The 41,079-nt window shown below is 73.4% G+C and carries 36 protein-coding genes and 1 riboswitch (1 of these 37 running past the window's edge); of the genes, 24 read left to right on the forward strand and 12 right to left on the reverse strand.

The features are described 5' to 3' along the window. Both HA073_RS27660 and HA073_RS27665 read left to right on the forward strand, forming a co-directional pair. Positions 1-864 carry the 3' portion of a histidine kinase gene (locus HA073_RS27660; protein ID WP_166457638.1) on the forward strand. Its footprint begins 420 nt before the window's first position, so only the last 864 of its 1,284 coding nucleotides appear in the window; its start codon lies off the left edge, out of view; it ends in the stop codon at positions 862-864. Continuing rightward, positions 852-1,511, forward strand: a complete 660-nt coding sequence (locus HA073_RS27665; protein WP_043323831.1) for a response regulator transcription factor — start codon at positions 852-854, stop codon at positions 1,509-1,511. Before HA073_RS27660 ends, HA073_RS27665 begins: the two co-directional genes overlap by 13 nt. A 7-nt stretch (positions 1,512-1,518) precedes the next feature. Here HA073_RS27665 and HA073_RS27670 read toward each other — a convergent pair whose 3' ends face one another. After that, complete coding sequence (locus tag HA073_RS27670) at positions 1,519-1,941, reverse strand: thioesterase family protein (RefSeq protein ID WP_043323829.1); 423 nt, start codon at positions 1,939-1,941, stop codon at positions 1,519-1,521. A 71-nt stretch (positions 1,942-2,012) separates the two neighbouring features. Between HA073_RS27670 and HA073_RS27675 the strand changes: the two genes are divergently transcribed. Beyond that, positions 2,013-2,756 (forward strand): hypothetical protein, encoded by a 744-nt coding sequence (locus tag HA073_RS27675; protein WP_064445858.1) that lies wholly within the window; start codon positions 2,013-2,015, stop codon positions 2,754-2,756. A gap of 7 nt (positions 2,757-2,763) precedes the next feature. Here HA073_RS27675 and HA073_RS27680 read toward each other — a convergent pair whose 3' ends face one another. Then, complete coding sequence (locus tag HA073_RS27680; RefSeq protein ID WP_043323825.1) at positions 2,764-3,069, reverse strand: DUF1330 domain-containing protein; 306 nt, start codon at positions 3,067-3,069, stop codon at positions 2,764-2,766. A gap of 165 nt (positions 3,070-3,234) precedes the next feature. Between HA073_RS27680 and HA073_RS27685 the strand changes: the two genes are divergently transcribed. Together HA073_RS27685 and HA073_RS27690 are read left to right on the forward strand one after the other, a co-directional pair. Next, a complete protein-coding gene (locus HA073_RS27685) occupies positions 3,235-4,197 on the forward strand; it encodes a hypothetical protein (RefSeq protein ID WP_166457639.1) in 963 nt (320 codons plus the stop codon). 40 nt (positions 4,198-4,237) lie between these two features. Next, positions 4,238-4,570: a putative quinol monooxygenase gene (locus HA073_RS27690; RefSeq protein ID WP_043323822.1), complete on the forward strand. Its 333-nt coding sequence runs from the start codon at positions 4,238-4,240 to the stop codon at positions 4,568-4,570. Between the two features lie 52 nt (positions 4,571-4,622). Here HA073_RS27690 and HA073_RS27695 read toward each other — a convergent pair whose 3' ends face one another. After that, positions 4,623-5,468, reverse strand: a complete 846-nt coding sequence (locus HA073_RS27695; protein ID WP_166457640.1) for a S1 family peptidase — start codon at positions 5,466-5,468, stop codon at positions 4,623-4,625. Between the two features lie 382 nt (positions 5,469-5,850). Here HA073_RS27695 and HA073_RS27700 point away from each other — a divergent pair, with 382 nt between their 5' ends. Next, positions 5,851-7,299 carry an endo-1,4-beta-xylanase gene (locus tag HA073_RS27700; RefSeq protein ID WP_043323818.1) on the forward strand — a complete coding sequence of 483 codons (1,449 nt, stop codon included), beginning with the start codon at positions 5,851-5,853 and terminating at the stop codon, positions 7,297-7,299. 116 nt (positions 7,300-7,415) lie between these two features. Then, positions 7,416-8,348, forward strand: a complete 933-nt coding sequence (locus tag HA073_RS27705) for a superoxide dismutase (protein WP_166457641.1) — start codon at positions 7,416-7,418, stop codon at positions 8,346-8,348. Between the two features lie 38 nt (positions 8,349-8,386). Here HA073_RS27705 and HA073_RS27710 read toward each other — a convergent pair whose 3' ends face one another. Both HA073_RS27710 and HA073_RS27715 read right to left on the reverse strand, forming a co-directional pair. Then, the gene (locus HA073_RS27710) at positions 8,387-9,961 is read right to left on the reverse strand and encodes a Na+/H+ antiporter (protein ID WP_309228066.1); all 1,575 of its coding nucleotides are present in this window, start codon (positions 9,959-9,961) and stop codon (positions 8,387-8,389) included. 78 nt (positions 9,962-10,039) lie between these two features. After that, positions 10,040-10,660, reverse strand: coding sequence for an L-threonylcarbamoyladenylate synthase (locus tag HA073_RS27715; RefSeq protein WP_064445853.1), 621 nt, complete (start codon positions 10,658-10,660; stop codon positions 10,040-10,042). A gap of 96 nt (positions 10,661-10,756) precedes the next feature. Here HA073_RS27715 and HA073_RS27720 point away from each other — a divergent pair, with 96 nt between their 5' ends. Beyond that, on the forward strand, positions 10,757-11,101 hold the full coding sequence (locus tag HA073_RS27720) for a hypothetical protein (RefSeq protein WP_043323812.1): 345 nt from the start codon (positions 10,757-10,759) through the stop codon (positions 11,099-11,101). Between the two features lie 260 nt (positions 11,102-11,361). Continuing rightward, positions 11,362-14,346, forward strand: a complete 2,985-nt coding sequence (locus HA073_RS27725) for a glycosyl hydrolase (protein WP_166457642.1) — start codon at positions 11,362-11,364, stop codon at positions 14,344-14,346. Positions 14,347-14,451: 105 nt separating this feature from the next. On the opposite strand, the gene HA073_RS27730 is transcribed toward HA073_RS27725, so the two are convergent. The 4 genes from HA073_RS27730 to HA073_RS27745 form a co-directional block, all read right to left on the reverse strand. Beyond that, the gene (locus HA073_RS27730; RefSeq protein WP_043323809.1) at positions 14,452-15,318 is read right to left on the reverse strand and encodes an SDR family NAD(P)-dependent oxidoreductase; all 867 of its coding nucleotides are present in this window, start codon (positions 15,316-15,318) and stop codon (positions 14,452-14,454) included. A 164-nt stretch (positions 15,319-15,482) separates the two neighbouring features. Then, on the reverse strand, positions 15,483-18,278 hold the full coding sequence (locus HA073_RS27735; protein WP_113973091.1) for an FAD-binding and (Fe-S)-binding domain-containing protein: 2,796 nt from the start codon (positions 18,276-18,278) through the stop codon (positions 15,483-15,485). Positions 18,279-18,314: 36 nt separating this feature from the next. Next, the gene (locus tag HA073_RS27740) at positions 18,315-19,085 is read right to left on the reverse strand and encodes a nucleotidyltransferase domain-containing protein (RefSeq protein WP_113973092.1); all 771 of its coding nucleotides are present in this window, start codon (positions 19,083-19,085) and stop codon (positions 18,315-18,317) included. Between the two features lie 29 nt (positions 19,086-19,114). Continuing rightward, complete coding sequence (locus HA073_RS27745; protein WP_069088619.1) at positions 19,115-20,050, reverse strand: diacylglycerol kinase family protein; 936 nt, start codon at positions 20,048-20,050, stop codon at positions 19,115-19,117. 152 nt (positions 20,051-20,202) lie between these two features. Between HA073_RS27745 and HA073_RS27750 the strand changes: the two genes are divergently transcribed. From HA073_RS27750 to HA073_RS27765, 4 genes are all read left to right on the forward strand, one after another. After that, the gene (locus tag HA073_RS27750; RefSeq protein ID WP_205798776.1) at positions 20,203-21,357 is read left to right on the forward strand and encodes a hypothetical protein; all 1,155 of its coding nucleotides are present in this window, start codon (positions 20,203-20,205) and stop codon (positions 21,355-21,357) included. Positions 21,358-21,487: 130 nt separating this feature from the next. After that, the gene (locus tag HA073_RS27755) at positions 21,488-22,153 is read left to right on the forward strand and encodes a hypothetical protein (RefSeq protein WP_064445849.1); all 666 of its coding nucleotides are present in this window, start codon (positions 21,488-21,490) and stop codon (positions 22,151-22,153) included. A 192-nt stretch (positions 22,154-22,345) separates the two neighbouring features. Continuing rightward, on the forward strand, positions 22,346-24,664 hold the full coding sequence (locus HA073_RS27760; RefSeq protein ID WP_043323801.1) for a transglycosylase domain-containing protein: 2,319 nt from the start codon (positions 22,346-22,348) through the stop codon (positions 24,662-24,664). 404 nt (positions 24,665-25,068) lie between these two features. Beyond that, positions 25,069-27,132 (forward strand): M4 family metallopeptidase, encoded by a 2,064-nt coding sequence (locus HA073_RS27765; RefSeq protein WP_043323799.1) that lies wholly within the window; start codon positions 25,069-25,071, stop codon positions 27,130-27,132. A 134-nt stretch (positions 27,133-27,266) separates the two neighbouring features. On the opposite strand, the gene HA073_RS27770 is transcribed toward HA073_RS27765, so the two are convergent. Together HA073_RS27770 and HA073_RS27775 are read right to left on the reverse strand one after the other, a co-directional pair. Then, positions 27,267-27,716, reverse strand: a complete 450-nt coding sequence (locus HA073_RS27770; protein ID WP_043323797.1) for a YbaB/EbfC family nucleoid-associated protein — start codon at positions 27,714-27,716, stop codon at positions 27,267-27,269. Positions 27,717-27,899: 183 nt separating this feature from the next. After that, entirely contained in the window at positions 27,900-28,544 is a 645-nt protein-coding gene (locus HA073_RS27775) for a transglycosylase family protein (RefSeq protein ID WP_166457643.1), read from the reverse strand. After that, a riboswitch (cyclic di-AMP (ydaO/yuaA leader) is annotated at positions 28,543-28,688 on the reverse strand. Its footprint overlaps the gene before it by 2 nt. 172 nt (positions 28,689-28,860) lie before the next feature. Here HA073_RS27775 and HA073_RS27780 point away from each other — a divergent pair. Genes HA073_RS27780 through HA073_RS27790 form a run of 3 tightly spaced genes read left to right on the forward strand, consistent with a single transcriptional unit; the run spans position 28,861 to position 31,678 of the window. Continuing rightward, positions 28,861-30,423, forward strand: a complete 1,563-nt coding sequence (locus HA073_RS27780; RefSeq protein ID WP_113972779.1) for an LLM class flavin-dependent oxidoreductase — start codon at positions 28,861-28,863, stop codon at positions 30,421-30,423. 46 nt (positions 30,424-30,469) lie between these two features. Continuing rightward, positions 30,470-30,946 (forward strand): helix-turn-helix domain-containing protein, encoded by a 477-nt coding sequence (locus HA073_RS27785; RefSeq protein WP_043323791.1) that lies wholly within the window; start codon positions 30,470-30,472, stop codon positions 30,944-30,946. Between the two features lie 33 nt (positions 30,947-30,979). Further along, the gene (locus HA073_RS27790; protein WP_064445843.1) at positions 30,980-31,678 is read left to right on the forward strand and encodes an SDR family oxidoreductase; all 699 of its coding nucleotides are present in this window, start codon (positions 30,980-30,982) and stop codon (positions 31,676-31,678) included. Positions 31,679-32,239: 561 nt separating this feature from the next. Here the strand turns inward: HA073_RS27790 and htpG are convergent. Further along, on the reverse strand, positions 32,240-34,132 hold the full coding sequence (htpG, locus tag HA073_RS27795; protein WP_113972780.1) for a molecular chaperone HtpG: 1,893 nt from the start codon (positions 34,130-34,132) through the stop codon (positions 32,240-32,242). Between the two features lie 137 nt (positions 34,133-34,269). On the opposite strand from htpG, the gene HA073_RS27800 reads away from it, so the two are divergent. The 8 genes from HA073_RS27800 to HA073_RS27835 all read left to right on the forward strand — a co-directional run bounded on the left by HA073_RS27800 (position 34,270) and on the right by HA073_RS27835 (position 40,768). Next, complete coding sequence (locus HA073_RS27800; RefSeq protein ID WP_043330104.1) at positions 34,270-34,998, forward strand: FadR/GntR family transcriptional regulator; 729 nt, start codon at positions 34,270-34,272, stop codon at positions 34,996-34,998. After that, positions 34,995-35,822 carry a sterol desaturase family protein gene (locus tag HA073_RS27805; RefSeq protein WP_166457644.1) on the forward strand — a complete coding sequence of 276 codons (828 nt, stop codon included), beginning with the start codon at positions 34,995-34,997 and terminating at the stop codon, positions 35,820-35,822. The genes HA073_RS27800 and HA073_RS27805 overlap by 4 nt, the downstream gene beginning before the upstream one ends. After that, positions 35,819-36,493 (forward strand): lysoplasmalogenase, encoded by a 675-nt coding sequence (locus HA073_RS27810; protein WP_166457645.1) that lies wholly within the window; start codon positions 35,819-35,821, stop codon positions 36,491-36,493. The genes HA073_RS27805 and HA073_RS27810 overlap by 4 nt, the downstream gene beginning before the upstream one ends. Next, a complete protein-coding gene (gene smpB, locus HA073_RS27815; protein ID WP_166457646.1) occupies positions 36,466-36,957 on the forward strand; it encodes an SsrA-binding protein SmpB in 492 nt (163 codons plus the stop codon). The genes HA073_RS27810 and smpB overlap by 28 nt, the downstream gene beginning before the upstream one ends. A gap of 109 nt (positions 36,958-37,066) precedes the next feature. Continuing rightward, a complete protein-coding gene (locus HA073_RS27820; RefSeq protein WP_069088613.1) occupies positions 37,067-37,504 on the forward strand; it encodes a VOC family protein in 438 nt (145 codons plus the stop codon). A gap of 61 nt (positions 37,505-37,565) precedes the next feature. Then, positions 37,566-38,141, forward strand: a complete 576-nt coding sequence (locus tag HA073_RS27825; protein WP_043323777.1) for a helix-turn-helix domain-containing protein — start codon at positions 37,566-37,568, stop codon at positions 38,139-38,141. Next, complete coding sequence (locus tag HA073_RS27830; RefSeq protein WP_166457647.1) at positions 38,138-39,418, forward strand: MFS transporter; 1,281 nt, start codon at positions 38,138-38,140, stop codon at positions 39,416-39,418. Before HA073_RS27825 ends, HA073_RS27830 begins: the two co-directional genes overlap by 4 nt. 114 nt (positions 39,419-39,532) lie before the next feature. Beyond that, positions 39,533-40,768, forward strand: a complete 1,236-nt coding sequence (locus tag HA073_RS27835; protein WP_166457648.1) for a ricin-type beta-trefoil lectin domain protein — start codon at positions 39,533-39,535, stop codon at positions 40,766-40,768. The last annotated feature ends 311 nt before the right edge of the window (positions 40,769-41,079 follow it).

Here is a 41,079-nt window from a genome sequence, read left to right on the forward strand (position 1 = left end):
GGGATGTTCGGTCTGCTCGTGCTGCTGGACGTGGCGCTGGTGGCCGGTCCGTGGCTGGCCGGCGGCGAGGACCGCATCGTGCTGATCTGGGCCACTGTCGACTCCCCCGCCGAGGCGGTGCCGTACGCGGTCGCCGGTCTGCTGGCGGTCCCCGCGCTGGTCTACCTGGCCGGGCTGCTCGTCGCGGCCCAGGCGGCGGTGGCCCGCCTGCTGCTCGACGACGCGCCCGGCGGGACGGCGCTGCGCGAGGTGACCCGGTCCCGGGCCCGCCTGGTGAGCGCCTACGAGGCCGAGCGCCGCCGCGTCGAGCGGGACGTGCACGACGGCGTGCAGCCGCGCCTGACCAGCCTCACCCTCCAGCTCGGGCTGGCCCGCCTCGACGTGCCGGACGACTCCCCGGCGGCGAAGCCGCTCGCGGCGGCGCACGAGCAGGCCAAGGAGCTGATGGTGACGTTGCGCGGGATCGTCCAGGGCATCCGCCCGCAGCAGCTCACCGAACTCGGCCTGGCCGCCGCCGTCGGTGATCTGGCCGCCCGGTCGGTCGTCCCGGTCACCGTGCACGCCGACCTGACCCGCCCGGTGCCGGACCTGGTGCAGACCACCGCCTGGTACGTGGTCTCGGAGACGCTCGGCAACGTGGCCCGGCACTCCGGGGCGACCCGGGCGCAGGTGCGCCTGATCCGCGACGAACGACTGCTGGTGGTGGAGGTACGCGACGACGGCCGGGGCGGCGCCGACCCGGCGCGCGGCACCGGCCTGACCGGGCTCGCGGACCGGGTGGCGGCGGTGGACGGGCGGCTGCTGCTGTCCAGCCCGCCCGGTGGGCCTACCCTCGTGCGGGTGGAGCTGCCGTGCCGTCCGTGATCCGGGTCGTCCTGGCCGAGGACGAGGTGCTGCTCCGGGAGGGTCTGGTGGGCCTGCTGACCCGGTTCGGTTTCGCTGTGGACGCCGCCGTCGGCTCCGCCCCGGACCTGCTCGACGCGGTCCGCACCCACCGGCCCGACCTGCTGGTGACCGACATCCGGATGCCGCCGCAGCACCGCGACGACGGCCTGCGGGCGGCGGTCGCGCTGCGCGCCGAACGCCCGGACCTCGCCGTGGTGGTGCTCAGCCAGCACGTGCAGAGCGGGTACGCCGCCGCGCTGCTCGACAGCGGCGACGGCAACCGGGTCGGCTACCTGCTCAAGGACCGGGTGGCGGACGTCGAGGAGTTCGCCGCGACGCTGCGCCGGGTGGCGGCCGGCGGCACCGCCGTCGACCCGGACGTGGTGCGGCACCTGCTGCGCCGCCCGCGCGACCCGCTCGGCGCGCTGTCCCCCCGGGAGCGGGAGGTGCTGGGCCTGGTCGCCGAGGGCCACTCCAACAGCGCGATCGCGGCGCGGCTGCACGTCACCGAGGCGGCGATCGGCAAGCACGTGGGCAACATCCTGGCCAAGCTCGGCCTGCCGCCGGACGAGGACACCAACCGGCGGGTGCTGGCAGTGCTCGCCCACCTGCGCGCGGCGGGCTGACCGGGCGCTACAGGCTCATCGGCGCGGGGTCGGTGGCCAGCGCCCGGAACCGCTCGCGCGGGTCGGGCACCAGCCGCCGTTCGGCGAGGTCGAGCAGGCCGCCGACGCCGGACACCGAGGCGACGGGGGTGCCGTCCGCGCGGGTGAACTCCTGGCCGATCCGGAACGTCTTGCCCTCGCCCCAGTGGAACTCGCAGGTCACGTCGACCTCGTCGCCGCCGCGCAGCTCCCGCAGGTAACGCACCGTCACCTCCAGCGCGACCGGCCCGACGCCTCCGGCGATCAGCCGGTCCTGGCCGATGCCGGAGGCGCGCAGGCACTCCCAGCGGGCGTGCTCGGCGTACTGGAGGTAGACCGCCTGGTTGAGGTGCCCCTGCGTGTCGAGTTCGTAGCCGCGCACGGTGACGCGCACCCGGAACGGATCTGCCATGCCGGCAGCCTAACCAGCGGCGCGGACAAAACGGCGTGCGGTCCGGGCCGCGCGGCTCTAGCCTCCCCGGCGTGACTCTGGAGATCGTGACCCTGGCGCAGCGGCCCGACCTGGCGCCACTGCTCGACACCGACTTCGACGGCGCCTGGCCGCCGTTCATGCTCTGGGATCCGATGGGCGCGCTCTACTACGGCGTCGCGCACGAGACGTACCCCGAGTTCGTCTTCGCCGCCGTCGACCCGGCCGAGCCGGGCCGGGCCGTCGCCCGGGGCTACGCGGCGCCGTTGCGCTGGACGGAGGACGAGCTGCCCGACGGCGGCTGGGACCGGGTGATCCAGCGGGCCACGCTCGGCCGGCTCACCGGGTCCACCCCCAACCTGGTGTCCGCGCTGGAGATCTGCGTGCGCCCGGACCGGCGCGGCGGCGGGGTGTCCGGGCTGATGCTCGCGGCCATGCGCGCGGCGGTGGCCCGCGCCGGGTTCGACACGCTGGTGGCGCCGGTGCGCCCGAACGGCAAGGCCGACGCCCCGGACGTGCCGATGACCGAGTACGCGGCCCGCCGCCGCCCCGACGGTCTGCCGGCCGATCCGTGGCTGCGGGTGCACGTGCGGGCGGGCGGGGTGATCGAGCGGGTCGCGCCCCGGTCGATGACGGTGACCGGGACGCTCGCGGACTGGCGGCGCTGGACCGGGCTGCCGTTCGACACCTCCGGGCCGGTGCGGGTGCCTGGTGCGTTGACGCCGGTGCTCGTCGACGTCGACCACGACCACGCTGCGTACGTGGAGCCCAACGTGTGGGTACGCCACCGGCTCTGACCGGTCGTCAGGCCGGCCAGGCGTGACCGATCCCGTCGAGCAGCAGGACCACGCCCTCGGTGGCCGCCTCCCGGTCCCGGGAGATCTCCCGGTACTCCGGCGAGGTGGACCAGCGCTCGAAGTCCTCCCGGCTGTCGAACGACAGCAGCACCGCCTTGTGGTGCGGCCACTCCCCCTCGACCACGCGCGGGCTGGTGTCGGCGGCGAGCAGCCGACCGCCGTAGCGGGCCAGCACCGGCGGGAAGGCGGCGGCATACCTGTCGTAGCGCGCCCGGTCGTGGATGGTGAGCTGCGCGAGGGCGTAGACGGTCACCGGCTCAGGCTACCGACCGCCCGAGCGCTCCGGCCTCGTCCGTCGGGCCGGATCCGCCGCCTCCGCGAGCCGGGTCGACTGTCCGGTGTGCTCTAGCCATTATGGCTCTGACCTGCGAATACTGGTAGCAGGTCCGGGCGGCGTGGGGGAAAGAGGTGGGGCAGGATGATCGAGCAGGAGACCCAGCCGGAGGCCATACCCGAGCCCCGGAACACGCCGGAGGGCGGGCCGTCCCGGCCCGCCACGCCGGTTCCCGGCGCGGTGTGGCAGGTCCGCGTACGGACCAAACTCGACGACCTGTACCAGCAGCTCGCGGTGCTGTCCGCGCGCGACCCCGATCGGGCCGAGGCGCTGCGCGCGCAGCTGTCCCGGGTGGAGGTGGTGCTCGGACGCAGCGGCGTGGTCGAGTGGTTGCGCGGCGGCAACCTGGAGTACGCGTGGCAGACCATCCACTCGGTGGAGCGGGCCATGGTGGGGTTGCGCAGCCCGGACGAGCTGGCCGGGCTGCTGCCGGCGTACCGCAGCGCGGCGGCGCAGGTGCTGCCGGCCGACGACAAGGTGCTCAGCGACCTCGACACCGCGACCGGCGGGGTGCCCGTGGAGTTGCTGCGCGCCCGGGTGCAGGCGCTGCTGCTGCGCTTCCACTCCGCGTCCGACGAGTTCCACGAGTCGGCGCGGCGGCTGCGCAACCGGATGCTGGGGCTGTCGGTGTTCGCGCTGGTGGCGGAGATCCTCGTGGTGCTGGTGCAGTGGCTCAGCCACGACGTCCGGCTGCTGGAGGCGCCGACCGACGCCGGTGGCGTACCGGCCTGGCGGCTGCTGTTCTTCGTGCTGATCGCCGGGGCGCTCGGCGCGTTCCTCAGCGCGCTGCCGTCGATGATCACGTCCCGGTCCGGCGGGCTGCCCTACAAGCTGCCGTTCCAGCAGGGGCTGCTCAAGCTCGCGGTCGGCCCGCTGGTGGCGGTGGTCGGCATCATGCTGGTCATCGGCGGCCTGGTGGAGACCAGTGTGAGCAGCACCGCCGCGCTGCTGGTCCTGGCCATCGTGTTCGGCGCCGGGCAGCAGGCGGTCACCGCGTTCGCCGACCGGCGGGCGGCCGAACTGCTCGGCCCGGCGGCCAAGAGCTGATCGGGCGCGGGTCACCGGCGGCCCTGGGTAGCCTGATCCCATGATCTTCATTACCGCCAAGTTCCGGGTCCGCCCCGAAGACGCCGACAACTGGCCGCGGATCGCCGCCGACTTCACCGCCGCGACCCGGGCCGAGCCCGGCTGCCTGTGGTTCGACTGGTCCCGCAGCCTGGACGACCCGACCGAGTACGTGCTGGTCGAGGCGTTCCGCGACGACGAGGCGGGCGCGGCGCACGTGCAGTCGGAGCACTTCCGCGAAGCCCAGCGCACGCTGCCGCCGCACCTGGCCGAGACGCCCCGGATCGTCAACGTGACGGTGCCGCAGCAGGACTGGTCGCGCCTGGGCGAGATGGCCGTACCCGGCGACGCCTGACCGGACGGCGCAACTGCGCGCGGGCGGCGCGGCGGGCCGCCCGCGCGGCCGGTCAGGGGATGGTCAGGCCGTAGGCGGCGAGGATCTCCAAGATCGGCTGGTAGTAGCTGGTGCCACCGCTCGTGCAGTTGCCACTGCCGCCGGACAGCACGCCGAGGACGACGCCGGTCGCGGCCACGTAGAGCGGGCCGCCACTGTCGCCCGGCTCGGCGCAGATGTTCGTGCGGATGAGCCCGGTGACGCTGCCCTCGGCGTAGTTGACTGTGGCGTTCAACCCGGTGACGGTGCCACACCGCACGCCGGTGGTGGCGCCGCTGCGGCAGACCGCCTGACCGACGTACGCGCTGCCGGCGGCGGTTACGGTGACCTGCCCCGGGTAGGTGTGGATCGCGCCCGGGTGGGCGACGGTTCCGGTGTAGCGGACCACGCCGTAGTCGTTGCCGGGGAAGCTGCTGCCGGTCCGGCTGCCCAGCACCGTCGTGCGGGCGCTGTCGGCGTACCAGGTGGCGGCGAGGCGCGTGCAGTGTCCGGCGGTGACGAAGTACCAGGTGGCGCCGCTGCGCACGTTCGCGCCCAGTGAACAGCGCCCGCCGCCGCCGTAGATCGCCTGACCGGCGGCGATGAGCGTACGCAGCCGCCCGGGTTCGTGGCGCAGCACCGCGCCGGCCCGGGCCGCGGTCCGGCGCAGCGCGGCCAGCTCGCTGCCGCGTACCGTGTCGTCGGCGGTGACCGTGAGCCGGCCGGTGGCCGGGTCGTGCTCCCAGGCGGTGCCGGGCGTGCGGATCCCGGCGAGCGCGGCGGGCCCGGCCGGTGGAGTGGCGACGCCGGCCCGGGCGACCGCCGGAGCGCCGGTCAGCAGGACGGCGAGGACGAGTACGACGAGCGCGGGTCGGCGCATCCTCCGGGACCTCCTCCATCGTCTACGGTCGATTGGCACAGCATCAGCCCGCGGGCGCGATCCACTCAACCGGCAGAACCGGCGATTCCCGAAACTTCCGGAGTCGCGGCGGACGGTGCGCGCGCCCGTCCCCCCGCGCCCGCCCTCGGATTCCCGCCCTCCACCCGCCACCGCGTGCCCCGATGTCGACGCATCGAGGTGATTAAGTTTTCGGAACGCTTCCGGTAGGCTCCGGGCAGAGATTCGCTTCGATCCACTCACGATGTGCCGGGGAGTCGCTCCCCGAGCTGGCGCGGCCACCGGGCGACCGCGCGGAGCCGACATCGTGGCGGGCGGTGGCCGAGGCGAGCCGATCCCATTGACAGGCTAGAGAGGCGTTCAGATGGACAAGGTGCTCGCCCGCGGCAGCGGGAGCGCGGCAGCCCGGTCACGCCCGCGGACCGCTGTGGTCGCGATGGTGGCGGGGGCCGCGATGGTCGCCGCCACGATAGCGGTGGCGACCAGCGCCAGCGCCGGCACGACGCTCGGCGCGTCGGCGGCGGAGCAGGGCCGGTACTTCGGCACGGCGGTGGCGGTGAACAAGTTGTCCGACAGCACGTACGTCGGCATCCTGAACCGCGAGTTCAACATGGTCACCGCCGAGAACGAGATGAAATGGGACGCCACCGAGCCGTCCCGGAACCAGTTCAACTTCACCAACGGCGACCGGCTCGTCGCGCACGCCCAGGCCAACGGCATGCGGGTACGCGGCCACGCGCTGCTCTGGCACCAGCAGCAGCCCGGGTGGACGGGAAGCCTGTCCGGCAGCGCGTTGCGCGACGCGATGATCAACCACGTCACCCAGGTCGCCACCCACTACCGGGGCAAGATCCACTCCTGGGACGTGGTGAACGAGGCGTTCGACGACGGCAACAGCGGCGCCCGCCGCAACTCGAACCTCCAGCAGACCGGCAACGACTGGATCGAGGCCGCGTTCCGTGCCGCGCGCGCCGCCGACCCGGGCGCCAAGCTCTGCTACAACGACTACAACATCGACAACTGGAGCTGGGCCAAGACCCAGGGCGTCTACAACATGGTGCGGGACTTCAAGTCCCGGGGCGTGCCGATCGACTGCGTCGGCCTCCAGTCGCACTTCAACAGCGGGTCGCCGTACCCGAGCAACTACCGCACCACGCTGCAGAACTTCGCCGCGCTCGGCGTCGACGTGCAGATCACCGAGCTGGACATCGAGGGCTCCGGCAGCAGCCAGGCCACCTCGTACGGCAACGTGACCCGGGACTGCCTGGCTGTGGCGCGCTGCAACGGCATCACCGTGTGGGGCATCCGCGACACCGACTCGTGGCGGGCCAGCGGCACCCCGCTGCTGTTCGACGGCAGCGGCAACAAGAAGCAGGCGTACACCGCCGTGCTGAACGCGCTCAACGAGGGCGGCACCCCGCCGCCCACCACCGCGCCGCCGACCAGCACCCCGCCCACCTCGACGCCGCCGACCAGCACGCCGCCGACCAGTGAGCCGCCGACGACGACTCCGCCGCCGACCGGCGCCTGCACCGCCACGATCACCACCAACCAGTGGCCGGGCGGCTTCGTCACCAACGTACGGATCACCGCTGGTTCCAGCGGGCTCAACGGGTGGACCGTGTCGCTCACCGTGCCCTCGGGCTCGGCGGTCACGAACACCTGGAGCGCCCAGGCCAGCGGCACCACCGGCGCGGTGACGTTCCGCAACGTGGACTACAACCGTCAGGTCGGTGCCGGTGGCACCACCGAGTTCGGATTCCAGGGCACCGGCACGGCGCCCTCCGGCACGCCGGCCTGCGCGGCCGGCTGACAGTCGGCGCGACCCGGCACGGGAGCACCGTGCCGGGTCGCGTCCCCGGCGGTCGCCGGCCGGCGACCGTACAGTGGGGCAGGTCCTGTTCCACCGTTTCGTCCGGAAGGACCACAGTGAACCGACGCATCAGGACCGTCCTCGGCGTCGCCCTGGCCGCCACCCTCGTCACCACCGCCGCCCCGGCCCCCGCCGCCGCCCACGACCGCCGCCCGAGCGTGATCGCGCTGCCGGACGGCTTCCAGCCGGAGGGCGTCGCCGCCGCCGGCCGCTACGCCTGGTTCGGGTCGCGGGCCACCGGTGAGATCTACCGCGCCGACCTGATCACCGGGGCGGGCAAGCAGGTCAGCCCCGCCACCGGCACCCCGTCGCTCGGCCTGAAGGTCGACGCGCGGGGCCGGCTCTTCGTCGCCGGCGGCACCGCCGGGGACGCCCGGGTCGTCGACACCCGCACCGGCGCCGTGCTCGCGAGCTACCGGTTCGCCGAGGCGCCGACGTTCGTCAACGACGTGACGCTCACCCGCGACGCCGCCTGGTTCACCGACTCGAACCGGCCGGTGCTCTACCGCCTGCCGCTCGGACGCGGCGGCAAGCTGCCGCCCGCCGACGGCTTCACCACGCTGCCGCTGACCGGTGACTTCCAGCAGACCGGCACCGGCGTCAACCTCAACGGCATCGCGCCCACCCCGGACGGGCGCGCGCTGATCGTCGTGCAGTCGAACACCGGCACGCTGTTCCGGGTGGACCCGGCCACCGGCGTCACCACCGCCGTCGACGTGCCGGGCGCCACCTTCCTCAACGGTGACGGCCTGCTGCTGCTCGGCCGCAGGCTGTACGTGGTGCAGAATTTCCTCAACCAGGTCGCCGTGGTCGACCTGAACCGCGCCGGCACGGCCGGCGTCGCCCGAGGCGTCATCACCGACCCGGGCTTCGACGTGCCGACCACGGTGGCCGCCGCGCTCGGCCGGCTCTACCTGCCGAACGGCCGGTTCACCACCCCGCCGACTCCGACCACCCCGTACACGGTCGTCGCTGTCGACGCGCGCTGAGCCACGCCGGCCGCCACCCTCTCCGGGTGGCGGCCGGTTCACTCCTCCATCTCCGGCCCGAGCAGGCGGATCTCCTCGATGTCGATGGCCGCCTGGAGCTGCCGCAGCACCACGTCGTCGATCTGCCTGGTGTTGCGCAGCCGGGTGATCTCCTGCCGCTTGTGGTCGAGCACCCGCAACCGCAGCCGGCGGGCCATCTCCCGCTCCCCCTCCGCCTCCTCGCCGCCGGGGTCGCGCGCGGCGGCCAGGTGGTCCTCGTAGTCGGCGCGCAGCCGGTCCACCGTGTCCTGGGTGGCGCCCACGTCGCTGGCGGCCCGGGGCAGCGCCTCCAGGGCTGCCTCGGTGGCCCGGATCCGGGCCCAGCGCACCTCGTCGTCGCGTTCCCGGTCGCCGGTCAGGCCGGCCCAGCTCACGACCGCGGGCAGCGTGGTGCCCTGCACCAGCATGATCAGCACGATCACCACCACGGTGACGAAGATGATCAGGTCGCGTTCGCGTACCGTGCTGCCGTCGTGCATGGTGACCGGCACGGCCAGCGCGGCCGCGAGCGAGACGGCGCCGCGGAACCCGGCCCAGCCCACGGCGGTACGCATGCGGAAGTCGAAGTGCCGCGCCCGGCTCGACTCCCGCCGGTCCGCCCGTTGCAGCGCCGACACCGACAGGTGCACCCAGAGCAGCCGGATCATCACCACGACCAGGGCGACGAGCACCGCGATGCCGAGCGACGCGGCCGGCGAGTGGCTGGTGATGCTGCGCAGTGAACGCGGCACCTGCGTGCCGAGCAGCACGAACAGGCCGCCGTTGATCATGAAGGTGGAGAGGTCCCAGAACGCGAACGCGGTGACCCGGGAGCGGGCCCGGATCACCCGGGGCGCGGCGTAGGACAGCAACAGTCCGGACACCACCACCGCGAGCACGCCGCTGGCGTGCACCGCGTCGGCGAGCAGGAACGCCACGAACGGGGTGAGGATGCTCAGCCCGCCCTCGCGCATCGGGTCGTCGACGTGCTTGCGGATCAGCACCACGACCGCGCCGACGAGCAGTCCCGCGGCCACGCCGCCGGCCGACTTGCCGATGAACTCGCCGGTGAGCAGCAGCGGCCCGGGCACCGTCCCGCCCGCGATCACGCCGGCCGCCACGGCGAAGAGCACGAGCGCCGTACCGTCGTTGACCAGGCTCTCCGCGCGCAGCGTGGTGAGGATGCCGCGCGGCATCCGTTTGGCCAGGCCGGCCACGGCGGCGGCGTCGGTGGGGGCCAGGACCGCGCCGAGCACCCAGGCGGCGGACGCCGCCACGCCGAGAGCCTGCGCGGTGAACGCGACAGCGGCCATCGTGATGATCACCAGCACGACGGCGAGGCCGATGATCACCACCAGGTTGGCGCGGATCTCGCGCAGGCTGATGACCAGACTCTCCCGGTAGAGGATCGCCGGGAGGAACAGCACCAGCACGACCTCGGGTTCGAGGATCAGGTTGTCGAACGGCGGCAGCAGGCCGATCAGCGCGCCCATGGCGATCAGCAGTACGGGCGGCGCGACGCTGTATCGGCCGCCGATCGTGGTCCCGACGAGCACTGTGGCGCCGAGCACCGTGATCAGCAGGAGTGCTTCCACGCCGTACCCCCGTCACCGTTCCCCCGGGTCCCTACCGTGCCCCACGACGGCGCCCGGACGGGGCGGAATCGGTGATCGTTACTCGAAGCGGGCCGGGTCTCCGGCGCCGCGACGCAGGATCTCCGGCTCCTCGCCGGACAGGTCGACCACGGTGGTCGGCTCGAGCCCGCAGTCACCGGCGTCGACCACGGCGTCGATCAGGTGGTCGAGCCGTTCCTTGATCTCCCAGCCCTGGGTCATCGGCTCGTCCTCGCCGGGCAGCAGCAGCGTGCTGGACAGCAGCGGCTCACCCAGTTCGGCCAGCAGCGCCTGGGTCACCGTGTGGCTCGGCACGCGCGCCCCGACCACCCGCCGGCGCGGGTCCTGCAACCGCCGGGGCACCTCGGCGGTGGCCGGCAGCAGGAACGTGTAGCTGCCCGGGATGACGGACTTGACCTGGCGGAAGACCGCGTTGCTGAGCTTGACGAACTGGCCGAGCTGGGCGAAGTCGGCGCACACGAGCGTGAACGGGTGCCGGTCGTCGAGCCGCCGGATCTCGCGGATGCGTTCCACGCCGTCGCGGTTGCCGATCCGGCAGCCGAGCGCGTAGCAGGAGTCCGTCGGGTACGCGATCACCCCGTCGGCGCGCAGCAGGTCCACCACCTGCCGGATCACGCGGGGCTGGGGGTTGTCCGGATGCAGGTCGTAGTACCTCGCCACGACGGCCAGCCTATGCCCGCGACCTGGCGGGCGCAGGTTTGGCCGGGGCGGTTTCCGGAAACAGGTGGGGGCCGTTCACGACAGGGGGACCGAATCATGTCCGAAGCCAGCACAGACCGCGTCACCGACCGCCCCGCGGAGGTGACCGATCCGCTGCTGTGGGACCTGGCCGCCGCGGTGGCAGACGCGCACCAGCCCGACGCCGAACGTGTCTGCGCGAGCCCGAGCTGCGCGGGGGCCGCCTGGCCCTGCGGCGCGTGGAACAACGCGCAGGCGGGGCTGAGCGCCGCCCGGGCGCCCCGGCAGTCCGCCGGCTCGCCGCAGTCCGCCTCGCGGCCCGTCGCCGGACAGCCGGGCGTCAGCCGGCCCGGTGCCGCCGGTGAGCCGGGCACGGCCGCGGCACGGACCGACGCGCGGAGCCTCGCCGCCACCGCCGCCTGACTCAGCGTAGGCACACGCGTCCTCACGCCGCCCCCGGCCGCCTCGGCCCGGGGCGGCGCTCGTGCGCACCGTCGAGCCTGGTCAGCGCGCTTCGTGAGGTGATCGAAGGGTCGGTCGCGAGCGCGGGAGAGCGCTCTCTTCGGTAACAAGACATTGACGGATCCGTAACCCGAACCTTACTGTCCCTTCTCAAGAGAGCGCTCTCACGACTGCCGCACCACCACTCCGTACCCCGCCTTCTCCTCGTGAAGGGGACCTCCATGACCCTCCTGCGGGACTTCTCTCCCGACCCCGTACCCCCGACCGCGCCCGTCCCGTCCCCGGCCCGCCGTCGCGGACTGCGGGCGACCGCCCTCGTCGCCGCGTCCGTGCTGGCCGCCGGCCTGCTGGGCGCCGTGGTCGGCGGCGGCGGCACCGCCACCGCCGGCGCCGTCGGCGCGGGCAGCTACACCGAGACGCTGCCGCCCGGCGCCCTGCTGCCCAAGGGCTGCGGCGCGATCAGCACCAACCCGCGCATCTTCACCACCGCCGACGCGCCCGCCGGCGCCATCCCCACGAACGACTGGTGGTCGTCGCTGATCTGGAAGCGCAACAACTGCGCCGGCAGCGAGAACCTGCACGCCCACCCGCTGGCGTTCAAGGCCGAGAACAACGGGCTCGGCCTGTCGTACACCACCACGCCCGCCATCAGCGGCACCGCGACCGGCGTCGGCGAGTTCCACTACCCGTACGGCGAGGACGTCCGCGTCGGGATGCCCGGACTGTCGGCGCCGGTGGTCAAGGCCGCCGGCTGGAGTGACTGGACGGTCACCGCCGACTGGAGCGACGGCAGCCGCACCATGCGCGCCACCATCGGCCACGGGCTGCCGTTCAGCTACTACACGGTCAGCGGCGGCACCGCGCAGCTCACCGCCACCGCGACGCCCACCGTGTGGCGCAACTCCGGCGCCACCATCGGCTTCACGGTCAACGGCCACGACTACGTCGCGTACGCCCCCACCGGCGCGACCTGGACCGTCAACGGCGCCGGCATCAGCTCGACGCTGGCCGGCAAGGGGTACTTCTCGGTGGCGGTGCTGCCCGGCGGCGGTGACCGGGCCGCCCTGGCCGACACCTACGGCCGGTACGCCCACGCCCACGTCACCGGCACCCGGATGAGCTACACGTACGACCCGTCGGCGGGAACGGTGCGCACCACGTACGCGTTCACCACCACGCCCCGCGAGGGCAGCGAGACGAAGACCGTGGTGGCGCTCTACCCGCACCAGTGGCGCAGCCTCACCGGCGCCACCCCGATCACCCCGACGTACGTCTCGGCGCGCGGCGCCATGCGGGTGCTCACCGGTGTGCCGTCGTTCACCACCACGATGCGCTTCACCGGCGTGCTACCCGAGGTGCCCGCCGTCGGCGACTCCAGCGGCGCCGACCTGGCCACCGTCACCGGCTACCTGAACGCCGAGCAGGGCAACCCGGAAGGCGTCAGCGGCACCGACACGTACTGGGCCGGCAAGGGACTCGGCCGGGCCGCCCGGATCGCCGAGATCGCCGACCAGCTCGGGCAGACCTCGGTCCGCGACGCGGCGGTGACCGCGATGAAGAACCGGCTGACCAACTGGCTCACCGCGAGCTCGGGCGAGACCGGCCAGCTGTTCTACTACGACCGCAACTGGGGCACGCTCATCGGCTACCCCGCCTCGTACGGCTCCGACGAGGACCTCAACGACCACCACTTCCACTACGGCTACTTCATCGCCGCCGCCGCCACGGTCGCCAAGTTCGACCCCGGATGGGCCGACGACAGCCGCTACGGCGGCATGATCGACCTGCTCATCCGCGACGCCAACAACTACGACCGCGCCGACAGCCGCTTCCCCTACCTGCGGGACTTCGACATCTACGCCGGGCACGACTGGGCCTCCGGGCTGGCGCCGTTCTTCGCCGGCAACAACCAGGAGTCCTCGTCGGAGGGGATGAACTTCGCCAACGCCCTGATCCAGTGGGGTCAGGCCACCGGCGACACCGCCGTCCGCGACGCCGGCGTCTACCTGTGGACCACCCAGTCCGCGGCCATCTCCGAGTACTGGTTCGACGTGTACGACCAGAACTTCCCGTCCGCGTTCGGGCACAAGACCGTCGGCATGGTGTGGGGCGACGGCGGGTCGTACTCCACCTGGTTCTCCGCGGCGCCGGAGATGATCCAGGGCATCAACATGCTGCCGATCACCGGCGGTCACCTCTACCTGGGCGACTTCCCCGAGTACGTCAAGGCCAACTACGCCGAGCTGGTCACCAACAAGGGCGGCCCGCCGACGGTGTGGCAGGACATCATCTGGGAGTTCCTGGCCCTCGGCGACGGCGAGCAGGCGCTGCGCAACTTCCGCGCGAACAGCGGGTTCACCAGCGAGGAGGGCGAGAGCAAGGCGCACACGTTCCACTGGATCCGCAACCTGGCCGCGCTCGGCACCGTGGACACCACGGTCACCGCGAACCACCCGCTGGCGAAGGTGTTCGTCAAGAACGGCGTCCGCACCTACGTGGCGTCGAACATCACCGCCCGGCCGCTCACCGTCACGTTCTCCAACGGCGTCACGCTCGCCGTGCCGGCCGGCAAGACCGCCACGTCCGGGGCGTACACGTGGAGCGGCGGCAACGCCACCGGCGGCGGAACCGTGCCGACCGGAACGCCGACGACCTCGACGCCCAGCCCCACCCCCACCACCGCGAGTCCCACGCCGACCTCCGCCAGCCCCAGCCCGACGGGTACGGGCAGCGCGCTGAAGCCGGTCCGGTACCTGCGCTCGGGCGGCGGGCTGGACGGCAACGCCGGCACCGCCGGCACGGTGAACGTGGCGGCGGCGAACGGCAACCACGACGGCACGCCGACCAACCCGCAGGTGTTCACCGCCACCGGGCTGACCGGCACGTACACCGGCGGAGCGACCGCCTTCGACCTGGCCGTCGACGCCGGCACGGCGATCGGCAACGGCGTCCAGATCCGGGTCTCCTACGACCTGACCGGCAACGGCAGCGTCGAGCGGGTGGAGACCTACCGGTACTTCGCCACCGATCCGATCCCGGGCGCGGAGCGCTACCGGCAGACCCAGGGCCTGCTCTCGGCCACCGGCACGCTGGGCAATCTGTCCGGCGGCACGGTACGCGTCGAGGTGTGGAACGCCATCGGCGGCGCGCCCACGATCCTCGGCGTCGGCAACAGCTCGACGGTCACCTTGCCGTACGGTTCCTGACCCGAAGCTCCTGAACGCGCGACTCCGGCGCCCCGGCCCTCGTGGCCGGGGCGCCGGCTCGATGCGTCCCCGGCCACGACCGCCGTCGCCGGCGGCCCGGCGGGATCAGGCGGTCACGTGCGCGCTGTCGCCCGCTGTCGCGGCGAACGACGTGCCGCTGACCATGCGCGCCGCGTCGGAGGCGAGGAACACCACCAGCGGCGCGACGTCCTCCGGCTCCACCCACGGCACGCCCAGCGGCGTCTTCGCCCGCAGCGCCCCGACCGCTTCCCGCTCCACCTCGGCCAGGTCACCCGACGGTGACTTCCCCGCCTCCACCAGCGCCTGCACGTAACGGTCCCGGTGCCGGGTCAGCGCGGTGTCGACCAGCCCCGGGATCACCGCGTTCACCGTCACGCCGTGCGGCCCGAGTTCCAGCGCGGCGGACTTCATCAGCCCAATGAGCCCCCACTTGGACGCCGAGTACGCGGACCCGTTCGTGGTGCCGTGCTGTCCCTGGGTGGACGACGTGATGACGATCCGCCCGCCGCCGCGCCGTACCAGCAGTGGCGCGAACACCCGCAGCACGTTCGCGGCGCCGGTGAGGTTCACGTCGATCTGGTCGTGCCAGTGCTGGTCGGTCATCTCCAGCAGCGGCGCGAACGCTTGGATACCGGCGTTGGCGAACAGCACGTCCACGCCGCCGTGCTCCCGCTCGACCGCCTCGGCAAACGCGCGTACCGCCCCGATGTCGCGCTGGTCGGCCACGTGCGCGGACCAGCGGGCGCCGGCCGCCGTCACCCGGCGCCCGGTCTCGGCCAGGTCCTCCGGCGTGGCGGGCGGGAGGTCCAGGATCGGGCTGACCGGCCCGGCGACGTCCATCCCGGCCACGTCCGCGCCCGACTCGGCCAGCGCCACCGCCGCGGCCCGGCCGATCCCCCGCGCCGCGCCGGTGACCACAGCGACCCGCCCCGACAACACGCCCGCAGCCACCGCGTCACCCCTCCCGTGGACTCCCCCTCCCGCACCGTAAGCCCTGCCGTCCCCGCCCCGCCCGCGATCAAGCCCTCGGTACGCCAGCCCAGCTCACGGCGCCCGCTCCCCTCATCCCCGAACTGGTGTTGATCACGCGAAAAGCCGGCACTCCGCGGACGTCGCTACGGCGAGGTGGCCTCGGCCAGCAACTCCAGCACGTGCCGGTACGGTTGCCCGGTCGCCCGCGCCAGCCCGATCTCGCACGTACGGTTCACCGAGGCGTACCCGTCGAAGGCGCGTGCCGTGACGGCGGCGGCCTCGGCCCGGGTGGCCGACGCGGTCAGCTCCGGGTGCAGCAGTCCCCGGTCCCCGGCGAAGCCGCAGCACTGCCAGCCCTCCGGGACGACCACCTCGTCGGCGACCGCGCGGGCCACGGTGAGCAGCGCGTCGTCGAGTCCGAGGCGGACCGACGAGCAGGTCGGGTGCAGCGCGAGCGAGCCGATCCGGCGGCGCACTGTCAGCCGGGGCAGCAGCGTGCCGGCGGTGTACGCGACGGCGTCGACGACCCGCACGTCCCCGGCGCCGTCGAGCAGCCGCTCGAAGCCCTCGGTGCAGGACGCGGCGTCGCTGACCACCGGCAGCGCGCCGTCGCGGCTGGCGGCGCGCAGCACCGGCGGGACGCGGTCGCGCACCTGCCGGTAGCCGTCGGTGAGTCCCTTCGACGACCAGGGGGTGCCGCAGCACAGGTCGCCGATGCCGTCGGGCACGAGCAGGCGTACGCCGGCCCGCTCGGCGAGCGTGAGCAGCGCGGCAGCCACGCCGGTGCCGCCATCGGCCGGGGCGAACAGCGTGCCCAGGCAGGACGGCACGAACACGGCGTCCGGGTCGTCGGCCGGGTGGGGGCGGCGCGGAGTGCCGCCGCGCGGCAGGTCCCGTTGCCACTGCGGCACCCGGTCGGAGCCGAGCACCGCGCGGGCGGCCCGGGTGGCGGCCTCGGGCAGCGCGGGCGGCAGCGCCCCGGCCAGATCGAGTCCCCGGGCCATGCCCCGGGTGGTGGCGCCCCAGCGGCGGGCCGCGCCGCGCCAGGCGGTCCCCGCCGCCCGGCCGTGCTCCTGCGCGCGCAGCCGCTTGACCAGGTCACCGGTGTTGATCAGCACCGGGCAGGCGGTGGCGCACATGCCGTCGACGGCGCAGGTCTGCACCGCGTCGTAGTCGTAGTCGTCGGTCAGTTCCCGGACCAGCGCGGTGTCGCCGGCGGCCTGCGCTGCGGCGATCTCCCGGCGCAGCACGATGCGCTGCCGGGGCGTGGTGGTGAGGTCGCGGCTGGGGCAGACCGGCTCGCAGTAGCCGCACTCAACGCAGCGGTCGACCTCCTCCTCCACCGTCGGCACGGTCTTGAGGTGCCGCATGTGGATCTCCGGGTCGTCGCTGAGCAGCACCCCCGGGTTGAGCACGCCGTCCGGGTCGCAGAGCGTCTTCAGCTCGCGCATCACCTCGTACAGCTCGTCGCCGAACTGGCGGCGCACGTAGGGGGCCATCACCCGGCCGGTGCCGTGCTCGGCCTTGAGCGTGCCGCCGTGGCCGAGCACCAGGTCGACCATCTCCTCGGTGAAGTCGGCGTAGCGCGCCGGGGCCGCACCGCCGTCGAAGCGCTCGTTGAGCATGAAGTGCAGGTTGCCGTCCTTGGCGTGGCCGAAGATGACGCTGTCGGCGTACCGGTGCCGCTCGAACAGCTCGGCCAGCGACGCGCAGGTGCCGGCGAGCGCCTCCACCGGCACGGCGATGTCCTCCAGCAGCGCGGTGGTGCCGGACGGGCGCGCGCCGGCCACCGCCGCGTACAGGCCCTTGCGGATGTGCCACAGCGCGGCCCGGGCGGCCGGTTCGCCGCTGAGCCGCGCCGGTGCGCTCAGCGGCAGACCGGCCAGTACCGGTCCGGCGTCGGCGACCCGGTCGGCGAGCGCCGCCGGGTCGGACTCCTGCCACTCGGCGAGCAGCGCGGCGTGCCCGCGCACGGCCAGGCCACGCAGCGTGGCGTCCGCCTTCGGGTCCCGCTGGGCGACCCGCAGGGCGACGGCGTCGAGCAGCTCGACCGCCGCCGGCCCGGCGGCCACCAGCGCCGGCATCGCGGCCATCGCCGCGCCCAGCGTTTCGAAGACCAGCAGGCCCGTCGCGGCATGGCGGTGCACGGGTACGGTGCGGAACGTCGCCGACGCGACGAACGCGAGCGTGCCCTCGCTGCCCACCACGAGCCGGGTGAGCAGATCGGCCGGGTCGTCGTGGTCGAGGAACGCGTTCACGCCGTACCCCATGGTGTTCTTCATGGCGTACTGGGCGCGGATGCGGCGCACCGAGTCGGGATTGCCGCGTACCCGGTCGCGCAGCCGCAGCAGCCCGGCGTGCAGCGCCGGTTCGGCGGCGCGCAGCCGGGCGTCTGCGTCCGGGGCGCCGGTGTCCAGCACGGTGCCGCTGGGCAGCACGAGGACCAGCGACTCCAGCGTCCGGTACGTGTTGAACTCGGTTCCGCAGGTCATGCCGCTGGAGTTGTTGGCGACCACGCCGCCGACCGTGCACGCGGACTCGCTGGCCGGGTCGGGGCCGAGCTTGCGGCCGTACGGCGCGAGCCGCGCGTTCACCTGCCGCAGCACCACCCCCGGTTGGACCCGCACCCGCCGCCCGTCGTCGAGCACCGTGAGGTCGCGGAAGTGCCGTCGCACGTCGACGAGCAGCCGGTCGGTGACGGCCTGGCCGCTGAGGCTGGTGCCGCCGGAGCGGAACGTCAGCGGGGTGCCGGTGCGGCGGCTGTGCGCCAGCAGCGCGGCGACTTGACCGGCGTCGGCCGGGGTGATCACCGCGCCGGGGTGCAGCAGATAGTGCGAGGCGTCGTGGGCCATCCGCAGCCGGTCCGCGGCCCGGGTCGCCACGCCGCCGGGCACCACCGACTCCAGTCCGGCCCGCGTGGACGCGCTCAGCTCCGTCATGATCACCGCACCTCCCCGGCTCACAGTAGTCGCGGTTCAGTCCGCGGTGATCCGGTCCAGCACCCGCCGCTGGAACGCGCGGGCGGCCGGGCCGGACGGCGGCGTGCCGCCGCGGCGGGCCTCGATCGAGGCGCGGATCAGCGCGGCGTCCGGGTCGTCGGCGGCAACCCGCAGCCCGGCGTCGACCTTGCCCAGCCAGACGCCGTCGCGGTGGCGCACCAGCGCGCGGCAGGCGCCGAGCACCGCGTCCTCCGCGCCGGGAGCCGGTGCGTCGCCGGGTGGGGTGGGCAGCGCCAGCCACCAGCGCAGCGCGTCGGCCAGCAGCGCCCGCAGCGCCTGCGGTGACGGGTCGGCGAACACGTCGGCGGCGGGCGGGCCGAGCAGCGTCAGGCCGGACTGGCGCAGGATGCTGCGGTCCAGCGCGTACCAGAACCGCCCGTCGGCGGCGGGCCGGTCGGCCGGGTCGTAGGTGGCGCGGAACGGCATTGTCGCGCCGGTGTTCAGCTCGACCTCGAAGCCGGGCTCCGGGGCGCCGGAGGCGGCCACGTAGCGGCGGTAGACCACGAGTTCCAGGCCGCGCGCCGGGCAGGGCAGCGACTCGTGCCGCAGCCGCTCCACGAGTATCCGCTTGGCCGCCTCCGGCTGGGGTCCGGCGACCAGCAGCGCCACGTCCACGTCGCTGCGCCCCGGCTGGTACGCGCCCAGCCCGACCGACCCGGCGGCGTACGCGCCGACGAGGTCGTCACCGAGCACGTCCCGGGAGCGGCGGACCAGTTCGGCCAGGTAGTCGCGGATGTCGTCGCGCATGCCGGCATCCTGCCCCGGCCAGAACGCGGTCAGTCCGGCGGGTCGGGGCAGCACACCGTCAGCGCGCCCGGGACCACCTTCACCTTGAGCCGTTTCGCCTTGCCCCGCGCGCCGCCGTCCAGCTCGTACGTCTTCGGCGCGTCGAACCGCACCGTGATCTTGCGACCGCGGGTGATCCGCACGAACGGCGACTCCTCGGAGCGCCCGGCGGCCATCCGGCCCAGCGTGCGCGCCCAGTCCACCGCGCCGCTGGCGGTGGACACGCCGACCTCCAGCGCCCCGTCGTCCGGACGGGCGTCGTCGAAGGCCGGGATGCCGCCGGTGATGGTGCCGACGTTGCCGAACAGCACGCAGCTCGCCTCGTCGTCGAACCAGTCCGCGCCGTCGACCCGGATCCGGGTCCGTACGCACTCGCCGCGCACGTGCCGCAGCCCGGTCCAGACGTACGCGATCCGGCCGAACCGGCCCTTGAGCTGCCGGTCGGCGTCCCGGATCAGGTCGCCGTCGAACCCGGCGCCGGCCATCACCGCGAAGTGCTCGCCGTTGATCCGGCCCAGGTCCAGCTCGCGGCGGCGGCCGTGCAGCGCGATGCGTACCGCCTCGGGCAGGTCGACCGGGATGCCCAGGTTCACCGCGAACAGGTTGGCCGTGCCGGCCGGCAGGATGCCCATCGGCACGCCGCTGCCCGCGAGCGCGTCGGCGCACCGCTGCACCATGCCGTCGCCGCCCCACACCAGCACCAGCTCGGCGCCGGAGTCCAGCGCCGCGCGGACCCGCTTGGGCGCCTTGCGGCTCTTCGGCACCTCGTACCAGAGCAGCCGCCCGACCCCGGCGGCGACGAGCCGGGAGCGCAGCTCGTCGAGCCCTCCCCCGAACGTCTTCTTCCGATGGGCGACGACGGCGACCACACCGGCCGGGGGCGCGGCGGGGGCGGTGGCCGGGCGCTCGGCCGTGCTCGTGTTCATGGTTCCGCTGTACCCGGAGCGCGCGCGTCCCACGCCTGCGCCCGGCGCGACGCGCCCGAAACCGATTCGCGGCGTACTGTGCCCGGACGGCCACGTTCGGTACAGTGCGGACGATGATCCGCGCCGCCGGGCGCGGATCCGGAGGGTGTGCGATGACGCGACGGATCGGGTGGGTGGCGTACTACACGCTGCGCCTCGGTTTGCTGCTCGGCGGCGTGGCAGCCGTCTGGGGCGCGCACGAGGTGGCGGCCGGCTCGGCCGCCCACGCCGCCGACCGTCCGCCGCTCACGGCCACCGTGGAGACTCTGACCCACACACTCGGCGCGGTTCTCGGCCTGCCCGCGTCCGGGGCCGTCGGTGTCGAGTCCACACCCGCCGCCGCGCCGGCATCCGGCACGACAGCTCCCGCCGCCGACGCCACCGCGCCGAGCGCTGACGCGCCCGGCACGCCCACGTCCGGCACGGCCACGCCCGGAAAGGCCGTGGCGACGCCCCCGGAGGCGGCCCCGGAGGCGGCCCCGGCCGCCACGACGCCGGTCACCGGCCGCGTCGTCGAGGCGGTGGTGACGCCGGTCCGCGACCACGTGCTGACCCCGGTCACCGAGGGCCTGCGCCCGGCCACCGACCCGGTACGCGATCACCTGCTCACGCCCGTCGCGGAGGCCCTGCGCCCGCTCACCGGCCCGGTCACGGAGGGCGTGCTCGAACCGGTCGCGGACGTGCTGTCCCCGGTCGTGGAGCCGCTGAGCCCGATTCTCGGTCCGGTCTGGCGGGGCCTGGAACCGGTGGTCGCGCCGCTGGACCCGGTGCTCGACCCGCTCAGCCCGGTGACCGATCTGCTCGACCCACCGGCGGCGTCGCAGCCGGACCCGGCCGACCCCGCTGACCCGACCGACCCCGGTGACCCGACAGCCCCCGCCGACCCGGCTGATCCGGCTGGTCCGGCTGATCCGGCCGGCACCGCTGATCCGGCCGTGAAGGCCCGCCCGGCTGCGCCGGCCCGCGCGGGCGACAGCGTTACGGTCGCCGCCGGCCCGGTGGCGCGTGCCTTCGCCGTCGAACAACGGGGCGCCGCCGCGCGCAGCGCGACACAGGCTGTCCGCACGGCGGCCGACTTCGCCCCGACCCCCGTCGCGCCGCAGCCGTACGACGGCGCCAGCCATGCCGGCGGCGCGGTGCACAGCGAGGCGGCCGACGCGGACGCGTGCCGCTGGGGGCTGCCGACGCTCGCCCACCAGTACGGGCGCCCGTCGCACGAACGCCTGCCGGCCTCCCGCACGTCACGGCCCGGCACCAGACCCGCCTGAGCGGACTTCACAGGACCACATGCGATCCGGAGCACGGGCGTGTCCCGCCCGACTGCCGCGCCTGCGCGGCGGCGCCGTCGTCCGGCGCCCGCACCAGACCCGATCACGCCTGTGAAACAGGAGTTCGTTCATGAGCACAGCCCTGCCCGTCGCCCGCGCCCGGTGGTGCGACATCGGCCGCATCGCCGATCTCGTCGCCGAGGCCCTGATGCCCACCGCCCTGGCGGCCTGGCTCGTCCCCGACGCGCCGCGCCGTTTGCCGGTCCTCGCCGCCGTGGCGCGGATCTGGACCGAACACGCGCTGCTGTTCGGCGACGCGTTCCTGCTGCCCGACGGCAGCGCCGCCACCGTGTGGTTCCACCGCTACCGGCCGATCCCGACGCCCCACCGGTACGCCGATCGTCTCGCCGCCGCCGCCGGCCCGGACGAGGAGCGGTTCCGCCGCCTCGGTGACGCGCTCGCCGCCCGGCGTCCGGTCGAGCCGCACAACAACCTGGCGCTGCTGGCCGCTCCCCGGGGCGGGGCGGCGGAGGCGCTCGCCGGGGCGCAGCGCCGGATGGACACCCTCAGCCTGCCCACCTACGCGCACCCGTGCGCCGGGGAGCAGGAGGAGTTGCTGCGGCGGCTCGGCTACACCGCACGGGAGGCCTTCGCGGCCCCGGACGGCACCGAGCTGCGGGCGCTGTGGCGGTCGACGCCGTTCCGTGCGGGCGGCAACGACCGCTGGCCGGTGCGTCACCGCGGCTTCGGCCGCCCGGACCGCGACGGCCGGGCCGCCGACCGGGCGGCGCGCTGACCGGTTGACCGGGCCGGGGCGGCCACCCAGCCGCCCCGGCTCCCGCCCGCCGCCTTCACGCAGACGTCGCTGTGCTCGGCCTCGGCGAGCCGGAGGTTGATCCGTTGCCCCGACGTCGTCGGCCGGTGCGGGCGCCCTACCTCGGTTAGCCTGCGAGCCGGGCACGACTTCGCCGAGCGACCGGAGGTAACGGTGCGAGGAACGGGAGAGACCCCGGGGCCGGCCGGCGCCACGACCGCGAGCCCGAAGCGCAAGCGGCGGCGCCTGCCGGTCGTCCTCGCGGTCTGCGTGCTGCTGGCCGGGTGCGGCCTGGTCGCGGGCGGCTACTACTTCGACAGCGTGCCCACGCCCAGCGACCTGAAGCTGCCCGAGTCGACAACCGTCTTCTACGCCGACGGGCGCACGCCGATGGCGAAGCTGGGCGCGCAGAACCGCACCATCGTGCCGTACGACCAGATGAACGACTCGGCCAAGCAGGCGATCGTGGCGGCCGAGGACCGGACCTTCTGGACCAACCGCGGCATCGACTTCAAGGGCGTGCTGCGCGCCGCCTGGGCCAACGTGAGCGGCGGGCAGCGGCAGGGCGCCTCCACGCTCACCCAGCAGTACGCGCGCATCGCCGCCGACCTGCGCGGCGTCACCTACTCCCGCAAGCTGCGCGAGGCGGTCATCGCGTGGAAGCTCGACGACGCGTACACCAAGGAGGAGATCCTCGGCTTCTACCTGAACACCGTGCCGTTCGGCCGGGGAGCGTACGGGATCGAGGCGGCCGCGCAGACGTACTTCGGCAAGACGGTCCGCCGGGACGCCCCACCCGAGCGGCAGCTCACCCAGGCCGAGGCGATGGTGCTCTGCGCCATGGTGAAGCAGCCGGAGGCGGATCCGGCCGACCCCGAGGGCACGCCCGGCTACGACCCGCGCCGCAACGCGCTGGCCAAGCAGAACTCGATCGACAGGTGGAACTACATCCGCGACGGCATGGTCAAGCTCGGCTACCTGACGTCGCAGCAGGCGGCGGACCTCGCGTACCCGGACACGGTCCGGCCGATCGACAAGGACGCGGGCCGGTCCGACCTGGACCGGCCGACCGGCCTGGTGGTCAACCACGTGCTGGCCGAGCTGCGCGGGACCGAGCCGTTCCGCGGCAAGCCGGACGAGGTGATCCGGGACGGCGGCTACCGCATCGTCACCACCATCGACAAGCGCGTGCAGGACGCGGCCGAGGCGGCGGCGGACATCCGCCGGGACACCGCCCCGCGAGCGGTGCGCGGGCAGCCGCGGAACTGGCAGGCGGCGCTGGTGGCGGTGGAGCCGGGCTCCGGCCGGGTGCTCGGCTACTACGGTGGCGACAAGGGCTCGGGCGCGGACTACGCGGGCTGGTACTCCGACGAGGACGGCCAGGCCCGCGGCTTCGGCCAGCATCCGCCGGGGTCGTCGTTCAAGGTGTACGACCTGGCCGCCGCCGTGCGCGACGGGATCTCGGTGAAGGAGCGGTTCGACTCGCCGGACACCAAGGAGTTCCCCGCCTCGGGGCGCACCAAGGGCAGCGCGGCCGGGCCGATCCGCAACGCCGAGCGGGCGCCCTGCCAGCCGGACTGCGCGCTCTGGGAGGCCACCGTCGCCTCGCTCAACGTGACCTACTTCGAGCTGACCGAGCGGCTCGGCACGGACAAGGTGATCGAGATGGCCCGGCAGGCGGGCGTGGAGTCGATGTGGGAGACGGTCCGGGGCAACCCGCGGCCGCAGCGCGTCGACCTGCGCAGCGACCCCGCCGACGAGGTGGCGAAGCGGTTCTCCACCGAGGTCGGCATCGGGCAGTACGGCATCACCGTGCAGGACCACGCGAACGGGATGGCCACGTTCGCGGCCGGCGGCAAGCGCGCCGACGCCCACTTCGTCCGGTCGGTGAGCAAGGACGACGAGGAGGTGTGGACCGAGCAGTTGCGCACCACCGACCTCGGGCTGGACCGGGAGGCCGTCGACCAGCTGGACTGGACGCTGCGCCGGGTCCGGGCGGCCAAGCTGGACAACGGCTGGGACTCCGCCGGCAAGACCGGCACCTGGCAGGCCGGGAAGAGCACCACGCAGAACGTGCACACCTGGATGGTGGGCTGGACCGGCGCGCTGGCCTCGGCCGTGTGGCTGGGCACCACCGACGGCAAGCCGCTGCGGACCAGCGACGGCAGCTACGACGTGTACGGCTCGACCGGCGCCGCGCCGATCTGGCGGCAGTTCATGACAAAGGCCACCGAGGCGATGAAGCTCGACCCGGGCAAGTACCGCTTCGGTGAGCCGAAGTTTCCCGGCGACACCCCGGAGCCGACCGCGTCGGCACCGCCGCCGTCCACCGCCGCGCCCACACCGTCGGACTCCCCGAGCCCGAGCCCGACCCCGTCGAGCCCCAGCCCGAGCCCGGAGCCGACCGGGCGGCCGACGTCGCGGCCCACGCTGACGCCCACGCTGCCACCGCCGCCCACGATCACGCCGACGCGGACCCGCGGCCCGCGCTGACGCACCCGGCCGCGCGGTGGCGGCCCGCGTGCGGCGGCGTCCTCGCGTCTATGTGCGCCATTCGCGCACATAGGCAACGTCCGCAATTTGCACGGGCCCCCATCCACTGTCGGCGATGTTCGCCCTGATCAGGGCCTATTGAAGATCATGGTTGCCTGGGACGACACGCGCGGCGACACGCCCGACTGCCAGCCGTTGCCCAGGTCACCCATTGCTCACGGCTCGCGCGGCGTGTGATTGTGCACCAGCGAACCGCCGACCCCCGGCGAATCGCGACGGTCGATCTGTCGACCCGGAGCCACGCCGGCAGCTCCGGTGACCGGCCGTCACCCTGCCTCGCACCACCGCGCCGCCCGTCCCCACCGGGCTCGTGCGGCGCGCCTGTAGAACAGGAGCAAACCTCCGTGAAACTCTCACCTCGCCTCGCCGCGCTCACCGGCGCGGCGGCGGCCGGCGTCATCGCCGCCGGCACCGCCGCGGCCGTGCAGGCTGCGCCACCCGGGCCCGCCGCCCCCAACCCGGCCCAGGCCCGAGCGGCCGCCGCCGACTCGACCCGCGCGCTGGTCGCGAACCGCCCCGCCTACCTCCAGGCCGGTTCCGACGACGCGTTCGTCCAGAAGCCGGTCATCTCCTCCGAGGGCACCCAGTACGTGCCGTACGAGCGCACCTACAAGGGCCTGCCCGTGGTCGGCGGCGACTTCGTGCTGGCCACCGACTCCGCCGGCAACCTCAAGTACGCCTCGGTCGCCCAGCAGCGGCCGATCGGCGCCCTCGCCACCACGCCCGCGCTGACCCAGGCCGCCGCCGCGGCCACGGCGCGCGCCCAGCTCAAGACCGTCAGCGCCGTCGAGGGCACCACGCTCGTCGTCTACACGCTCGGCGCCGCACCGGCGCTCGCCTGGGAGACCACGGTACGTGGCACCAGCGCGGACGGCCCGAGCCGGCTCACCGTCGACGTCGACGCCCGTACCGGCGCGGTCCTGCGCAAGCAGGAGCACGTGGTACGCGGCACCGGCACCGGCGCCTGGAACGGGCCCAGCCCGCTCACGCTCAACACCACCCAGTCGGGCTCCACGTACACCATGAAGGACCCGACCGTCACGAACCTGAGCTGCCAGGACGCGGCGAACAACACCACGTTCAGCGGCTCCGACGACGTGTGGGGCAACGGCACCGCCACGAACAAGGAGACCGGCTGCGTGGACGCGCTGTTCTCCGCGCAGACCGAGCACAAGATGCTCGCCCAGTGGCTGGGCCGCAACGGCGCCAACGGCAACGGCGGCTACTGGCCGATCCGGGTGGGCCTCAACGACCAGAACGCCTACTACGACGGCAGCCAGGTGCAGATCGGCAAGAACACCGCCGGCCAGTGGATCGGCTCGCTGGACGTGGTGGCGCACGAGATCGGCCACGGCATCGACGACAACACCCCCGGCGGCATCTCCGGCGGCGGCACGCAGGAGTTCGTGGCGGACACGTTCGGCGCGGCCACCGAGTGGTTCGCCAACGAGCCGTCCAGCTACGACGCGCCGGACTTCCTGGTCGGCGAAAAGATCAACCTGGTCGGCTCCGGCCCGATCCGCAACATGTACAACCCGTCGGCGCTCGGCGACCCGAACTGCTACTCGAGCAGCATCCCGTCGACCGAGGTGCACGCCGCGGCCGGGCCCGGCAACCACTGGTTCTACCTGCTGGCCAACGGCAGCAGCCCGACCAACGGGCAGCCGTCCAGCTCGACCTGCAACAGCAGCAGCGTGAGCGGCCTGGGCATCCAGAAGGCCATCAAGATCATGTACAACGCCATGCTGCTGAAGACGTCGTCCTCGTCCTACCTGAAGTACCGCGTCTGGACGTTGCAGGCGGCGAAGAACCTCTACCCGAGCAGCTGCACCGAGTTCAACGCGGTCAAGGCGGCCTGGGCGGCGGTCAGCGTGCCGGCCCAGTCGGGTGAGCCGACCTGCGCCGGCGGCACCCCGACGCCCACGCCGACCGCCACCACCACCCCGCCGTCGGGCGGCTGCTCCGGCAACAAGCTCGCCAACCCCGGCTTCGAGTCGGGCAACGTGAGCTGGACCGCCTCGTCCGGCGTCATCACCACCGACAGCGGCCAGGCCGCGCACGGCGGCTCGTACAAGGCGTGGCTGGACGGGTACGGCTCGTCGCACACCGACACGCTCAGTCAGTCGGTGACGATCCCGGCCGGATGCCGCGCGACGTTCAGCTTCTGGCTGCACATCGACAGCGCGGAGACGACCACCGGCACCGCGTACGACAAGCTCACCGTCAAGGCCGGCAGCACCACGCTGGCCACCTACTCCAACCTGAACAAGGCCACCGGCTACGTGCAGCGGTCCTTCGACATCTCGTCGCTCGCAGGCACCACGGCGACCATCTCGTTCAGCGGCGTGGAGGACAGCTCACTGCAGACGTCCTTCGTCGTCGACGACACCGCGGTCACCCTGAGCTGACCGTGGCGTAGCGCGGCCGGTCGTCGTCCTCCCGGCGGCCGGCCGCATCGTCGTGCCGGGCGGTGCCGCGTCGCGCGTGGCCGCCGCCGCGTGCCGGGGCGGCGCCGCGTCGTGCCGGGCCGTGTGCGGTCGGGTCAGGCCGGACGCCCGGCCTGGGACGCCGTGCCGCGGTCGCGGTGGATCCGCGCGGCCGCCTCGTGCATCGCGCGACCGAACAGCTCGGCCTGGTCACCCATGCTGCCGAGCCGGGCGGCGAGCGCGTCGGCGTCGGCCCGCGCCGACGCGCTGACCCGGGCGTCCAGCTCGGACAGCGCGGCGTTGGCGGCGGCGGTGACATGTCCGCAGAGGACGTCGAGGGGCTCGCCGGCCAAGTCCGGGTCGATCGTCACGGAATCCAGCCGGCCACCCTGAACGGCGACCGCGCGGACCCGGCCGTCGGCTGCGGTGCCCTCGGCGCGCAGCAGGTCGCCCGGCTCGCCGTCGGCGTGCTCCGAGGCCCGGGAGCGCATCGCGGTGAGCGCCTGCTGCGTGCGGGTCAGCAGTTCGTCGATGCTCGCGGCCGCCGAGAACGGATCGTTGGTCATTTCCGCGCTTTCTTCACGTCTGAGCCGATCATCGTGACCCTAGCAACCGGCTCCGACGAATCGCGGTCAGCGGCCGTCACGGGTGGCGTCCGGCGCCGCGAGCAGGCCGGACACCGGCGGCGCGGCGTGTCGCGGGCGGCCGGACGCCCGGCCGGGTCGAACCGGCCGGGCGTCCGGACCAGATCAGCGCAGACGCAGCCGCTGACCGGGGAAGATCAGGCCGGGGTCGTCGCCGACCACTGCCCGGTTGCGCTCGTGCAGGGCGCGCCAGCCACCGTCGACGCGCTGCGCCACGGCGATCTCCGACAGCGTGTCCCGGCGCCGGACCACGTACGTCCCGGCCGACGGCTGCGGCGCTGACGTCGTCGCGGCCCGCTCCGGCGCGGCCTTGCGCGTGGCGGCCCGCTTCGGGGCGGACTTCTTCGAGGTGGCCTTCTTCGGGGCCGCCCGCTCGGACCGGGTCGCCGCGGCGTTCGCCGAGCCGCCCTTCTTGCCGCAGACCGGCCACGCGCCGATGCCCTGGCCGCGCAACACCTTCTCCGCGACGGCGATCTGCTCGGACCGGCTGGCCAGGTCGGCGCGGGCGGCGTACTTCTGGCCGCCGTAGCCGTTCCAGGTGGCGCGGGAGAACTGGAGCCCGCCGTAGTAGCCGTTGCCGGTGTTGATCTTCCAGTTGCCGCCGGACTCGCAGCGCGCGACCGCGTCCCAGTTGACGCCCGCGCTGGCCGGTGTGGCCGGGCCGAACAGGCTCGCGGCGCCGACGGCGGCGCCGGCCAGGACCGCTCCGAGAGCGGTACGGCGGCTTCGGGCCGAGTATGCAGTTGCCATGTGGATTCCTCCACGCCGACGAGGTGAGCTGTCGGGTTCGGGCCGAGGAGCCCGGCCGCCGGTGGCGGCTTCACCCCGAGGTGACGATGCACCGTGGAACGTGTGGTTCCCCCGCTCCCGCACGAGGTTCGGTTACCGGGGCCGGCGGCGGGATTTGGCGTTTCCGGCCCGCGGTGCCCGCGAATGCGAACGAAACCGACGCTAAGGACGGTTTGCGACGATCGTCCACTTCTTGTGATGGTGTTCACCCGGCCGGGCTACCACCTGTGGAGCTACCGTGGCAGGGCCGAGCAAGATCACGGGAGGGGCGGGACGGATGACCGATCACGGACACGAGCTCACCTTCGGCGGCTTCATCACGCCCGCCGCCGGGCAGCCCGACCAGGTGGTGGCGCTGGCCACGCTCTGCGAACAGGTCGGGCTGGACCTGGTCACGTTCCAGGACCACCCGTACCAGCCGGGGTTCCTGGACACCTGGACGCTGATGTCCTACGTGGCCGCCGTCACCGAGCGCATCCGCCTGGCCGGCAACGTGCTCAACCTGCCGCTGCGCCAGCCGGTGGTGCTGGCCCGCAGCGTGGCCAGCCTGGACCTGCTCACCGGCGGCCGGGTCGAGATGGGACTCGGCGCGGGTGCGTTCTGGGACGCGATCGAGGCGACGGGCGGGCGGCGCCTGTCCCCCGGCGCGGCGGTCGAGGCCCTGGACGAGGCGATCCGGGTGATCCGCGAGGTCTGGGACACCGACCGCCGCGGCATGATCCGCGTCGACGGCGAGCACTACCGGGTGGTCGGCGCCAAGCGCGGTCCGGCGCCCGCGCATCGGGTGGGCATCTGGGTCGGCGCGTACAAGCCGCGCATGCTGCGCCTGGTCGGCCGCGCCGCGGACGGCTGGCTGCCCTCCCTGTCCTACCTGCCCAAGGGCCCCGACGAGCTGCCCGCCCTGAACGCGCTCGTGGACGAGGGCGCGCAGGCCGCCGGGCGCGACCCGGCCGAGATCCGCCGCATGCTCAACGTGACCGGCACGTTCGCGCGCTCGTCGGCCGGCTTCCTGGCCGGGCCGCCGGAGCAGTGGGTGGAGGAGCTGGCCGGGCTCACGCTGGAGCACGGCATCACCACGTTCATCCTCGGCAGCGACGAGCCGCGCGCGATCCAGATCTTCGCCCAGGAGGTCGCGCCGGCGGTCCGCGAACTCGTCGCCGCCGAGCGCACCGCACCCGGCAGCGGGGCCCGCGCGGTCGCCGACGACACGGCCGCCACCGGCGGCGCGGCCACGCTGGCGGTCACCCCCACCCCGGACCCGGGGGTACGTCTGAGCGCGCGCCGCCCCTGGGACGAGTCGACCCGGCCGACCGCCCCGCCGCCTCCGGCCGGCCAGGTCTACCCACCCCGGGGGCAGGCCGCCGGGCAGCACCTGGTGGACGTGCACGACCACCTGCGCCAGGAGCTGGCCCAGGTGCGCGACCTGCTGGAACAGGTCAAGCGGGGCGCCGTCTCGCCGGGCCGGGCGCGGGCGGCGCTCAACGAGATGACCATGCGGCAGAACAACTGGACGCTCGGGGCGTACTGCGCGGCCTACTGCACCATGGTCACCCAGCACCACGGGCTGGAGGACGCCTCGATCTTCCCGCACCTGCGCCGCTCCGAGGCCGGGCTGGCGGCCGTGCTCGACCGCCTCGAGGAGGAACACGTGGTGATCCACGGGGTGGTGGAGGGCGTCGACCGGGCGCTCGTGGAACTGGTCCACCGGCCCGGCGACTTCACGCAGCTCCAGGAGGCGGTGGACCTGCTCACCGACACGCTGCTGTCGCACCTGTCGTACGAGGAGCACCAGATCGTCGAGCCGCTGGCCCGGCACGGCTTCTTCCCCGGCCAGCTGTGAGGTAGCTGACTTTTGATTTCCTAAGTCAGGGGGTACCGTCGAAGCCATGACGGACCTCCTTGCGCAGCGTGACTCCTGGTCCACCGCCAACTGCTCGATCGCCCGGGCGCTGGAGGTGGTCGGCAACCGCACCACGCTGCTCCTGCTGCGCGAGGCGTCGTTCGGCACCCGCCGCTTCGACGACTTCGCGCGGCGGGTCGGCGTCAGCGAGCCCGTCGCCGCCGCACGCCTCAAGCAGCTCGTCGCCGACGGGCTGCTCGACCGGCGCCCCTACCGCGAGCCCGGGCAGCGCACCCGCGACGAGTACGTGCTCACCGCCAAGGGCAGCGACCTGATCCCGGTGCTGGTCGCGCTGCGGCAGTGGGGCGACACGTACGCCGCCGACGAGGCCGGCCCGGCCGTCCGGCTGACCCACGACGAGTGCGGCGCGGCCGTGCACGCCCGGCTGCGCTGCGACGCCGGACACGACGTACCGCCCGGCGAGCTGGCCGTCCTGCCCGGGCCGGGCCTGCTGTCCGCCTGACCCACCTTCCTTTCCCACCCCTCGGAGCGAGACATGAAGATCGCTGGAAGCACCGCCCTGGTCACCGGCGCCAACCGCGGCTTCGGCCGGCACCTGGCCGCCGAACTCGTCGCGCGCGGCGCCACCGTCTGGGCCGGCGCCCGCAACCCGGACACCGTCGACCTGCCCGGCGTCACCCCGGTACGCCTCGACATCACCGACCCCGCCTCGGTGGCCGCCGCCGCGGAGCGGGCCGGTGACGTGACGCTGCTCGTGAACAACGCCGGCGTGAGCACCGGCGCCGACCTGCTCGACGGTGACCTCGCGCAGATCCGGCTGGAGCTGGAGACGCACTACCTCGGCACGCTGTCGGTGGTACGCGCGTTCGCGCCCCGGATCGCGGCGAACGGCGGCGGCACGATCCTGAACGTGCTGTCGGCGCTGTCCTGGTTCACGATCCCCGGCGTCGGCGCGTACGGCGCGGCCAAGGCCGCCGAGTGGTCGATGACGAACGCGCTGCGCCTGGAACTAGCCGGCCGGGGCGTCCGGGTCGCCGGGCTGCACGTGGGCTACATGGACACCGAGATGGCCGCCGCCGTGCCCGGCCCGAAGGCCCACCCGGCCGACGTCGCCCGGCTCGCTGCCGACGGCATCGAGTCCGGCAGCTACGAGATCCTGGCCGACGACGTCGCCCGCCGGGTCCAGGCGGGGCTGTCCGGTGGGGTGGCCGCGCTCTACCCCGCGCTCCCCTGAACAGACCCGTCTCGCCGAGGTGGCGGGGTCAGAACCCGTCCGATGCCGCCACTTCGGCGCAATGGTGTCGATCAAGCACAAGCCACGACAACCGCCCGGACACAGCCGATCAACAGCCTTCGACAAGAGCCCGACATCAGCCGACGCTCGCCAAGCGGCGCTCCGTCAGATCCACCCGCTCGACACCTGCGCATTAGGGCCGCCCCGCCGACGCGGGCCCGCAAGACCATCTCCGCCAGAGCCCTCACTCATCTAGAGCCCCGAGCGTCCCTCCAGCTGGGATCGATCTTCCTCATTCCGGGACGCCCCAGGTGATCAACACCAGCTCGGCGAAGTGGCGGGGTCAGAGCCCGCCTGATACCACCACTTCGGCGAGCTGGAGTCGATCAAGCGGCAGCCAGCCGCCCGCACGAGCCCGGCGAAGGACTGACCCGACAACCACCCGGATCGACTTCCCGGCGCTTGATCGACACCAGCTCGCCGAGGTGGAGGCATCGGGGGCACCCAGATACCGCCACCTCGGCGTAGTGGAGTCGATCAAGCGGGCCGGGTCGGGTCGGGCTACAGGCCGCGGGCCAGGCGGTCGGCCAGGATGCGGGTGAACCGGGCCGGGTCGGCCAGCTCGCCGCCCTCGGCCAGCAACGCCATGCCGTACAGCAGCTCGGCGGTCTCGGTCAGCGCGGCCGTGTCGCCGCCCTCACCGTGCGCCTTGCGCAGCCCGGTGACCAGCGGGTGGGCCGGGTTCAGCTCCAGGATCCGCTTGACCTGGGGCACTTCCTGGCCCATCGCCCGGTACATCTTCTCCAGCGTCGGCGTCATGTCGTGCGCGTCGCCCACCACGCAGGCCGGCGAGGTGGTCAGCCGGGTGGACAGGCGAACCTCCTTGACGCTGTCGGCGAGCGCGCCGCCGAGGAACGTGAGCAGGTCGGCGTACTCCTGCCGTTCGGCCTCGGCCTTCTCCTTCTCCTCCTCGGTCTCCAGGTCCACCTGGCCCTTGGCGACCGAGCGCAGCGTCTTGCCGTCGTACGCGCCGACGCGCTCGACCCACACCTCGTCCACCGGGTCGGTGAGGATCAGCACCTCGTAGCCCTTGGCGCGGAACGCCTCCAGGTGCGGCGAGTTCTCGATGGTGGCCCGGTTCTCGCCGGTGGCGTAGTAGATCTCGCTCTGCCCGTCCTTCATCCGCTCCACGTACGCCCGCAGCGTGGTGGGCTCGGCCGGGTCGTGGGTGCTGGCGGCGCGGACCAGTTCCAGCAGTGTCTCGGTGTTGTCCGCGTCCTCCAGCAGACCCTCCTTGACCACCGCGCCGAACTCGGTCCAGAAGGTGCGGTACGACTCGGCGGACATGTCCTTGAGCGTGGCGAGGACCTTCTTGACCAGCCGGCGGCGTACCGCGCGGATCTGCCGGTCCTGCTGGAGGATCTCCCGGGAGATGTTCAGCGACAGGTCGTGCGCGTCCACCACGCCCTTGACGAAGCGCAGGTAGTTGGGCATCAGCGCGTCGCAGTCGTCCATGATGAACACGCGCTTGACGTAGAGCTGCACGCCGCGGCGGCCCTGCGGGGAGAACAGGTCCAGCGGGGCGTGCGACGGCAGGAACAGCAGCGCCTCGTACTCGAAGGTGCCCTCGCCGCGCATGTGGATGGTTTCGAGGGGGTCGGCCCAGTCGTGCGCGACGTGCCGGTAGAACTCCTTGTACTCGGCCTCGTCGACCTCGTCCCGCGAGCGCGCCCAGAGCGCCTTCATCGAGTTGAGCGTCTGCTCCTCGCGGGTGGTGGCACCGTCCTCGCCGGGCTTGTCGACCGTCATCCGGATCGGCCACGAGATGAAGTCGGAGTAGCGCTTGACGATCTCCCGGATCGTCCACTCGGCGGTGTAGTCGTGCAGGTTGTCCTCGGTGTCGACGGGCTTGAGGTGCAGCGTGACCGAGGTGCCCTGGGGTGCGTCCTCGACCTCCTCGATCGAGTACGTGCCCTCGCCGGTGGACTCCCAGCGGGTGCCGCCGGACTGTCCGGCGCGGCGGGTCAGCAGCGTCACCTTGTCGGCGACCATGAACGTGGCGTAGAAACCGACGCCGAACTGGCCGATCAGCTCCTGGGACGCGGCGGCGTCGGAGGACTCGCGCAGCTTGCGCAGCAGTTCGGCGGTGCCGGACTTGGCGATGGTGCCGATCAGGCGGACCACCTCGTCACGGGTCATGCCGATGCCGTTGTCCCGCACGGTGAGCGTACGGGCGTCCTTGTCGGCCTCGATCTCGATGTGCAGGTCGGAGGTGTCGGCCGGCAGGTCCTTGTCGACGAGCGACTCCAGCCGCAGCTTGTCCAGCGCGTCGGACGCGTTCGAGATCAGTTCGCGCAGGAAGACGTCCTTGTTCGAGTAGATCGAGTGCACCATCAGCTGCAACAGCTGACGGGCCTCGGCCTGGAACTCCAACGTCTCGACCCCGTCGCTCACACCGGCTCCTTCCCTCTGGCGGCTCCTACGGCGGAAAGGATACGAGGGGTGACCGCTGCGGCACGCACCGGCCGCCCCGGAAATCGACTGGTACAACCAGTTGACGGGTTGATGTGCACGGGGCCACACTGCTGCGCATGACCTTCGATCCCGCGCCCCGCGTCTCGGTCTCCGACCACGTCTTCGGCCGGCTGCGCGACGCGATCGTCTCCGGCCGGTACGCGCCGGACGAGACGCTGCCCGGCGAGCGCGAGCTGGCCGGCGCGTTCGCGGTCAACCGGCACGCGGTCCGGGAGGCGCTGCGCCGCCTGCAGCAGCTCGGCCTGGTCCGGGTCAGCCAGGGCGGCGCGACCCGGGTGCTGGACTGGCGGGTGCACGCCGGGCTGGACCTGGCGCTGTCACTGGCACGCTCCGGTGACGTACTCCCGGTCGAGACGCTGGTGCGCGACATGCTGGAGATGCGGGCGTGCGTCGGTATCGACGCGGCCCGGCTGTGCGCCGAGCGCGGCGACGCGGCCGTCGTCGCCGCCGTGGTCCGGGCCGCCGAGGAGTACGGCGACCTGGCCCCCGACCTGGACCTGATGAACGAGGCGAACATCGCCATCTGGCGGCTGGTCGTACGCGGCAGCGGCAACACCGCCTACCAGCTCGCCTTCAACAGCCTGGTGGCCGGCACGTTCGCGGTCGGTGACGTCCCCCCGGACGCCCGCGCGGCCGAACTGCTCGACGTCGCCGGGCACCGCCGTCTCGCCACCTCGATCGCCTCCGGTCAGGGCGCGGCGGCCGCCCGGCACGCCCGGGAGCTGCTGACCGCGCCGGTCACCCCCACCCCCACCACCACCCCCGGAAGGGAAGCGCGCGCATGATCCCCGCCGTGCTGTACGCCGTCCCGGCGTTCCTGCTCCTGATCGTGATCGAGGCGGTCTCCTACCGCTTCCTGCCCGACGACGACGAGCGCGGCTACGAGCTGCGCGACACCACCACCAGCCTGTCCATGGGGCTGGGCAGCCAGATCATCGGCTTCCCGTGGAAGCTGCTCACCGTCGGCCTGTTCGCGGCGCTGTGGACCGTGGCGCCGGTGCAGTTGTCCCCCGGCGACTGGTGGACCTGGGTGATCCTGTTCTTCGCCGACGACCTGGCCTACTACTGGTTCCACCGCTCGCACCACGAGGTGCGCGTGCTCTGGGCCAGCCACGTGGTCCACCACTCCAGCGTCTACTACAACTTCTCGACCGCGTTGCGGCAGAGCTGGACGCCGATGACCTCGCTGCCGTTCTGGCTCGCGCTGGCCCTGCTCGGCATCCCGCCGTGGATGATCTTCCTGCAGCAGTCGGTCAGCCTGCTCTACCAGTTCTTCCTGCACACCGAACGGATCAGGGTGCTGCCCCGGCCGATCGAGTGGATCTTCAACACGCCGTCGCACCACCGGGTGCACCACGGCTCCAACACCGAGTACCTGGACCGCAACTACGGCGGCATCCTGATCATCTGGGACCGGCTGTTCGGCACGTTCGAGCCCGAGCGGGCCTCCGCGCGCTACGGCCTCACCAAGAACATCGGCACCTACAACCCGCTGCGGGTGGCCACCCACGAGTTCGCCGCGATCTGGTCCGACGTACGCCGGGCCGACTGCTGGCGGCACCGACTCGGCTACCTGTTCGGCCGCCCGGGCTGGCAGCCGGTCCGATGAGGCGCTCCTGGTTGCTGCTCCTGTTCGGGCTGGTCGCCGCCGTCGAACTGGTCGGGGTCGCGCTCGACTCGACGGTGCTCCAGTGGCTGGCCAAGCCGCTGCTCGCGCCGGTGCTGCTGGCGTACCTCTGGGCGCGCCGCCGCCGGGTGGACGCGGTGGCGGTCGGCCTGGTCGCCGCCACCGCGGGCGACGTCGCCCTGCTCCTGGAGGGTGACACCGCGTTCCTGGCCGGCATGGGCTTCTTCCTGGTCACCCAGATCGCGTTCATCACCGCCTTCGTCCGGCACCGGCGCGCGCCGGTCGTGGCGTGGGCCGGCTACCTGCTCGCCTGGGCCGGGGCGAACGCGCTGCTGTGGGGCATGCTCGGGCCGCTGCGGCTGCCGGTGCTCGGCTACAGCCTGGCGCTGTGCCTGATGGCCGCCGCCGCGGCCGGGGTGTCCGCGCCTGTCGCCGCCGGCGGCGCGTTCTTCCTCGTCTCCGACCTGCTCATCGGCGTGGGCGCGGCCGGGATCGAGCTGCCCGGGCGGGGCCTGCTGGTGATGACCACCTACTGCGCGGCGCTGCTGCTGATCACCACCGGCTGGGTGGCCGCGACCCGCCCGGCGACCGGCCCGGAGTCGCCGCCCGCGGGTACCCTGCTCGCGTGGCCAGGGAGAACGGGCGCAAGCTGATCGCCTCGAACAAGAAGGCGCGGCACGACTACGACATCCTCAAGACGTACGAGGCGGGTATCGTGCTGGCCGGCACCGAGGTCAAGTCTCTGCGGGAGGGGCGGGTGTCGCTTGTCGACGCGTTCGCCCAGGAGCGCGACGGCGAGATCATGCTGTACGGCCTGCACATCGCCGAGTACGGCTTCGGCACCTGGACCAACCACGCGCCCCGGCGCACCCGCAAGCTGCTGCTGCACCGGGTGGAGATCGCCCGCATCCTGGAGAAGCTGCGCGACGGCGGCGTCACGTTGGTGCCGCTGTCGATGTACTTCGCCGACGGCTGGGCCAAGGTGGAGCTGGGCCTGGCCCGGGGCCGCCGGTCGTACGACAAGCGTCAGGCGCTGGCCGAGCGGGACGCGAAGAAGGAGATCGCCCGGGAGATGGGTCGCCGGCTCAAGGGCCGCACCACCGGCCGCCGAACCTGATCCGTCCCGTGTTGAGGACAGTCGCTGTCCGCTGGCTCCGGCAGGCTGGACGGCGACCGATCACACGTGCCGCCGGTTCGCCGGCGGGACCGACGGAAGGTGAGCCGAGATGGCCCGCGACGTGCAAATCACCATCGACTGCGCCGACCCGGCGAAGCTGGCGGCGTTCTGGGCCGAGGTCCTCGGCTACCGGGTCCAGGGCCCGCCGGAGGGCTTCGACTCGTGGGAGCAGGCGCTGACCGCGATGGGCGTTCCGCCGGAGCGGCACAACGACGCCTCGGCAGTGGTCGACCCGGAGGGGGCCGGTCCGCGACTGTTCTTCCAGCGGGTGCCGGAGTCCAAGCGGGTCAAGAACCGGGTGCATCTGGACGTCCGGGCCGCGCCCGGCCTGACCGGCGAGGCCCGGATGGCGGCGCTGGAGGCGGCGGCCGACCTGCTCGTTCCGCTCGGCGCGACGCGCGTCGGGCGCTTCGAGCCCGCTCCCCCGCTGGAGGCGGGGCACGTGCTGATGACCGATCCGGAGGGCAACGAGTTCTGCCTCGACTGAGACCCGAGGAGATTCGACAAGACTCCTTGTACATTACTTCTTGTCGGTCTAGCCTGACGGCATGACCGACGGAACCGGCAACCGGCGCCTCAGCGACCCGCGCGCCATGCGGGCGCTGGCCCACCCCACCCGGCTGCGGCTGCTCGGCGAGCTTCGCCTGCGCGGCCCGCAGACCGTCGGCATGCTGAGCGAGCGGACCGGGGAGGCGGTCGGGTCGGTCAGCTACCACGTCGGCAAGCTGGCCGAGCACGGCTTCGTGACCGAGGCCCCCGAACTCGCCCGGGACCGGCGCGAACGGTGGTGGCGGGCCGCGCACGCCACCACCGACTGGGATCCCCTCGAACTGCTCGACGACCCCGAGCGCCGGCTCGCCGGCAACCTGCTGCGCCAGGCCGCCATGCAGCGCTACGTGGCCCGCTACCAGGCGTACCTGGAATCGGAGGCCGACCTCGACCCGGCCTGGGTCCGCGGCACCACGAGCAGCGACACGGTGCTGCACCTGACCCCCGACGAGCTGGTGGAGCTGCGGGACGAACTGTCCGAGCTGGGCCGGCGCTGGCGGGAACGCGGCGCCGCCGGCCGGCCCGGCGCGGAGATGGTCACGCTCATCTGGCAGGCGTACCGGGGGCCGCGGTGACCCGCGACCGCCGGCCGCTGGCCGGACTGCTGATCGGGCACGCCGTCTCGCTGACCGGCAACGTGCTCACGCTCATCGCGCTGCCGCTCTACGTGCTGGCCGAGACCGGCTCGCCGGGCGCCACCGGGCTGGCCGGCGCGTTCGCCACCGCGCCGGTGGTGCTCGGCGGCGCGTTCGGCGGCGTGCTCGTCGACCGGATCGGCTACCGGCGCTCCAGCGTGCTCGCCGACGTGGTCTCCGGCGTGACGATCGCCGCCGTACCCCTGTTGCACTCCACCGTCGGCCTGCCGTTCCCGGCGCTGCTGGCCCTGGTCTTCGTCAGCGGACTGCTCGACACGCCGGGGCAGACCGCGCGCACCGCGCTGCTGCCGGAGGCCGCGGCGGCGGCCGGGGTGCCGATCGAGCGGGCGGCCGGGTGGGAGGACGCGACCTCGCGCGGCGCCCGGATGATCGGCGCACCCCTGGCCGGCCTGCTGGTCGGCGTGTTCGGGGCTGTGCCGGTGCTGGCGCTGGACGCGGTGACGTTCGCCGTGTCGGCGCTCGTGGTGACACTGCTGGTGCCGCGTGGCCTGCGGCCGTCCGACGACGGGAGCGAGCCGGAGACCGGCGGCTACTGGCGGCAGTTCGCCGCCGGGCTGCGCTTCCTGGTCCGCGAGCCGCTGCTGCGCGCCATGGTCCTGCTGGTGCTGGTGACGAACCTGTTCGACGCGGCCAAGAGCCAGGTGCTGCTGCCGGTGGTCGCCGAACGGGAACTCGGCGGGCCGGCCGCGTTCGGCCTGCTGGTGGGCGTCATGGGTGGTGGGGCGCTGGTCGGCTCGCTGGTGTTCAGCGCGATCGGGCACCGCCTGCCCCGCCGGGCCACGTTCGTCACCGCGTACGCGCTGTGCGGCGCCCCACCGCTGTGGGCGCTCGCCGCCGCACCGCCGCTGCCGGTGGTGGCCGCCGTGGTGGCGATGGCCGGGCTGGCCGCCGGCGCGCTCAACCCGCTGATGGGCGCGGTCCAGTTGGAGCGGGTGCCGCCGGCCATGCGGGCCCGGGTGTATGGCGTGATCGGCGCGGGCGCGTGGGCGGCCATGCCGGCCGGCGCGGTAGGCGCGGGATTCGCCGCGGACCGGTTCGGCCCGACGTCCACGCTGGTCGTGATGGGCGCCTGCTACCTGCTGGTGGTGCTGACGCCGTTGCTGGGCGGCCCGTGGCGGGACATGCGCCGGCCCACAGTGGTGCGGCAGCGCGAGCCCGAGCCCGTCTCGGAGCGCAGGCGGGAAACGCTCTCTTGACATCGACCGACTTCGTTCATACCTTCATCGAAGTCTATTTGTATGGTTTGTTTACCGTTGGGCGGGGCCGGCCGCCGTGACGGGAACAGCCACCAGCCCCGCAGGAGGCGCCCCGTGCGCACCATCCGTACCCTCGCCGCCCTGGCGGTGACAGCGGTCGGCCTCACCGCCGCCCTCACCGTCGTCCCCCACTCCCCCGCGATCGCCGCCCCGGGCGCGGTCACCTGGTCCGACGACTTCAACGGCCCCGCCGGCGCCGCGCCCGACGCGAGCAAGTGGCGCTACGACCTCGGTGGCGGCGGCTGGGGCAACAACGAGTTGCAGTACTACACCAACAGCACCCGCAACGCCGCGCTCGACGGCAACGGCAACCTGGTCATCACCGCCCGCCGGGAGAACCCCGGCGGCTACAACTGCTGGTACGGAAGCTGCCAGTACACCTCGGCCCGGCTGCTCACCAACGGCACGTTCGCCCAGGCGTACGGGCGATTCGAGGCGCGCATCAAGGTCCCGCGTGGACAGGGGCTGTGGCCGGCGTTCTGGATGCTCGGCAACGACATCGGCACGAACCCGTGGCCCGGCAGCGGCGAGATCGACATCATGGAGAACGTCGGCTACGCGCCGTCGACCGTCTGGGGCACGCTGCACGGCCCCGGCTACTCCGGCGGCAGCGGCGTCGGCGCGTCCACCTCGCTGCCCGGCGGTCAGGCGCTCGCCGACGCCTTCCACACGTTCGCCGTGGACTGGGCGCCGGACTCGATCACCTGGTACCTCGACGGCGTGGCGTACTCCCGCAAGACGCCCGCCGACATCGGCGGCAACCGGTGGGTCTTCGACCACCCGTTCTTCATGATCATGAACGTGGCGGTCGGCGGCAACTGGCCCGGCTCGCCGGACGGCAGCACCACGTTCCCGCAGACCATGACCATCGACTACGTCCGGGTCCAGGCCTGGGACAACGGCGGCGGGGGCACCGGCGGCCAGATCACCGGGTACGGCAACAAGTGCGTCGACGTGGCCAGCGCCGGCACCGCGAACGGCACCCCGGTGCAGCTCTGGACGTGCAACGGCACCGCCGCCCAGCGCTGGAACTGGAACACCGACGGCTCGGTACGCGCGCTCGGCAAGTGCCTCGACGTGGCCGCCGGGTCCACGGCGAGCGGCGCCAAGGTGCAGCTCTACGACTGCAACGGCACCGCCGCGCAGAAGTGGGTGTTCAGCGCGGCCGGCGACATCGTGAACCCCCAGGCCAACAAGTGCCTGGACGCCACCGGTCCCAGCTCGGCCGACGGCACCCGGCTGCAGATCTGGGACTGCACCGGCGCCGCCAACCAGAAGTGGCGCCGCTGACCGGCGTCCCGGCCCGGGGCGGGCGGCGCACCCGCCCGCCCCGGCGTCACCCGCACCCGCACCCGCACCCGCACCCGCACCCGCACCCGCACCCGCGATCTTGCACTTTCGGCCCGAGTCGCGCCCCGAATGTCCCGTTCGCCCGGGCACGAAGTGCAAGATCGCGGGCATGGGGTGCGGCCGGCCCACCCGCCCCCTGCCCGGCGGCCTGCCCGGCCACCCGAACCAGCCACGCGTGTCCGGTTTCCAGGATTCGCGGACCACATCCCGGGACTGCAGTAGATCTTGGTACGAAAGGGCCCCCATAGGGA

The organism is Micromonospora sp. CMU55-4 (assembly GCF_011602315.1).
GTDB lineage: Bacteria > Actinomycetota > Actinomycetes > Mycobacteriales > Micromonosporaceae > Micromonospora > Micromonospora chalcea.

Bases quoted from the DNA above. Each gene is read 5' to 3' on its own strand.
- HA073_RS27670 (WP_043323829.1), bottom strand. From the start codon at position 1,941: ATGGCAGATCCGTTCCGGGTGCGCGTCACCGTGCGCGGCTACGAACTC.
- HA073_RS27685 (WP_166457639.1), top strand. From the start codon at position 3,235: ATGATCGAGCAGGAGACCCAGCCGGAGGCCATACCCGAGCCCCGGAAC.
- HA073_RS27690 (WP_043323822.1), top strand. From the start codon at position 4,238: ATGATCTTCATTACCGCCAAGTTCCGGGTCCGCCCCGAAGACGCCGAC.
- HA073_RS27695 (WP_166457640.1), bottom strand. From the start codon at position 5,468: ATGCGCCGACCCGCGCTCGTCGTACTCGTCCTCGCCGTCCTGCTGACC.
- HA073_RS27700 (WP_043323818.1), top strand. From the start codon at position 5,851: ATGGACAAGGTGCTCGCCCGCGGCAGCGGGAGCGCGGCAGCCCGGTCA.
- HA073_RS27720 (WP_043323812.1), top strand. From the start codon at position 10,757: ATGTCCGAAGCCAGCACAGACCGCGTCACCGACCGCCCCGCGGAGGTG.
- HA073_RS27725 (WP_166457642.1), top strand. From the start codon at position 11,362: ATGACCCTCCTGCGGGACTTCTCTCCCGACCCCGTACCCCCGACCGCG.
- HA073_RS27735 (WP_113973091.1), bottom strand. From the start codon at position 18,278: ATGACGGAGCTGAGCGCGTCCACGCGGGCCGGACTGGAGTCGGTGGTG.
- HA073_RS27740 (WP_113973092.1), bottom strand. From the start codon at position 19,085: ATGCGCGACGACATCCGCGACTACCTGGCCGAACTGGTCCGCCGCTCC.
- HA073_RS27745 (WP_069088619.1), bottom strand. From the start codon at position 20,050: ATGAACACGAGCACGGCCGAGCGCCCGGCCACCGCCCCCGCCGCGCCC.
- HA073_RS27750 (WP_205798776.1), top strand. From the start codon at position 20,203: ATGACGCGACGGATCGGGTGGGTGGCGTACTACACGCTGCGCCTCGGT.
- HA073_RS27755 (WP_064445849.1), top strand. From the start codon at position 21,488: ATGAGCACAGCCCTGCCCGTCGCCCGCGCCCGGTGGTGCGACATCGGC.
- HA073_RS27770 (WP_043323797.1), bottom strand. From the start codon at position 27,716: ATGACCAACGATCCGTTCTCGGCGGCCGCGAGCATCGACGAACTGCTG.
- HA073_RS27775 (WP_166457643.1), bottom strand. From the start codon at position 28,544: ATGGCAACTGCATACTCGGCCCGAAGCCGCCGTACCGCTCTCGGAGCG.
- HA073_RS27780 (WP_113972779.1), top strand. From the start codon at position 28,861: ATGACCGATCACGGACACGAGCTCACCTTCGGCGGCTTCATCACGCCC.
- HA073_RS27785 (WP_043323791.1), top strand. From the start codon at position 30,470: ATGACGGACCTCCTTGCGCAGCGTGACTCCTGGTCCACCGCCAACTGC.
- HA073_RS27790 (WP_064445843.1), top strand. From the start codon at position 30,980: ATGAAGATCGCTGGAAGCACCGCCCTGGTCACCGGCGCCAACCGCGGC.
- HA073_RS27800 (WP_043330104.1), top strand. From the start codon at position 34,270: ATGACCTTCGATCCCGCGCCCCGCGTCTCGGTCTCCGACCACGTCTTC.
- HA073_RS27805 (WP_166457644.1), top strand. From the start codon at position 34,995: ATGATCCCCGCCGTGCTGTACGCCGTCCCGGCGTTCCTGCTCCTGATC.
- HA073_RS27810 (WP_166457645.1), top strand. From the start codon at position 35,819: ATGAGGCGCTCCTGGTTGCTGCTCCTGTTCGGGCTGGTCGCCGCCGTC.
- HA073_RS27820 (WP_069088613.1), top strand. From the start codon at position 37,067: ATGGCCCGCGACGTGCAAATCACCATCGACTGCGCCGACCCGGCGAAG.
- HA073_RS27825 (WP_043323777.1), top strand. From the start codon at position 37,566: ATGACCGACGGAACCGGCAACCGGCGCCTCAGCGACCCGCGCGCCATG.